General features: G+C 67.8%; 53 protein-coding genes and 1 pseudogene (2 of these 54 running past the window's edge). 38 read left to right on the top strand and 16 right to left on the bottom strand.

Annotated features, from left to right (window positions below; all coding sequences use genetic code 11):
• The 3 genes in view from nirB to LGM71_RS06640 are tightly spaced (at most 38 nt apart) and all read left to right on the top strand, a layout consistent with a single transcriptional unit that may run on beyond the window.
• Positions 1–1,617 carry the 3' portion of a nitrite reductase large subunit NirB gene (gene nirB / locus LGM71_RS06650; RefSeq protein WP_226114339.1) on the top strand. 990 nt of this gene lie to the left of the window's left edge, so the window shows 1,617 of its 2,607 coding nt (coding positions 991–2,607); its start codon lies off the left edge, out of view; its stop codon occupies positions 1,615–1,617.
• Between the two features lie 38 nt (positions 1,618–1,655).
• A complete protein-coding gene (nirD, locus tag LGM71_RS06645) occupies positions 1,656–2,003 on the top strand; it encodes a nitrite reductase small subunit NirD (protein WP_124622908.1) in 348 nt (115 codons plus the stop codon).
• Between the two features lie 16 nt (positions 2,004–2,019).
• A complete protein-coding gene (locus LGM71_RS06640) occupies positions 2,020–6,207 on the top strand; it encodes a bifunctional nitrate reductase/sulfite reductase flavoprotein subunit alpha (protein ID WP_226114338.1) in 4,188 nt (1,395 codons plus the stop codon).
• Positions 6,208–6,232: 25 nt separating this feature from the next.
• Here the strand turns inward: LGM71_RS06640 and LGM71_RS06635 are convergent, their stop codons facing one another.
• Entirely contained in the window at positions 6,233–6,685 is a 453-nt protein-coding gene (locus LGM71_RS06635; RefSeq protein WP_124622904.1) for a hypothetical protein, read from the bottom strand.
• A gap of 170 nt (positions 6,686–6,855) precedes the next feature.
• On the opposite strand from LGM71_RS06635, the gene LGM71_RS06630 reads away from it, so the two are divergent.
• Positions 6,856–7,299, top strand: a complete 444-nt coding sequence (locus LGM71_RS06630; RefSeq protein ID WP_409360405.1) for a hypothetical protein — start codon at positions 6,856–6,858, stop codon at positions 7,297–7,299.
• 444 nt (positions 7,300–7,743) lie between these two features.
• On the opposite strand, the gene LGM71_RS06620 is transcribed toward LGM71_RS06630, so the two are convergent.
• On the bottom strand, positions 7,744–7,899 hold the full coding sequence (locus LGM71_RS06620) for a hypothetical protein (RefSeq protein ID WP_226114771.1): 156 nt from the start codon (positions 7,897–7,899) through the stop codon (positions 7,744–7,746).
• A gap of 47 nt (positions 7,900–7,946) precedes the next feature.
• Here LGM71_RS06620 and LGM71_RS06615 point away from each other — a divergent pair, with 47 nt between their 5' ends.
• The 7 genes and pseudogenes from LGM71_RS06615 to LGM71_RS06585 all read left to right on the top strand — a co-directional run bounded on the left by LGM71_RS06615 (position 7,947) and on the right by LGM71_RS06585 (position 15,691).
• On the top strand, positions 7,947–9,386 hold the full coding sequence (locus tag LGM71_RS06615; RefSeq protein WP_226114337.1) for a UbiA family prenyltransferase: 1,440 nt from the start codon (positions 7,947–7,949) through the stop codon (positions 9,384–9,386).
• Positions 9,383–10,591, top strand: a complete 1,209-nt coding sequence (locus tag LGM71_RS06610) for a hypothetical protein (protein ID WP_059600578.1) — start codon at positions 9,383–9,385, stop codon at positions 10,589–10,591. The genes LGM71_RS06615 and LGM71_RS06610 overlap by 4 nt, the downstream gene beginning before the upstream one ends.
• Entirely contained in the window at positions 10,588–10,926 is a 339-nt protein-coding gene (locus LGM71_RS06605; RefSeq protein WP_226114335.1) for a small multidrug resistance protein, read from the top strand. The genes LGM71_RS06610 and LGM71_RS06605 overlap by 4 nt, the downstream gene beginning before the upstream one ends.
• 17 nt (positions 10,927–10,943) lie before the next feature.
• Positions 10,944–11,087 (top strand): hypothetical protein, encoded by a 144-nt coding sequence (locus LGM71_RS06600; RefSeq protein ID WP_226114334.1) that lies wholly within the window; start codon positions 10,944–10,946, stop codon positions 11,085–11,087.
• A gap of 171 nt (positions 11,088–11,258) precedes the next feature.
• Positions 11,259–11,333 (top strand): annotated as a pseudogene (locus LGM71_RS33365) (peptide transporter); the annotation flags it as partial.
• A 486-nt stretch (positions 11,334–11,819) separates the two neighbouring features.
• Positions 11,820–14,414, top strand: a complete 2,595-nt coding sequence (gene mprF / locus LGM71_RS06590) for a bifunctional lysylphosphatidylglycerol flippase/synthetase MprF (RefSeq protein WP_226114332.1) — start codon at positions 11,820–11,822, stop codon at positions 14,412–14,414.
• Positions 14,411–15,691, top strand: coding sequence for a virulence factor family protein (locus tag LGM71_RS06585; RefSeq protein WP_226114331.1), 1,281 nt, complete (start codon positions 14,411–14,413; stop codon positions 15,689–15,691). Before mprF ends, LGM71_RS06585 begins: the two co-directional genes overlap by 4 nt.
• A gap of 73 nt (positions 15,692–15,764) precedes the next feature.
• Here LGM71_RS06585 and LGM71_RS06580 read toward each other — a convergent pair whose 3' ends face one another.
• The 4 genes from LGM71_RS06580 to LGM71_RS06565 form a co-directional block, all read right to left on the bottom strand.
• Positions 15,765–16,223, bottom strand: a complete 459-nt coding sequence (locus LGM71_RS06580) for a DUF934 domain-containing protein (protein ID WP_226114330.1) — start codon at positions 16,221–16,223, stop codon at positions 15,765–15,767.
• Positions 16,220–18,004, bottom strand: coding sequence for a nitrite/sulfite reductase (locus tag LGM71_RS06575; protein ID WP_226114329.1), 1,785 nt, complete (start codon positions 18,002–18,004; stop codon positions 16,220–16,222). The genes LGM71_RS06580 and LGM71_RS06575 overlap by 4 nt, the downstream gene beginning before the upstream one ends.
• A 188-nt stretch (positions 18,005–18,192) precedes the next feature.
• On the bottom strand, positions 18,193–18,588 hold the full coding sequence (locus tag LGM71_RS06570; RefSeq protein WP_174911382.1) for a hypothetical protein: 396 nt from the start codon (positions 18,586–18,588) through the stop codon (positions 18,193–18,195).
• A gap of 83 nt (positions 18,589–18,671) precedes the next feature.
• On the bottom strand, positions 18,672–20,105 hold the full coding sequence (locus LGM71_RS06565; protein ID WP_226114328.1) for a PLP-dependent aminotransferase family protein: 1,434 nt from the start codon (positions 20,103–20,105) through the stop codon (positions 18,672–18,674).
• A gap of 433 nt (positions 20,106–20,538) precedes the next feature.
• Between LGM71_RS06565 and LGM71_RS06560 the strand changes: the two genes are divergently transcribed.
• Complete coding sequence (locus tag LGM71_RS06560; protein WP_174911376.1) at positions 20,539–21,663, top strand: extracellular solute-binding protein; 1,125 nt, start codon at positions 20,539–20,541, stop codon at positions 21,661–21,663.
• The gene (locus LGM71_RS06555; RefSeq protein ID WP_226114327.1) at positions 21,660–23,432 is read left to right on the top strand and encodes a diguanylate cyclase domain-containing protein; all 1,773 of its coding nucleotides are present in this window, start codon (positions 21,660–21,662) and stop codon (positions 23,430–23,432) included. Before LGM71_RS06560 ends, LGM71_RS06555 begins: the two co-directional genes overlap by 4 nt.
• Positions 23,433–23,532: 100 nt before the next feature.
• Here LGM71_RS06555 and LGM71_RS06550 read toward each other — a convergent pair whose 3' ends face one another.
• From LGM71_RS06550 to LGM71_RS06540, 3 genes are all read right to left on the bottom strand, one after another.
• A complete protein-coding gene (locus LGM71_RS06550; protein ID WP_059600568.1) occupies positions 23,533–23,832 on the bottom strand; it encodes a DUF4148 domain-containing protein in 300 nt (99 codons plus the stop codon).
• A gap of 272 nt (positions 23,833–24,104) precedes the next feature.
• The gene (locus LGM71_RS06545) at positions 24,105–24,365 is read right to left on the bottom strand and encodes a hypothetical protein (RefSeq protein WP_006760082.1); all 261 of its coding nucleotides are present in this window, start codon (positions 24,363–24,365) and stop codon (positions 24,105–24,107) included.
• Positions 24,366–24,441: 76 nt separating this feature from the next.
• On the bottom strand, positions 24,442–25,290 hold the full coding sequence (locus tag LGM71_RS06540) for a sulfite exporter TauE/SafE family protein (protein WP_226114326.1): 849 nt from the start codon (positions 25,288–25,290) through the stop codon (positions 24,442–24,444).
• A gap of 340 nt (positions 25,291–25,630) precedes the next feature.
• On the opposite strand from LGM71_RS06540, the gene LGM71_RS06535 reads away from it, so the two are divergent.
• Both LGM71_RS06535 and LGM71_RS06530 read left to right on the top strand, forming a co-directional pair.
• A complete protein-coding gene (locus LGM71_RS06535; RefSeq protein ID WP_226114325.1) occupies positions 25,631–26,527 on the top strand; it encodes a LysR family transcriptional regulator in 897 nt (298 codons plus the stop codon).
• 131 nt (positions 26,528–26,658) lie between these two features.
• Positions 26,659–27,291, top strand: coding sequence for a LysE family translocator (locus LGM71_RS06530; protein WP_059600565.1), 633 nt, complete (start codon positions 26,659–26,661; stop codon positions 27,289–27,291).
• Between the two features lie 204 nt (positions 27,292–27,495).
• On the opposite strand, the gene LGM71_RS06525 is transcribed toward LGM71_RS06530, so the two are convergent.
• Positions 27,496–29,181, bottom strand: a complete 1,686-nt coding sequence (locus LGM71_RS06525; protein ID WP_226114324.1) for a purple acid phosphatase family protein — start codon at positions 29,179–29,181, stop codon at positions 27,496–27,498.
• 295 nt (positions 29,182–29,476) lie between these two features.
• On the opposite strand from LGM71_RS06525, the gene LGM71_RS06520 reads away from it, so the two are divergent.
• From LGM71_RS06520 to LGM71_RS06500, 5 genes are all read left to right on the top strand, one after another.
• Positions 29,477–29,776 (top strand): YXWGXW repeat-containing protein, encoded by a 300-nt coding sequence (locus LGM71_RS06520; protein ID WP_059600563.1) that lies wholly within the window; start codon positions 29,477–29,479, stop codon positions 29,774–29,776.
• A gap of 199 nt (positions 29,777–29,975) precedes the next feature.
• Positions 29,976–30,719, top strand: coding sequence for an RNA polymerase sigma factor (locus LGM71_RS06515; RefSeq protein WP_151047278.1), 744 nt, complete (start codon positions 29,976–29,978; stop codon positions 30,717–30,719).
• Positions 30,716–31,135, top strand: a complete 420-nt coding sequence (locus LGM71_RS06510; protein WP_059600562.1) for a hypothetical protein — start codon at positions 30,716–30,718, stop codon at positions 31,133–31,135. Before LGM71_RS06515 ends, LGM71_RS06510 begins: the two co-directional genes overlap by 4 nt.
• Entirely contained in the window at positions 31,132–31,635 is a 504-nt protein-coding gene (locus tag LGM71_RS06505) for a periplasmic heavy metal sensor (protein WP_124622875.1), read from the top strand. Before LGM71_RS06510 ends, LGM71_RS06505 begins: the two co-directional genes overlap by 4 nt.
• Before the next feature lie 145 nt (positions 31,636–31,780).
• The gene (locus LGM71_RS06500; RefSeq protein ID WP_151047274.1) at positions 31,781–32,626 is read left to right on the top strand and encodes a GNAT family N-acetyltransferase; all 846 of its coding nucleotides are present in this window, start codon (positions 31,781–31,783) and stop codon (positions 32,624–32,626) included.
• A gap of 75 nt (positions 32,627–32,701) precedes the next feature.
• Here the strand turns inward: LGM71_RS06500 and LGM71_RS06495 are convergent, their stop codons facing one another.
• On the bottom strand, positions 32,702–33,214 hold the full coding sequence (locus LGM71_RS06495) for a dirigent protein (protein WP_226114323.1): 513 nt from the start codon (positions 33,212–33,214) through the stop codon (positions 32,702–32,704).
• 417 nt (positions 33,215–33,631) lie between these two features.
• Between LGM71_RS06495 and LGM71_RS06490 the strand changes: the two genes are divergently transcribed.
• From LGM71_RS06490 to LGM71_RS06480, 3 genes are all read left to right on the top strand, one after another.
• Complete coding sequence (locus LGM71_RS06490) at positions 33,632–35,026, top strand: DUF1800 domain-containing protein (RefSeq protein ID WP_226114322.1); 1,395 nt, start codon at positions 33,632–33,634, stop codon at positions 35,024–35,026.
• 2 nt (positions 35,027–35,028) lie between these two features.
• Positions 35,029–36,192, top strand: a complete 1,164-nt coding sequence (locus LGM71_RS06485; protein WP_226114321.1) for a DUF1501 domain-containing protein — start codon at positions 35,029–35,031, stop codon at positions 36,190–36,192.
• A gap of 65 nt (positions 36,193–36,257) precedes the next feature.
• Positions 36,258–36,476, top strand: coding sequence for a YXWGXW repeat-containing protein (locus LGM71_RS06480; protein ID WP_059600556.1), 219 nt, complete (start codon positions 36,258–36,260; stop codon positions 36,474–36,476).
• A 21-nt stretch (positions 36,477–36,497) separates the two neighbouring features.
• Here LGM71_RS06480 and LGM71_RS06475 read toward each other — a convergent pair whose 3' ends face one another.
• Together LGM71_RS06475 and LGM71_RS06470 are read right to left on the bottom strand one after the other, a co-directional pair.
• On the bottom strand, positions 36,498–37,691 hold the full coding sequence (locus LGM71_RS06475; RefSeq protein ID WP_226114320.1) for a tyrosine-type recombinase/integrase: 1,194 nt from the start codon (positions 37,689–37,691) through the stop codon (positions 36,498–36,500).
• Positions 37,692–37,855: 164 nt separating this feature from the next.
• Positions 37,856–39,031: a helix-turn-helix transcriptional regulator gene (locus tag LGM71_RS06470; RefSeq protein WP_226114319.1), complete on the bottom strand. Its 1,176-nt coding sequence runs from the start codon at positions 39,029–39,031 to the stop codon at positions 37,856–37,858.
• Positions 39,032–39,271: 240 nt separating this feature from the next.
• On the opposite strand from LGM71_RS06470, the gene LGM71_RS06465 reads away from it, so the two are divergent.
• Positions 39,272–39,652 (top strand): DUF4377 domain-containing protein, encoded by a 381-nt coding sequence (locus LGM71_RS06465; RefSeq protein ID WP_124903920.1) that lies wholly within the window; start codon positions 39,272–39,274, stop codon positions 39,650–39,652.
• 29 nt (positions 39,653–39,681) lie between these two features.
• Here LGM71_RS06465 and LGM71_RS06460 read toward each other — a convergent pair whose 3' ends face one another.
• Both LGM71_RS06460 and LGM71_RS06455 read right to left on the bottom strand, forming a co-directional pair.
• The gene (locus tag LGM71_RS06460) at positions 39,682–41,070 is read right to left on the bottom strand and encodes a DHA2 family efflux MFS transporter permease subunit (protein WP_124903922.1); all 1,389 of its coding nucleotides are present in this window, start codon (positions 41,068–41,070) and stop codon (positions 39,682–39,684) included.
• Between the two features lie 281 nt (positions 41,071–41,351).
• Positions 41,352–41,702 carry a VOC family protein gene (locus LGM71_RS06455; protein WP_057925050.1) on the bottom strand — a complete coding sequence of 117 codons (351 nt, stop codon included), beginning with the start codon at positions 41,700–41,702 and terminating at the stop codon, positions 41,352–41,354.
• Positions 41,703–41,962: 260 nt separating this feature from the next.
• On the opposite strand from LGM71_RS06455, the gene LGM71_RS06450 reads away from it, so the two are divergent.
• The 9 genes from LGM71_RS06450 to LGM71_RS06410 all read left to right on the top strand — a co-directional run bounded on the left by LGM71_RS06450 (position 41,963) and on the right by LGM71_RS06410 (position 51,927).
• Positions 41,963–43,102, top strand: coding sequence for an LLM class flavin-dependent oxidoreductase (locus tag LGM71_RS06450; RefSeq protein ID WP_059600601.1), 1,140 nt, complete (start codon positions 41,963–41,965; stop codon positions 43,100–43,102).
• Between the two features lie 166 nt (positions 43,103–43,268).
• Positions 43,269–44,462, top strand: coding sequence for an acyl-CoA dehydrogenase family protein (locus tag LGM71_RS06445; RefSeq protein WP_059600552.1), 1,194 nt, complete (start codon positions 43,269–43,271; stop codon positions 44,460–44,462).
• Between the two features lie 10 nt (positions 44,463–44,472).
• Entirely contained in the window at positions 44,473–46,230 is a 1,758-nt protein-coding gene (locus LGM71_RS06440; RefSeq protein ID WP_226114318.1) for an FAD-binding protein, read from the top strand.
• Positions 46,230–46,748 carry a flavin reductase family protein gene (locus LGM71_RS06435; RefSeq protein WP_059451250.1) on the top strand — a complete coding sequence of 173 codons (519 nt, stop codon included), beginning with the start codon at positions 46,230–46,232 and terminating at the stop codon, positions 46,746–46,748. The genes LGM71_RS06440 and LGM71_RS06435 overlap by 1 nt, the downstream gene beginning before the upstream one ends.
• Positions 46,749–46,785: 37 nt before the next feature.
• On the top strand, positions 46,786–46,977 hold the full coding sequence (locus LGM71_RS06430) for a hypothetical protein (RefSeq protein ID WP_124903926.1): 192 nt from the start codon (positions 46,786–46,788) through the stop codon (positions 46,975–46,977).
• A gap of 10 nt (positions 46,978–46,987) precedes the next feature.
• Positions 46,988–48,037: a ferredoxin--NADP reductase gene (locus tag LGM71_RS06425; RefSeq protein ID WP_226114317.1), complete on the top strand. Its 1,050-nt coding sequence runs from the start codon at positions 46,988–46,990 to the stop codon at positions 48,035–48,037.
• Positions 48,038–48,083: 46 nt separating this feature from the next.
• On the top strand, positions 48,084–49,670 hold the full coding sequence (locus tag LGM71_RS06420) for a FadD3 family acyl-CoA ligase (protein ID WP_319000372.1): 1,587 nt from the start codon (positions 48,084–48,086) through the stop codon (positions 49,668–49,670).
• A 37-nt stretch (positions 49,671–49,707) separates the two neighbouring features.
• Complete coding sequence (locus LGM71_RS06415; protein WP_226114316.1) at positions 49,708–50,481, top strand: SDR family NAD(P)-dependent oxidoreductase; 774 nt, start codon at positions 49,708–49,710, stop codon at positions 50,479–50,481.
• A gap of 792 nt (positions 50,482–51,273) precedes the next feature.
• Complete coding sequence (locus LGM71_RS06410; protein ID WP_413226854.1) at positions 51,274–51,927, top strand: hypothetical protein; 654 nt, start codon at positions 51,274–51,276, stop codon at positions 51,925–51,927.
• A gap of 10 nt (positions 51,928–51,937) precedes the next feature.
• Here the strand turns inward: LGM71_RS06410 and LGM71_RS06405 are convergent, their stop codons facing one another.
• Positions 51,938–52,147 carry a hypothetical protein gene (locus tag LGM71_RS06405; RefSeq protein WP_226114314.1) on the bottom strand — a complete coding sequence of 70 codons (210 nt, stop codon included), beginning with the start codon at positions 52,145–52,147 and terminating at the stop codon, positions 51,938–51,940.
• A gap of 174 nt (positions 52,148–52,321) precedes the next feature.
• Between LGM71_RS06405 and LGM71_RS06400 the strand changes: the two genes are divergently transcribed.
• The 5 genes in view from LGM71_RS06400 to LGM71_RS06380 are tightly spaced (at most 10 nt apart) and all read left to right on the top strand, a layout consistent with a single transcriptional unit that may run on beyond the window.
• Positions 52,322–53,218: a VOC family protein gene (locus tag LGM71_RS06400; RefSeq protein ID WP_226114313.1), complete on the top strand. Its 897-nt coding sequence runs from the start codon at positions 52,322–52,324 to the stop codon at positions 53,216–53,218.
• Between the two features lie 9 nt (positions 53,219–53,227).
• Positions 53,228–54,121, top strand: a complete 894-nt coding sequence (locus LGM71_RS06395) for a CoA transferase subunit A (protein ID WP_124903938.1) — start codon at positions 53,228–53,230, stop codon at positions 54,119–54,121.
• Positions 54,122–54,131: 10 nt separating this feature from the next.
• Positions 54,132–54,929, top strand: coding sequence for a CoA-transferase subunit beta (locus tag LGM71_RS06390; RefSeq protein ID WP_226114312.1), 798 nt, complete (start codon positions 54,132–54,134; stop codon positions 54,927–54,929).
• Positions 54,930–54,937: 8 nt separating this feature from the next.
• Positions 54,938–55,864, top strand: a complete 927-nt coding sequence (locus tag LGM71_RS06385) for an enoyl-CoA hydratase (protein ID WP_226114311.1) — start codon at positions 54,938–54,940, stop codon at positions 55,862–55,864.
• Positions 55,861–56,097 carry the beginning of an NAD(P)H-dependent flavin oxidoreductase gene (locus tag LGM71_RS06380; RefSeq protein WP_226114310.1) on the top strand. The gene runs 852 nt beyond the window's last position, so the window shows 237 of its 1,089 coding nt (coding positions 1–237); the start codon lies at positions 55,861–55,863; its stop codon lies beyond the right edge, outside the window. Before LGM71_RS06385 ends, LGM71_RS06380 begins: the two co-directional genes overlap by 4 nt.

The raw sequence follows: 56,097 nt of genomic DNA, 5'->3' as shown, positions 1-56,097 counted from the left end.
CTGATGGGCGTGGACGTCGCGAGCATCGGCGACGCGCATGGCGCGACGGCCGGCAGCCGCACCTACCAGTATGCGGACGAGCGCCGCCAGGTCTACAAGAAGCTAGTGGTGTCGGACTGCGGCAAGTTCCTGCACGGCGCGGTGATGGTCGGCGACGCGGCCGAATACGGCACGCTGCTGCAGATGATGCTGAACCGCATCGAGCTGCCCGAGTCGCCGGAATTCCTGATCCTGCCGTCGTCGGACGGTGTGGCGAAGCCCGCGATCGGCGTCGACGCGCTGCCGGAAGGCGCGCAGATCTGCTCGTGCAACAACGTGTCGAAGTCGCAGATCTGCGCGGCGGTGGCCGACGGCGCGACGAGCCTCGGCGCACTGAAGTCGTGCACGGGCGCGGGCACGTCGTGCGGCGGCTGCGTGCCGCTCGTCACGCAGATCATGAAGGCCGAGATGAAGAAGCAGGGTCTCGCGGTCAACAACCATCTGTGCGAACACTTCCCGCATTCGCGCCAGGAGCTGTTCCACCTGATCCGCGTCGAGCGCATCACGACCTTCGACGAACTGCTCGCGAAGCATGGCCACGGCCTCGGCTGCGACGTGTGCAAGCCGGCGGTGGCGGGCATTCTCGCGTCGTGCTTCAACGAATTCGTGCTGAAGAAGGAGCATGCGGGGCTGCAGGATTCGAACGACTACTACCTCGCGAACATCCAGCGCGACGGCACGTATTCGGTCGTGCCGCGCATGCCGGGCGGCGAAGTCACGCCGGAAGGGCTGATCGCGGTGGGCCAGGTTGCACAGAAGTACGGGCTCTACACGAAGATCACCGGCGGCCAGCGTGTCGACCTGTTCGGCGCACGCGTCGAGCAGCTGCCGTCGATCTGGGAGGAGCTGATCGCGGCCGGTTTCGAATCGGGCCACGCATACGGCAAGGCCCTGCGCACCGTGAAGTCGTGTGTCGGGTCGACGTGGTGCCGCTACGGCGTCGACGATTCGGTCGGCCTCGCGATCGACCTGGAGAACCGCTACAAGGGGCTGCGCGCGCCGCACAAGATCAAGTTCGGCGTGTCCGGCTGCACGCGCGAGTGTGCGGAGGCGCAGGGCAAGGACGTCGGCATCATCGCGACCGAGAAGGGCTGGAACCTGTACGTGTGCGGCAACGGCGGGATGAAGCCGCGCCACGCGGAACTGCTCGCGTCCGATCTCGACCGTGCCACGCTGGTCCGCTACATCGACCGTTTCCTGATGTTCTACGTGCGCACGGCCGACCGGCTGCAGCGCACCAGCGTGTGGCGCGACAACCTCGAAGGCGGGCTCGACTACCTGATCGACGTCGTCGTGCACGACCGGCTCGGGATCGGCGCCGAACTCGAGGCCGACATGCAGCACGTGGTCGACACCTACGAGTGCGAATGGAAGAAGGCCGTCACCGATCCCGACACGCGTAAGCGCTTCCGCCACTTCGTGAACAGCGACGCGCCGGACACGACCATCGAATTCGTCGAGACGCGCGGCCAGATCCGGCCCGCGACGCCCGGCGAACGGACGGGCGGCAAGCCCGTGTCGATTCCCGTGGTGGCCGTTGGCGCGACGCAGGCCGACACCGAACCCGCAACCGTTTGACCCTGACCGACACCAGCGTCTTTTCCAAGGAGCCCATCATGAACGATCGTCTTCCGCTGTCCTGGACCCGCGTGTGCCCGCTCGACGACATCGTGCCGAACACCGGCGTGTGTGCACTCGTCAACGGCGCGCAGGTCGCGGTCTTTCACGTCGCGCATGCCGAAGAAGGCGGCGTGTTCGCGATCGACAACGTCGATCCGGTGTCGCAGGCGGCCGTGATGTCGCGCGGGCTGATCGGCAGCCTCGGCGAGCGTGTCGTCGTCGCGTCGCCGCTGTACAAGCAGCATTTCGACCTGCGCACCGGCGAATGCCTCGAGGCGCCCGAGCAGTCGGTGAGCGCGTATCCGTCGCGGGTCGAGGACGGTTTCGTGTGGATCGCAGCCTGATCGCCCCGGAGCGCGCATGACCGCCACCCCCGTCAAGAGCGTGTGCCCGTACTGCGGCGTCGGCTGCGGGATGGTGCTGCACGTCGAGGAAGGCGAAGTCGTCAAGGTGTCCGGCGACGCCGACCATCCGACCAACTTCGGGCGGCTGTGCACGAAGGGCTCGTCGGCGCACGTCGCGTTGCGCCGTTCCGGGCGGCTCGACCGCGCGTTCGTGCGGCGCGCGCGCGAGGACGACCTCGTGCCGCTGCCGGCACGCGACGCGATCGCCGAGACCGCGCGGCGGCTGCGCGCGGTGCTCGACACGCACGGGCCCGATGCGCTGTCGTTCTACGTGTCGGGGCAGATGTCGATCGAGGCGCAATACCTCGTCAACAAGCTCGCGAAGGGCTTCGTCGGGACCAACAACATCGAGTCGAACTCGCGCCTCTGCATGGCGAGCGCGAGCACCGGCTACAAGCAGTCGCTCGGCGCGGACGGCCCCCCCGGGTCGTACCAGGATTTCGATCGCGCGAACCTGTTCTTCGTGATCGGCGCGAACATGGCCGACTGCCATCCGATCCTGTTCCTGCGGATGATGGACCGCGTGAAGGCCGGCGCGAAGCTGATCGTCGTCGATCCGCGCCGCACCGGCACGGCCGACAAGGCCGACCTGTTTCTGCAGATCCGGCCGGGCACCGATCTCGCGCTCACCAACGGATTGCTGCACCTGCTCCACGCGAACGGCCGCACCGACGCCGCGTTCATCGATGCGTACACCGAAGGCTGGGACGCGATGCCCGCGTTCCTCGCCGACTACACGCCGGAGCGTGTCGCGGAAATCACCGGTCTCGCGGAAGCCGACCTCCGCACGGCCGCGCAATGGATCGGCGACGCGCAGGAATGGATGAGCTGCTGGACGATGGGGCTCAACCAGAGCACGCACGGCGTGTGGAACACCAACGCGATCTGCAACCTGCATCTCGCGACGGGCAAGATCTGCCGCACCGGCAGCGGGCCGTTCTCGCTGACCGGCCAGCCGAACGCGATGGGCGGGCGCGAGATGGGCTACATGGGCCCCGGGCTGCCGGGCCAGCGCTCGGTGGCGTCCGACGATGATCGCCGGTTCGTCGAGAACCTGTGGCGCGTGCCGGCCGGCACGCTGCGCAAGGAGACGGGGCAGGGCACGGTCGACCTGTTCTCGCGGATGGCGGCCGGCGACATCAAGGCATGCTGGATCATCTGCACGAACCCGGTCGCCACGGTACCGAACCGGCAGAACGTGATCGCCGGGCTGCAGGCCGCCGAGCTCGTGATCGCGCAGGATGCCTTCCTCGACACCGAAACCAACCGCTATGCGGACATCCTGCTGCCCGGCGCACTGTGGGCCGAGGGCGACGGCGTGATGGTCAACTCCGAGCGCAACATGACGCTGATGCGCGCGGCGGTCGCGCCGCCCGGCGACGCGCTGCCGGACTGGCGCATCGTCGCGGAAGTCGCGCGCGCGATGGGCTTCGGCGATGCGTTCGACTATGCGTCGGCGGCCGACGTGTTCGACGAGATCGTTCGCTTCTCGAATCCGGCGACCGGCTACGACCTGCGCGGCGCGAGCCATGCGGCGCTGCGCGAGGGCCCGGTGCAATGGCCGGTCGCGCCGGGCACCGCGCGCGAGCGGCACCCGATCCGCTACCTGAACGACGGCGTGAGCCAGACGCCGCGTCCGGCGGCCGACGGGCACGACGCGCCGTGCCTCGCGTTCCCGACGCCGTCGGGCAAGGCGCGCTTCTTCGCGCGGGCGCATGTCGATCCGGCCGAGCTGCCCGACGACACGTTCCCGATCGTCCTGAACACTGGGCGGCTGCAGCATCAATGGCACACGATGACGAAGACGGGCAAGGTCGCGATGCTGAACAAGCTGAACCCGCGCCCGTTCGTCGAGCTGCACCCGGACGATGCGAGCGCGCTCGGCATTGCCGCGAAGGACAGCGTCGAGATTCGTTCGGCGCGCGGCCGCGCGGTGCTGCCGGCCGTCGTGACCGAGCGCGTGCGGCGCGGCAACTGCTTCGCGCCGATGCACTGGAACGACGTGTACGGCGACGACCTGTGCATCAACGCGGTGACGAACGACGCGATCGATCCCGAATCGCAGCAACCCGAACTGAAATACTGCGCGGTCGCGTTGCGGCGCGTCGAGACCGATGCGTTCGCGGCCGCCGACGACGAGACGGCGCAACCCGACGCAGGCGCCGACGACGCGCGGCCCGCCCCGGCGCTGGTGCAGGCTACTGCTTCACAGGAATCCGACATGGCAGACATCGACACTTTCGCGGCCGCGCTCGGCGTGGCCGACCTCGCTCCGCCGCCATTGACGGACACCGAACGGCTGTACGTGGCCGGCCTTGTCAGCGGGCTGAAGGCGAGCGCCGGCCGGCGCGAGGGCAGCGTGCCCGTGCTGCCGGCCAGCGCGCCGCTCACGCCGCCGGTGCGGTTCTGGCTCGACGGGATGCTGGCGGGGCTGTTCAGCCGCTCGCTGCCGGCGAGCTCGCCGGGTGCCGCGGCGCCCGCGCTGCCGGGCGATGCCAGCGCGACCGGCGGTGTGCGGATCGTGCGCACGCGGCCGAAGGTCGTGCTGCTGTGGGCATCGCAGACCGGCAACATCGAATCGTTGACCGAGGATTACGCGACGCAGCTGATGAACGCGGGCTTCGAGATCCGCACCGCGTGCATGTCCGACTATCCGGTGGCGTCGCTCGCCGGTGCGCAATACGTGCTGCTGATGACGAGCACGTTCGGCGACGGCGACGCGCCCGACAACGGCAGCGAGTTCTGGGAAGCGCTGCAGGCCGGCAGCGCCGCGCGCCTCGACGGCGTGCACTTCGCGGTGCTCGCGTTCGGCGATCGCAACTACGACCAGTTCTGCGGCCATGGCCGCCGGCTCGACGCGCGGCTCGCGGAACTCGGCGCGGCGCGTCTTTGCGCGCGCGTCGATTGCGACGTCGAATTCCAGCGCGACGCCGACCAGTGGCTCGAGCGCGTCGTCGCGCGGATCAAGGAAGCCGATGCCGCGCTGCATGCGGTGCCGTCCGCTGGATTGAGCCCGTCGGGGCTGCTGCCGACCAAGGCGCATCCGGCGCCGTCGAAGCTCGTCGCGAACCTGCGACTCAACCGGCCGGGCGCGGCGAAGGACACGCGCTATGTGTCGCTGTCGACCGAAGGCGCGAACCTCGAATACGAAACCGGCGACGCGCTCGGCGTGTGGCCGACCAACTGCCCGGAGCTGGTCGACGAACTGCTGTCCGTCACCGCGCTGAAGGCTGACGCTCCCGTGTCGGTGGCGGGTGTCGGCGACGTGCGCCTTGGCGACGCGCTGGCGCGCCACTTCGACATCACGCGCCCGCATCCCGACACGCTCGCGTTCATCGCGTCGCGCAGCGCGAACGGCGCACTGAAGGCGCTGCTCGGCGACGATCGCAAGGCCGACCTGAAGCAATGGTTGTGGGGGCAACAGCTCGCGGACGTGCTGCACGAGTTCCCGGTCGATCTGTCGGGCACGGAGCTGGTCGGGATGCTCAAGCGCATGCAGCCGCGCCTCTATTCGATCGCGTCGAGCCCGAGCGCGCACCAGGGCGAGATCCACCTGACCGTGTCGGCCGTGCGCTATCACAACGGGCGGCGTGCGCGTAAAGGCGTTGCGTCGACGTTCCTCGCCGATCGCGCGGACGACGGCCGCGTGCCCGTGTTCGTGCAGAAGTCCGCGCATTTCCGGCCGCCGGTGAACGGCGACGTGCCGATCGTGATGGTCGGCCCCGGCACCGGCGTCGCGCCGTTCCGCGGCTTCCTGCACGAGCGGCAAGCACGTGGCGCACGCGGCCGAAACTGGCTGTTCTTCGGCGAGCAGCACGCGCAGACCGACTTCTACTACGGCGACGAGCTGGGCGCGATGCATGACAGCGGCTTCCTGACGCGGCTCGATCTCGCGTTCTCGCGCGACCAGGCCGACAAGATCTACGTGCAGGACCGGATGCGCGAGCAGGGCGCCGAGCTGTTCGCGTGGCTGGAGGAAGGCGCGCACTTCTACGTGTGCGGCGATGCGGCGCGGATGGCGAAGGACGTCGATACCGCGCTGAAGGCGGTGGTTGCCGAGCACGGCGGGATGTCGGACGAAGCCGCGAACGACTACGTCGCGCGGCTTTCGAAGGCGCGCCGCTACATGCGCGACGTGTACTGAACGCTGGCGACGCGGGCCGGGAGGGTTACGGCTGTTCGTCCGGTTGCGGTCGCGGTTGGTCGAACCACTGCCGGCTCGAGCGCGACAGCAACAGCAAGGTCGCCAGCGTGAAAAGGCAGTAGACCGTGCTCAGGAAATCGGCCGGCCGGTGCGCGACGGTGAAGGCCATCAACGCGAGCGTGGCGATGACCAGCCCGATCATCGTGATGCGCGCCCAGTTCTTCCGGCGCGCGATCTGCACGACGAGCAGCGCGAGGGCGACGGCGATCGCGACGAAGGTCGCCGCGAGCATCCGGACCATCCCGGCGTGAAGCGAGCCGCTCGGGAAGCGGTCGAGCAGCGCCGGAACGACCGCCGACTCGAAAACGGCGACCCGGTACGCGAAGATGCACCACGCGCCCGTCAGCAGCGTAACGGCCACCCGCACGGTTTCCGGCGTATCGCCGCCGAAAATCGGCATATTCTTCAGCGAAGTCATTTTCATTTCGATGGGTTCCTTCGCGGCGGCGGGCATGCCGTTTGCGTTCGGCCGGCGGCGTTGCGGCCGCAGGCGGGAATCGATCGTCGCAGCGTAGCACAGGCGCAGGCGCCGGCCGGTTCGTTGCGCGGCCGGTGCGCATCGTTCCTACACGATCGACCGGAGCAAGCATGAAGAAGGGATTTGTCAGCGCGGCGAACCGGGCCGCGACCGTTTGCATGGCGGGCATCCTGGCGGCCGCCGCGGCATGGAGCCTGCCCGCCGCGGCACAGGGCTCGACGGCGCCCACGGGCACGGCCGCCGCGACGCCCGACAATGCGGTGCTGCTGACCGTGTTCCTCAAGCACGACCAGTCGCGCCCGCTCGCCGAGCTCAATGCGCAACTCGCGAAGCAGGGGTTCTACAAGGCGTTTCCGCCGCCGGGCGTGGAGGTGGTGAGCTGGACCGTGACGATGGGGATCGGGCAGATCGTCGTGCTGCGGCTGCCGGCGTCGCGGCTGCGGGAGGTCAATCGCGTGCTCGAGGATACGGCGTGGGGCGCGTACCGGACGGAGTTCTATCCGACTTATGACTACAAGGCGATCGGGTTGGGGGAGCATGAGCGGGCGGAGTGAGGTCGGCGCTGGTGGGTTCGGTTTCGTCAGCGCGCAAACAGACTGGGAGTGGGTCGAAGGGAAGTCAATCGACTGCAACACAATTTGAATGTTTGCAGATGATCGAAATGCAGTGTTTTAACCATCGGATTCAGATTTTTGGGGAAATGGTACGGGAAGTAATACGGGAAAATTTCGGTTGGTTCTGGTTAAATGATAGTCAATTAATCGAAGATTGAAATTGCAATAGGAATAGTCCTAAAAGACGATTTATTCACATATTTACGACGTTTGGCAAGCGGTGACGGTCTTCCTATGGTTTCCTGGCGATTGCTTTGCTAACGTTCATCGATCTCAAAAGAAGTCCAATAAAGAACGATGAACTACAAGACCTGCCGTCTGGTGTACTCCAGATTCCGGGGAATGGTGTTGGCTGTCGAAGAGACGGCAACTGCCTCGAGCGAATCAGTTTCCGGCGAGCGCCATGCAGGCCGGCGTGCGCTTGGTGGAGGGTGTTTTTTCATGAGGCATGTCCTGCTGAATTGATTGGGTGGGGCAGGATGGGAATGTGTATTGGGCATGATTTTTGAGGAATTTTTTGTTTCCTGAAATATCTGCCATATCTAGTCTCACTCATAATCGACGCCGACGCCGAAAAATCAGAGCAGATGCGAGAAACACGAAAACTTCCACTTGTCGTCGACCTCGACGGCACGCTGACGCTATCGGACACGTTGATGGAGTCCGTAATCCGTGTCGTCAGGCGTAAGCCATCAAACCTGTTGCGCTTGCCTTTCTGGCTCGCTGGCGGTCGCGCTGCGTTCAAATTCAAGGTTGCGGAACATGCCGATTTTCGCGCGGAGTCGCTTCCTTATCGCGAAGCATTGGTCGACTATCTCGTCAATGAACGAAACTGCGGTCGCACGATCGTGCTCGCGACTGCCGCGCATCGTTCTATTGCCGAACGTGTGGATGCACATCTCGGCCTGTTCGATCTCGTCATTGCGTCCAGTCACGACACAAACCTGAAGAGCGACGCCAAGCTCGCCGGCATTCGCCAAAAGATCGGCGACGATTTCGTCTATGCGGGCAACAGCAAAGCCGATCTGCCGGTCTGGGCCGGCGCAAACGCAGTCGTTCTTGCCGGCGTCGAGCCTGGCATTGCCGCGGCGGTCCGAAGCAGCAAGCCGGTCGAGCGAGAATTTTCGAATGTACGCGCGACCTTCTCCACATGGTGCAAGGCACTGCGCGTTCACCAGTGGCTCAAAAACCTGCTCCTGTTCGTTCCGCTGCTGACGGCATTCGCCTTTCTCGACACCGACAAGGTTGCCACGCTGGTGCTTGCATTTCTGTCGATGTCGCTCGGCGCATCTGCCACCTATATCGGGAACGATCTCTGGGATCTCGACAACGATCGTCGACACCCCCGCAAGCGCGACCGCGCGTTCGCGAGCGGTACGTTGTCGATTGCAAGCGGTCTTGGCTGCGCAGCCGTGCTGCTGCTCCTGGCATTTGCACTGGCATTCGCAGTATCGCCCGCATTCGCCGGCATGTTCGCGCTCTATCTGGTGCTCACGACGGCATATAGCTTGCGTCTGAAATCGATCGTGCTCCTCGATGTCCTCGTACTTTCGTTGCTGTACACCTACCGGATCGTCGCCGGAGCGATCGCCGCGGAAATCACGGTCAGCCGCTGGCTGCTCGCGTTCTCAGTATTTGCCTTCCTGAGCCTCGCGCTCGTGAAGCGCTGCTCCGAACTGGTGCTTCTACGTCAAAGCGACAAGCGAACATCGGTTGGCCGCGATTACCGCGTGGGCGATCTCGAAGTGCTCTGGCCGTTCGGTATCGGCGCGTCGCTTGCCGCAGTGGTCGTGTTCGGCCTTTTCATCAACGCGCCCGAAACCGCCGCACGCTATGGGGTTCCGCATCTGCTCTGGTTCGTGCAGATCGGCATGATCTATCTGTTCGGACGGCTCTGGATCACGACGGTGCGCGGCGCCATGCACGACGATCCGATCGTTCATATCCTCGAAAACCGCGGCACCTTCAGCATGCTTTGCATCATGGTGGCGATCGTCCTGGCCGCTCACTTCCTCCCGGTTCCATGAGTGGCGCAATCGACATGACGGAAAAGAACCAGAACCGGGTGCGAGCATTCTGCCGCTTCGCTATCGTGTACGTACTGCTGTTCGTATGCGCGGGCAACATCACCAACAGCGTGCTGCTGAAATGGGGTTTCCGCGACGACCAGAAAGGCAACTTCGCAACCAGCTACAGCCTGGTCGGCATGATGAACGGCGATGCACCGAAACCGTACGTCTATCGCTCATCGTTTCCTGGTGCAGCGAAATGGATCGCCGAGCAACTCGACCCTGCGAAACAGGACAAGTTGTTCAAATCGATCAAACGCCACGACTCTCTGCGCAACGCCTATTTCACGAGCGTGCCGGATGAATACTGGACGCCTGTCGCGGCGCTCGTCTACCACATGACGTACATCGCGATCGTGTTGTCGACCTTGTTTGCGCTGTTGCTGATCTACAAGCTGGCGAGGCTTCACGGTCTGAGTTTCGGGCATTCGGTCGGCTTTCTGGCTGCGTTCAGTTTCGTCTATCCGCTGACGTTTCAGCAGGGCGGCTACTACTACGATTTCTTCGAACTGCTCGGCGTACTGGGTGCCTGCTATTTCCTGCTGACGAAGCGCATGCTGGCTTGCACGCTGATGACCGCCGTTTTCTCGCTGAACAAGGAAACGTTCTTTCTCGTTCCGCTCGCGCTGTTTCTTCTGCACGAGCGGGATGTGGCAGTGTCGAAGCGGATCGGCTGGCTTGTACTGCAACTCGGAATCTGCGTTGCGACCCGGCAATTCATCATGAGCGGGTACAGCGAGAATGCCGGTGGATTCGTCGAGTATCACGTGTGGGACAACCTGAAGTTCTGGCTGAATCCCAAATCCTATCTGTCGTTCTACAACCTCATCGGCAAAGGCATCTTTACGCCGAGCCTGGAGAATCCGCTGATGCTCGTGCCGCTTGCGGTGTTCTTTCGGGCCGCCTGGCGTGCGACGCCAGCGCGCTACCGGCGCTACTTCTTCGCAGCATTCCTGCCGGTGCTGGTGCTGTTCGTCTTTTTCGGCTACCGGGACGAAGCGCGAAACTTCTCGATCGTATTTCCCGCGATCGTGCTGATTGCGCTGCATGGCGCGAACCGCTTCAACGCGATCTTCGTTGCCAGTCCGGATCCATCCGATGACAGCCGGGGCCTGTCCGATCGTCGGCCTGACGGCGTCGTGACGATTGAAGCCGCTCGATGAACTGGGTGTTTGTTGTCGCGAGTGGCGTGTTTGGCGGCCTCGCCGGCGTATTGCTGAGAGTTGCCGCGCTCAAGGGGATCGTTCTCGGCGAATCGAACGTGCTGCCATGGATTGTGCGCGGCGCCGCCGTTGCCGCTTACGGGGTTGGCTTCGTGCTTTACGCGGCCGCACTGCGCAAGACCACGCTCGGCACGGCGTATCCAACCATGGTGGCGATCTCCATGCTCGTGGTGTTGACGTTCACGGCGCTGCACGAGCACTTCTTGAAGCCGATGCAAGTGGTCGGCGCAGTTGTCATTCTGATCGGCGTCTGGATCGTCACGCGCTACGCATAATCGAGAAAGCCGAGTACATGAAGAAGAATATCCGGGGAACCAACCTTGTTGCAGTCTCCTTGATGCTCGCAACGGCTGGCGTATCCGCGCAGTCGATCCCGTCGGGTGCCGTGCCGACCAGCAACGATCAACGTGCCCGGGAGCAGGAGCCACGCGCGTGAACGCGAGCGAACCGTGTCCGCGCCGGCAGTGCGTCCGTCCGTGACGGAAAGCGCCGCTTTCCCGACCCTGCCAGCCGAAACCCGTGCTTCCGCATCGACAACTTCACGCTCGACGTCCCCGTTTCACTAACCGACACAGTAACGTCCAACGGCGCATCTGCACTGCCAATGGGAACGCCGGTCTACAAGCCGTCGGGTTTCCCGACCGCGAGTGTCACATTTGGTTTCCAACTGACGGCGCAGTTTTTAGCGACGAAGGCCGCGCAGGAGCGGCGCGTCATCACCGATTGCGAGACGGAGCGGCACAAACCGGACATCGGCCGTGCTGCCAAAGTCGGGGCAACAAGCCGCCCAGCCGACCTGTCCCCATTCTCGAATAGCCCGCCAGCCTCATGGTTTTATCCTCGCCCGAAGGGCGCCGCCCGGCAGTTTTTTCCCAAATGCATCACAAGTCATTCATCCGATGAAAAAACCGTGACGGTTCCCGGTATGATGCGCACCTTGCGTTGATCGGACGCACTTTTTTTGATGCGATGTTTACGCACGCGGCACCACAAATCCGCACAATGCGAACCTGAAAGAATCTGTAATATAAATTCCGTATACTCGTAAGTTCTGATCCAGGCGCCGCCCGCGATTTCCGTCGGCCGACCGCCCACGCAGAACAACCAGATACGTCGCCGCCTGGCCGTCTTGCGCCGCGACACGCTATGCACCACCACTGAACAACCTATGTCTTCCCGCCACTCTGGTTCGCCCGGCCGCGCCGCGGCGGTGATCGCCCGTGCCCGGGCGTTGATCCGCAACGAGCGTGTGCTGTCGCCGCTGCTCGCGCTCGGCATCGGCCTGCTGCTGATCGTGGTCTTCCAGCACTTGTCGGAATCCGTCGACTACCGGTCGGTGATCCGCCAGCTGCGTCACATGTCCGCCGGCGAGTGGGGCGCGTCGCTGGCCGCGACGGCGCTCAGCTATCTCGCGCTCGTCGCCCGCGACGCGGTCGGCCTGCGCTACGTCGCCGCGAAGGTGCCGCGCGCCGCGCTGTGGATCGGCGCGATCGCCGGCTCCGCGCTGGGCAACGCGACCGGCTTCGGCGCGCTGACGGGCGGCGCGGTCCGCGCGCGCGTGTACGGCGTGTCGGGCGTCACGCCCGCGCAGATCGGCCGGATGACGGTATTCACCAGCGGCACGCTGGCGCTCGCGATGGTGTGGATGACGGCGATCGGCATGGTCTGCGTGCCGGAGGCGCTTGCCGCGATGCTGCACGTCGCGCCCGGCCTGCTGACGTGGACCGGCGCGGCGCTGCTCGTGGTGCTGGCCGCGATGGTCATGATGTGCGGCAACACCGCGCGCCCGGTCGTCACGCGTTTCAAGTGGCTGTCGTTCGATGTGCCTGCGCGGCGCGATCTCGTCGCGCAGGTCGTCTATGCGGTGCTCGACGTCGTCGCGGCCGGCCTGACGCTTTGGGTGCTGCTGCCGGCCGCGCCGGTCGGTTTCCCGACCTTCATTACCGTTTACGCCGCGGCGTTGCTGCTCGGGATGATCGGTCATACGCCGGGCGGGATCGGCGTGTTCGAAGCCGCGATGGTCTTCACGCTCGGTCGCGAAGTGCCGCCACACGCGATGGTCGCCGCGCTGATCGCGTATCGCGCGATCTATTTCGGCGTGCCGCTCGTGCTGTCGGCCGGCCTGCTGGCCGGTTTCGAAGGCCGCGCGCTGCGGCGCCGGCTCGTGTCGCGGCAGGCCGCGCGCGTGTCGCAACTGGCGCCGCTGTTCCTGAGCCTCGTGACGTTCGCGGTCGGCGGGATGCTGGTGATCTCGAGCGCGACGCCCGCGTTCTGGCACCGGATTGCGATCCTGCGCCACCTCGTGCCGCTGTGGGTGCTCGAAGGCTCGCAGGTGATCTGCAGCGTGCTGGGCGTCGCGCTGCTGTTCGTCGCGCGCGGGCTGCTGCGCCGCCTCGACGGCGCATGGTGGATGACGTTCGCGCTGACGCTCGCGAGCCTCGCGCTGTCGCTGGCGAAGGGCCTCGCGTTCGTCGAGGCCGGCGTGCTCGGCATTCTGCTGGTGCTGCTGCTCGTCAGCCGCCGCCGTTTCAACCGGCATTCGTCGCTGCTCGCCGAGCGCTTCACGGTGAGCTGGTTCGTGTCGGTGGCGATGGTGCTGATGCTGGCCGTGTGGGTGCTGTTCTTCGCGTTCCGCGACGTGCCGTACACACGCGAGCTGTGGTCGCATTTCTCGTTCGACGCGCGTGCGCCGCGTGCGCTGCGCGCGACGCTCGCGGCCGGCGTGTTCGTCGCGCTGTTCGCGCTGTGGCAATTGCTGCGCCCGGCGCCGGGCCGTTTCGTGAAGCCCGCGGAGCAGGATCTGTCGGATGCCGAACGGATCATCCGCGCGCAGGAATGCAGCGACGCGGGCCTCGCGCTGATGGGCGACAAGTCGTTCCTGTTCTCGGAGTCCCGCCAGGCGTTCCTGATGTATGCGAAGAACGGCCGCACGTGGGCCGCGCTCCACGACCCGGTCGGGCCGCGCGAGGAATGGCCGGCGCTGATCAGCAAGTTCATTGCGCTCGCACATGCCCACAGCGGCCGTGCGGCGTTCTACCAGGTGCGCGCGAACGCGTTGCCGCTGTATCTCGACGCGGGGCTCACGCTGATGAAGCTCGGCGAGGAAGCGCACATCGCGCTCGACCGGTTCGACCTGAAAGGCTCGAACCGGTCGCACCTGCGCTATGCGCTGCGTCGCGGCGACAAGGACGCGCTGACGGTCGAGGTGATCGCGCCGAGCGACGTGCCGGCCGCGCTGCCGGCGCTGCGCGACATCTCCGACGGCTGGCTCGACAGCCGCGACGCGCGCGAGAAGAGCTTCTCGGTGGCGGCGTTCCACGACGGCTATCTCGCGACGCAGTCGGTGATGCTCGTGCGCCAGGCCGACAAGCCGATCGCGTTCGTCACGTTCATGACGACCGACCTCAACACCGAGGCGACGGTCGGCGTGATGCGTCATCTGCCGGAAGCGTCGCCGTATGCGATGGAGTATCTGTTTACGCAGCTCGCGCTGCACCTGAAGGAAGCGGGGTTCCGCAAGCTGAGCCTGGGCATCGCGCCGTTCTCGGGGATGGGGGCGGCGAAGATGCCGTCGCCGTGGCACCGGTTCGGGCTGATGGTCTGGCGCTTCGGCGGCCGCTTCTACAACTTCCGTGGCTTGCGTGCATTCAAGAGCAAGTTCGAGCCGCACTGGGAGCCGCGCTATCTCGCGGCCTCGGGCTCGGTCGGCGTGTTCGTCACGCTCGCGGATCTGTCCCTGCTGGCTGGAGGTCGGCGTTCATGATGTTCAAGAAGGGTATCGCGCAGGCGGCAGTCGCCTGCGCGGGAATGATGCTGGCCGGCGCCGCGCTCGCGGCGCAGCCGGCGGCGGCGAAACCGGAAACCGTGTCGGGCGGCCGTTACGGCCCCGTGACCGTGACGAAGCCGAGCGGCCCGCTGCGCGGCTTCGTCGTGCTGTTCTCGCGTGAACGCGGCTGGGGCGCCGCCGACCAGCAGGCGGCCGACGCACTCGCGAAAGCGGGGGCGATGACGGTCGGCGTGGATTCGGAGCGCTACGCGGCGAACCTTGCCGCGAAGCAGGAAACCTGTCACCACCTCGACGGCGACGCCGAGGCGGTCAGCCACCAGCTCGAACGCCTCGCGCAATCGGCGCGTTACTACACGCCGATCGTCGCGGGCGTGGGCCAGGGCGGCGCGATCGCGAAGCAGATCCTGTCGATGGCGCCGGAGAACACCATCGCCGGCGTCGTGTCGGTCGCGCCTGCGGCGAAGCTCGATGCGCGCTTCAAGCCGTGCCCGCCCGATCCGACGATCGTGCGCCGCGCGATGCCGGGCTTCGTCGAAACGGCCGCGGCCGGCGACTCCACGAAACTCGTGTCGCTCGTCACGTCGCACCTGCACGACACCAGCAGCAGCGACGAGCTCGACGTGTCGGACCTGCCGCTCGTCGAGCTGCCGGCCAAGGGTGGCAGCGATCGCCTCTCGATCGTGATCTCCGGCGACGGCGGCTGGCGCGATCTCGACAAGACGATCGCCGAGGCGCTGCAGCGCGACGGCGTGTCCGTGGTCGGCATCGACAGCCTGCGCTACTTCTGGAGCGAGAAGCCGCCCGCACAGGTGAGCCGCGACCTGGCGCGCGTGATGCGTACGTACATGGCGCGCTGGCATGCGAACCGTGTGGCGCTGGTTGGCTACTCGTTCGGCGCGGACGTGATGCCGTTCGCGTACAACCGGCTGCCGGGCGACCTGCGCGACAAGGTCGCGGTGATGTCGCTGCTCGGCTTCGCGCCGGCGGCGGATTTCCAGATCCGCGTGACGGGCTGGCTCGGCATGCCGGCGAGCGACAAGGCGATGAAGGTCGCGCCGGAAATCGCGAAGGTACCGCCGCAGCTCGTGCAGTGCTTCTACGGCGCGGAAGAGAAGGACACGATGTGTCCGGCGCTCGCGAATACCGGCGCCGACGTGATCAAGACGGGGGGCGACCACCACTTCGGTCACGACTACATCGCGCTCGAGAGGAAGATCCTCGGCGCGTTCGGCAAGCCGGTGGCGGCGCGCTGAACGCCGGCGCCCGCTTCGCGGCGGGCGCGGCGCGTGCGGTTCATCGGACGGGCGGCCTGAGGGCCGCCCGTTTTCATTGCTCCGTCTGCGTCGCAGCGTCCTGCCGCGGCACTGCCGTTCTCGCATCGCGCTGATAGAAGCCCGGGAACCGATCGAGCTGCCGGCGCGCGGCGGCCAGATCGGCATCGACGCCGAGCACCGCGCTCGAAAACCCGGTGCGCTCCATCAGCAGCAACTGGTCGATCAGCACGTCGCCCGTCGCGCGCAAGTCGCCGGCGAAGCCGAAGCGTTTGCGCAGCAGATAGGCCTGGCTGTACGCGCGGCCGTCGGTGAAGGACGGGAAATGCAGGTCGATGCGCGCGGCCTGCGCGATTCGTTCGGCGAGCGGCGGCAGTTCCTCGTCGTTGCCGATCGTCAGGGTCGTGCGCGTCGCCGTGTCGGGCGCGTTCGTATCGTCGGCGTGTTCGGCCGGCGTCAGCAGCCGGATGCGTGCGTTCGCGCTCGCGTTCACTGTTTCGTCGATCGGGTTCATGCGTGCTCCGCGTGGTGACGTGCGTCGTTCGCCGCGGCCTTGAAAGGCTCGGTGCCGATGCGGCGCACCGTGTCGATGAATCGTTCGCTGCGGCCGTCGGCATCGAGACGCGCATCGAGATACACGTTGACGAGCGCGTCCACGACATCGACGACCTCGTCCGCCGAGAACGACGGGCCGATCACCTTGCCCGGCCGCGCGGGGCCGCTCGCGCTCGAACCGTCCGAGCCGCCGATCGTCACCTGGTACCACTCCGCGCCGTCCTTGTCGACGCCGAGGATGCCGATGTGCCCGCTGTGATGGTGGCCGCACGAGTTGATGCAGCCGCTGATGTGCAGGTCGATGTCGCCAACGTCGTGCTGCATGTCGAGATCCTGGAACCGCTCGGCGATCGCGTCGGCGATCGGGATCGAGCGCGCGTTCGCGAGCGCGCAGAAGTCGCCGCCGGGGCACGCGATCATGTCGGTCAGGAGTCCGACGTTCGCACTGGCAAGACCGATCGCGCGCGCGTGCTCCCACAGCAGGAACAGGTCGTCGACATGCACCCACGGCAGCACCACGTTCTGCGTGTGCGTCACGCGCGCCTCGCCGGCCGAGAAGCGCTCGGCGAGTTCGGCCAGCGCGTCGAGCTGCTCGGGCGATGCGTCGCCGGGCGCCTGCAGGCGGCGCTTGAAGGACAGGGTGACGATGCGCAGCGCCGGGTCGCGGTGTGCGGCGACGTTGCGCGCGAGCCAGCGCGCGAAGGCCGGATGGCGATTGGCGTGGGCGGCCATGCGTGCTTCGGCAGCGTCGAGGTCGAGCGTGCGCGGCTTCAGCCGCGGCGGCACGAACGATGCCGCGATGCGGTCGAACTCGGCCTGCGGAATCGTGTGCGGGCCGCCGTCGTGCTCGACGATCTGGCGGAACTCTTCCTCGACGTCGTCGATGTAGCGCTGTCCCTCGCTCTTCACGAGGATCTTGATGCGTGCCTTGTACTTGTTGTCGCGGCGTCCGTGGCGGTTGTAGACGCGGACGATCGCCTCGATGTAGTTCATCACGTGCTGCCACGGCAGGAACGCGCGCAGCAGTGTCGCGATCAGCGGTGTGCGGCCCATGCCGCCGCCGGCGCTCACGCGAAAACCGAGCTCGCCCGCGTCGTTGCGCACGAGCTTCAGCCCGACGTCGTGCCAGTCGGTCGCCGCGCGGTCCTCGGCCGCGCCGGTGATCGCGATCTTGAACTTGCGCGGCAGGAACGCGAATTCCGGATGCAGCGTCGTCCACTGGCGCATCACCTCCGCGAATGGCCGCGGATCGGCGATCTCGTCGGGCGCGACGCCCGCGCGCTCGTCGCACGAAATGTTGCGGATGCAATTACCGCTCGTCTGGATCCCGTGCATGTCGACGGTCGCGAGCAGGTCCATCACGTCGGCCGCCTTCGCGAGCGGAATCCAGTTGAACTGCACGTTGGTGCGGGTCGTGAAGTGCGCGTTGCGGGTCGGCAGGCGCAGCGTGCCGAGCAGCGCCTGCGCGTCGCAGGCGGCGCGATAGGTGGCGTCGTCGGGCACGTCGTAGTCGCGTGCGATCCGGGCGAGCACGCGAAGCTGCGCGCTCGACAGTTCGCCGTACGGTACGGCCACGCGCAGCATCGGCGCGTGGCGCTGCACGTACCAGCCGTTCTGCAGGCGCAACGGCCGGAACGCGTCCTCGCTCAGCGTGCCGTGCTGCCAGCGTTCGAGCTGGTCGCGGAACTGGGCGGCGCGGCTCAGCACGAGCGCCCGGTCGAAATCGGTATATCGGTACATGACGTGATACGCGAGAGGAGCGGCGGCGCAGGGGCGCGCGCCGCTCGGGAGGGAACGTTGCGACGGGTGTCGGGCAACCGGAGACAGCGTAGGGAACGCGGGGCGGCGGGAAAAGAAGCAGATCGGAACGAAAAGGGCACAGCAGATTCGCGGGGCGCGGGCATGCGTTGCGCATGCCCGCGTCGGGTTCACACCTGCGCGTCGACGATCAACGCCGGATCGAGCGCGCGGATGCGCTGGTCGATGAAGTAGCCGCCGCCTTCCTGGTAGCGCAGATACAGCCGGCCGCACGACACGCAGCGGCTGACGTTGCAGCGGTTGTACGGAAAGTGGCGCGGCGCGATCGGTGCGTCGTCGGACCCGTAACGCGTGCGGTCCGGATGGTATTCGTCGTAGGTCGGCTCGGGGTCGTCGGGCGGCATGAGCGTCGCCACTTCGACGAGCTGCGTGTCCCGTAGCGACAGCGGCAGGCTCGTCCAGCCGGCAAGCGGGGTCTTCGTGCAGGTGCACGGCTGCGTGACGCCAGCGGCTTCGGCGGCGAGCCTCAGCAGCGCGGCGTGATCGAGGTACGGCAATGCGCTCATGGGATGGGTCGAGGGGGCGAAAAGAGGTGCACTGTAACCCGTGCGTGCGTCGGCTGCACGGCGGCGGCCGCCTGCGTGCGGGCTCAACCGGCCTTGCGTACGGCCGGCTCGGCGACCAGTTCGCCGAGCACGCGGATCGCGCGTTCGATGTCGCGGTTCCACGGATGGCCGAAGTTCACGCGCACGCAGCGCTCGAAGCCGTGCGCGGCCGAGAACAGCGGTCCCGGCGCGAAGCTGATGCCGCGCGCGATCGCCTGGCGGTGCAGTTCCATCGCATCGATCGCATCGGGAAACGACAGCCACAGGAAATACCCGCCGTCCGGCCGCACCCACTCGACGCCGTCCGGCAGCCAGCGCCGCAGCGCGTCGTCCATGCGGGCGAGCTGCGTTTGCAGTGCGCCGCGCAGCTTTCTCAGGTGACGATCGTAGCCGCCGTGCTCCAGATAGTTCGCGATGCCGACCTGCGCGGGAATGCTCGCCGACAGCGTGGTCATCAGCTTGAGCCGCTGCACCTTTTCCGCGAAACGGCCGGCGGCGGCCCAGCCGATCCGGTAGCCGGGCGCGAGCGTCTTCGAGAACGAACTGCAATGCATCACGAGGCCGTGCCGGTCGAAGGCGCGCGCGGGCAGCGGGTAGTCGGGGCCGAAATGCAGCTCGCCGTACACGTCGTCCTCGATCAGCGGCACCTCGCGCGCGGCAAGCATCTCGACGAGCGCGCGCTTCTTGTCGAGCGACAACGTGACACCCGTCGGATTCTGGAAATTGGTCATGAACCAGCACGCGCGAATGTCGTGCCGGTCGAGCGCGTTCGCAAGCGCATCGAGATCGAGTCCCGTGCGCGGATCGACGGGAATCTCGACCGCGCGCAGGTCGAGTCGCTCGATCGCCTGCAGCGCCGCATAGAAGCCGGGCGATTCGACCGCGACGACGTCGCCGGGCCGCGTGACGGCCATCAGGCACAGGTTCAGTGCTTCGAGCGCGCCGTTCGTGACGACGATCTCGTCGACGGGCTGTGCGACGCCCGTTGCCAGATAGCGGCGCGCGATCTGCTGGCGCAGCGCCTCGTTGCCGGGCGGCAGATCGACGACCGTGCTCCACGGGCTGACGAGCCGCGTCGCCTGCGCGAGCGATTTCGCGAGGCGCGGCAGCGGAAACAGCTGCGGCGACGGGAAGGCGGAGCCGAGCGGCACGATGCCGGGTTGCGTCGCGGCGTCGAGCACCGAGAACACGAGATCGCTGATGTCGACCTTGCGCGTCGCGCCGGCGCGGCTCGCGCGGCGTTTCGCGGGCGGGTTCGCCGCCGGGCCCGCACCCGGCGCGACGTAATAGCCGGAGCGTTCGCGTGCGCGGATCAGCCCCCACTGTTCGAGCAGGTAATACGCGCGAAACACCGTCGACTGGCTCACGCCATGTTGCGCGATGATCTGCCGCAGCGACGGCAGGCGCGTGCCGACCGCGAGGTTGCCGTGGCGGATTTCGTCGGCGATCGTGTGGGCGAGGGTTTCGTAGCGTTTCATCGGTGCGGGTGGTGCATGCTTGCGCCACGCGCGGGCCGGTGCGGCGCCACGCCGGCGGGGCGGGTCATTGTCTGACGAGCGGCCCGAAAAGGAAAGCGCGACGGCCGCGGCGGCTGGCCGCGCTTTCGGGGCGATGCCAGTGCCGATGCTTGCGCCGCATCAGGCCGCGTTCTGCTCCGCGTTGCGGCCGGTCGCACCGCCCCTTTCGCCTGGAAGCGTCCGGCGCCAACGACGCGTAACGACTTTCTCCTGATCATTCGTTGTTCTCGCATACGCATTCGTCTGAGCGCGACGACACGCGATCGAACGGGTGCACGCATGTCGTCCTCCGCATGAGGCGGACACGATTCGCGTGCGGCTTGTTCCAATTGCGCCGCGATATTTTTTATGGTCTTGTTGCACGATCACGCGTCGACTCGAAAAAGGACGGCGGATGCAGTCGGGCCATTCATACGGGGTCCCTTTGATCAGGGGAATAGGCGCGCGCGAGCGTGGGCTTCGTGCCGTCCGTCGATTGCTCGTCCTGTTGGCGCTGGGCGTGTCATGCGTGCCCGCTTTGGCCGCTTCTCCCGAGACCGTCAACGACAACGTACTGCGCGTCCTTGCATGGCCCGGCTACGCGGACAACGATGTCGTCAATGCATTTGAGACGCAATTCCATGTGCGCGTCGAAGTGACGTTCGTCGATTCCGACGAAGCGTTGTGGACGCGAATGCACAGCGCGTCGCCACCGCCGTATGACGTGCTCGCGGCCAACACGGCCGAGATCCAGCGCTATGCGCGCGGCGACCTGCTCACACCCATCGACCTGTCCCAGATCCCCAACCGTCGACGGCAACTGCCGAATTTCCGGCAGCTCGCGACGATCGGCGGGCTCGTGCACAACGGCGCGACCTATGCGATTCCATTCACGTATTCGTCGATGGGACTGATCTACGATCGCAAGCAGGTGCCGGTCGCGCCACGTTCGATGCTGGAACTCTGGAATCCGCGTTACCGCGGCAAGGTGCTCGACTTCAACAGCGCGCAGCATAATTTTTCGTTCACCGCGCTCGCGCTCGGCTATCCCGACCCGTTTCACCTGTCGCCCGCGCAAACTCTTGCCGTCGCGCACAAGCTGGTCGACCTGCGACGCAACCTGCTCACGTATTACACGTTTCCGGAAGAGGCGACCGCGCTGTTCGTCCAGCATCGCGCAGCGCTGATGTTCGGCAACTACGGCACGCAGCAGGTCGAACAACTGCGTCGCGCCGGTGCGGATGTCGGCTACGTGATTCCGAACGAAGGCGCGCTCGCGTGGCTCGACTGCTGGGGCGTCACGCGCGGCGCGGAGCATCGCGAGCTCGCGTTCGCATGGATCAACTACATGCTCGAGCCGGCGATCGGCGCGCTGCTGACCGAACGCCAGGGGCTCGCGAATACGCTCGAGCCGCCACCCGGTCTCGAGGCCGGCCACCAGCACCTCGTCTGGATCCAGCCGGTCGAGGACATCGCGCGGCGCGAGTCGCTGTGGAGCCGCATCGTATCGGGCGATCGGCCGGAGCGGTTCGACAAATGATCAGGCTCGGGCTGACGTCGAAGCTGTCGGTGCTGTTCGCGTGCATCGGCGTGATCGCGTCCGGCACGACCGGCTACTACACCTACCGCGCGAACCGGACGATGCTCGTGCAGGAAGCACAGCACAGCCTGCTGATGTCGACGCAATTGCTCGGACAGCGCTTCACGACCGCGCTGTCCGACGTGGCTGACGATGCGCTCGTGCTCGCGCAATTGCCGTCGGCGGCGCTCGTCGCGGGCGGCGGCGGCACCGATCGCGCGCCGCGCTCGCGGCTCGAGCAGGTGTATTTCAGCTTCATGAAGAACCACCCCGAGTACCTGCAGGTTCGGCTGATCGCGCGCGGCGATTTCGGGCTCGAGCGCATCCGCGTCGATCGCGACGCACACGGCATCGTCGTGCTGCCGGAGAGTGCATTCCAGGAGAAAGGGCAGTTTTCCTACGTATTCGACACGCTTGCGACGGCACCCGGTCATATCTACCTGTCGCCGATCGTGATCAATCACGAGACCGGCTCGCATGCGGCCGAAGGGCTGCCGATCCTGCGCGTGGGCACGCCGGTCGTCGACCAGGCCGGCGTGGTCGTCGGTGCGCTGGTCGTCGACGTCGAGTTGTCGCGCATGTTCGATCGGCTCGAGCGCGACCTGCCGCAAGACTACGTGGTGTTCCTCGCGAACGAGTGGGGCGACTTCCTCGTGCACCCCGATCCGTCGCAGATCTTCGGCTTCGATCGCGGGCGGCGCGTGCTGATGCAGGACAGCTTTCCCGACACGCGGCTGCTGTTCGCCGGGACGCGCACGAACGTGACGCTCAACGGTCTCGCGCAGCCCGACGAAGTACCGGGCGAGATGCTCGCGTTCGTGCGCACGCCGTTCGGCAAGAACGAGGGCAACCGCTTCGTCGTGCTCGGCATGGCGCGTCCGCTCACGGACGTGCTGGCGCCGGCCGGGATGCTCGGTGAACGGATCATCCGGATGGTGTTCCTGATGAGCCTGGCAGCGGTGATTCTCGCGATCCTGTTCGCGCGTGCGATCACGCGTCCGTTGCAGATGCTCGCGCGCGCGGCGACCCACGTGTTCGACGATCCGGCCGCCGAACGATTGCCCGTTGCGCGGGCCGACGAAATCGGCGTGCTGGCGCGCTGTTTCGACTGCATGCGCGTCGAGATCCGCACGCAGGTCGCGATGCTGCGCGCGAAGCAACTGGAGCTCACACACCTCGCCGGTCACGATCCGCTGACCGGCCTGCCGAACCGCCTGCTGTTCATGGAGCATCTCGATGCCGCGATCCGGCATGCGGCCGTGGAGCGCGAGGGGCTGGCGGTGATGTTCGTCGATCTCGACCGCTTCAAGCAGATCAACGACCAGCACGGGCACGCGGCCGGCGATCGCACGCTCGTCGCGGTCGCGAAACGGCTGAGCCTCGTGCTGCGCAGCGGTGACATGGCCGCGCGGCTCGGCGGTGACGAATTCATCGTGCTGATTTCGGACGTGCGATCGCCGGCGGTGATCGGCGATATCGCGTCGCGTATCCAGATCGTGATGGCCGAGGAGCTGGAGTTCGGCGACCGTCACCTGGCCGTGGGCGCGAGCATCGGTGTCAGCGAATATCCGGTCGATGGCGCGTCGGCGGAGGAACTGCTGGTCAAGGCCGACGCGGCGATGTACGCGGCCAAGGCGTCCGCGCAGTGCGCGTGCGTGCGTTACCAGGAACTGCTGGGCGGCGGCGGCGCGGATGCGGGCGCCCGCATAGCGGCGGGCGGTGGCCGCTGACGGCGGGCCGGTCCAGCGTGCCGCGCAAATGCGACGAGCCCGTCATGGGACGGGCTCGCCGGATCCGGGTTGACTGCGCGCGATGCGCGCAGCGGCGGGCTTAGTGGCCGAAGTAGACCGAGTCGCGCGCGTTGTGCACCTTGACTGCCGGTGCGCCGCCCTGGACGACCGGGGCCGGTTGCGCGCCGTAGCCGCTGGCGTCGGCGGCCTGCACGCGCGCTTGCGCGGCCTGGATGTCGGCCGGGTAGTGCGGGCTCGACTGGCTCGGCTTGTAGCCGGCGTTTTCGAGCTGGACGAGTTCGTTGCGCACTTGCGCGCGGGTCACGGTGCTTTGGGCGAAGGCGCCGAACGAAGCGGACAGGGCAACAGCGGCAACGACTGCGGAAACGAGCGATTTCATGATGACCTCCGATGTTTTATTGAGTTCGCCGGCGACACCATGTCGTAAGCGATTGATTACATCGTAGGCGTCGGCCGATTCAGGGTAAACGTGGATTCCGACTAAAGATCGTTGCAAACGGGATAATAATCCCAGCGGAAATCCGATCCGTCCCTGTTCCGTGTCGCGGGAATTGCAAACCGGTGGCGGGCGGGAGCGGCGAGGCGCCGCGCATGGGCGAACACCCTGCGGCGGGCGCCGGCAGGTGGGACGGGACGGGGGGCGTTGCCGGATCAGACGCCGTCGGCGTCGTCGATCTCCTTGCGCTCGCGGCGTTCTTCGTTGCCGCGGCGCGCCCGCAGGCGCTGGCGCGACAGGACCGCGATCACCTGCTGGGTGGGCGCGCCGGACGGCAGCTCGTTGCGGATGCGATCGGGCACCATCGGCAGGCCCGCGCGCTGCCGGCGCAGTGCCTTCGCGATTGCCCGGCGGCATTCGTCCCCGTGGCAATCCCATTCATCGCGGATTCTCTGGCAATAACGGCATTGTTCCATCGAGACAGTCTAACGCGTCTTGGGGATCGGGGCTGAAGGGGGAGCGGACCGTGACGGGGCCGGCGGGCGGCCGACGTCATTTCGCGTTTGCATGCGGGCTGTCGACCTGCGCGACGGGCGATGCCGCGTGCCGGAAGACGCCCGACTTCCAGATCATCTGGGACGCGGCCACGAGCACGAACAGCAGGACGACCATCCGGAACACACGCGGTGACATTTTGTCCCGCAGCGGGCGAACGAGCCACATGCCGGCGATGGCGGGCAGGCTGGCCGCGGCCGAAATCGCGAGGTCGGCGGCGCTCGCGTGTGCGGCGCCGCTGAACGTCGTGATCAGTGTGACGATCGACACCACGAGGATGATCGCGATCTGCTTCGTGAACGCGCGGCCGGTCGCGCCGGATGAAATCAGGTAGGTGGCGAGCAGCGGCCCCGGCACCGACGCGATGCTCTCCATCAGCGCCGCGCCGAACCCGAGCGCGAACCCGACCGGCTTTTGCCATGCCTCCGGCAGGTTCAGCTTCGGCGCGCTCAGCATCAGCGCCGCGGCGACGATCAGCAGCGCGCCCGACGCGGCCTGTGCGTGGCCCGCGTTCAGCGACAGGAGAATCGCGACGCCGACGACGTTGCCGAGCACGGTGCCCGCGATCGGTGCGGCGATCTTGCGTGCGGTCGCCAGGACCTCGCCGCCTTCCAGCGCCTGCGGGATGTTGCCGAGGATGATCGGCATCGACAGCAGCAGCACCGCATGCCGGATCGGCAGGAACTGGCTCAGGATCGGCATCGCCACCAGCGGAACGCCGATGCCAGTGATCCCCTTGACCATCCCGCCGAGCAGCAGTGCGACGGCGATGCCGATCAGGTCGAGCAGCGCGAGCCCGTGCAGGCTGGACACCAATACACCTTCAGTCAGATCGAGATGAGTCATCGGGAGCAGGTCGAGACATGAGCGGCGGCGGGGCGGTCGACGGCACCCGTTGCCGGTGCGTGCGATGGCGCACGCCGTTGTTTGGTTTTGCGTCGAACCGGTCGCCCGTTGCATCGTCCGCCGTCGGCATTCGACAGGGAGGCATCGGTGCGCTGGCGCAAGCCCGCGCGTGCCACGGCGCCGGCGTTCGACACGGTTCGAGCTGAATCTTACCCGAGCGCGACGCGGGGCATCGGGCGCGGTCGTGGGGCCGCGCCCATATCGTTGGGGCGCTTCAATACGCTTCATGATACGTGGCTCTATCATGTGAAAAATACATGGACCGAAACAAGGAGGTGAGATGACGCTTGCGCAGTTGCAGGCCCTGGCGGCCGTGGTCGAACTCGGCTCGCTGACGGCCGCGGCCGAGCGGCTCAGTCGCAGTCAATCCGCGATCAGTCATGCGTTGACCGAACTGGAGGACATCACCGAGGTCAAGCTGCTGTTGCGCGACCGCCAGCCGGTCGTCCTGACTGCTGCCGGCGAACGCCTGTGGCCGTACGTGCAGAACGTGGTTCGCGAGGCACAGACGCTGCGCCAGCAGTTCGGCCTGTCGCGCGGCAAGCTCGAAGGGCGGCTGGTGGTCGCGTCGCTGCCGAGCGTTTCGCTCGCATTCGTCGTACCCGCGCTCGAGGCGTTGAAGGCGGCGCACAAGGGCGTGACGGCGGTACTGCTCGAAGGCACGGACGCGGAGGTCGAAGGATGGCTCGACGACGGCACCGCCGACGTCGGCGTGGTCGCCGGCACGAAGACCTTCGCGAACAATCTGCCGCTGCTCGACGAGGATTTCGTCGCGGTGGCAGCGGACGGCATGTTCGACGGCCGCAAGAGCGTGTCCGCGAAACTGTTGTCCGCGATGCCGTTCGTTTTCTCGAAGGCGGGGTGCGGGCCGGTCATCGCGGATTACTTCGCGCGCAACGGTGCGTCGCTTCGCGCCGCGTTCAACGTGGTCGAGATGCGGACCATCCTGTCGATGGCGGAGGCGGGAATGGGCGTGTCGATCGTCCCGCGCATCACGCTCACCTACACCCGGTTCGGCGGCCGGGTGCTGGAGCTGTCGCCCAGGCTGCGCCGTTCCGTGCGGCTGTCGTGGAACGCGACCGGCAATGCGGTCGCAGACGCATTCGTCAAGCTGGTGGACGCCCAGCGCGCGAAGGCGGGAAAGGCGATTCAGGTGCGAGCGAGACAGGGAAAGTAACGCGTCGGCAGCGCGATGAGGGGATGAAGCGCGTTCATGGGCAACTTGCAGTTTATTCATGCCGGAAGCCGTCGACATGCAATACATTGTGGGTCACTCGCCCTGACTTCACTGCCTCGAAGGAGACCGCCGTGCCGGCCTTGCCCACCCTGATTGCTTTCGGACTCGTGTCGCTCGGCATGGTCCTGACGCCCGGCCCGAACATGATCTACCTGATCTCCCGCTCGATCTGCCAGGGCCGCCGCGCGGGGCTGGTGTCGCTCGGCGGCGTCGCGCTGGGGTTCGTGTTCTACATGTTCTGCGCGGCATTCGGCCTTACCGCGCTGGTGCTGACCGTGCCATACGCGTATGACGTGCTGCGTTTCGCCGGCGCGCTGTACCTGGCATATCTCGCGTGGCAGGCGCTCAAGCCGGGCGGCCGCTCCGCGTTTCAGGTGCGGCAGCTGCCGCACGAGAGCGGCGTGCGACTCTTCACGATGGGATTCGTCACCAACCTCGCGAACCCGAAGATCGCGGTGATGTACCTGTCGCTGCTGCCGCAGTTCATTTCGCCGGGGCACGGCAGCGTGCTCGCGCAATCGCTGGCGCTGGGTTGCGTGCAGATCGCGGTCAGCGTCAGCGTCAACGCCCTGATCGCGAGCATGGCCGGCTCGATCGCGGGGTTCCTTGCCGGTCGGCCGGCCTGGGCACGGGGGCAGCGCTGGTTGATGGGGACCGTGCTGGCCGGACTGGCCGTGCGTATCGCGCTGGAATCGCGAAGCTAGCCGGTGGAACGGCTAGCGGAGGCAATCGGCGTACCGATGCGCATGCAACCTTCGGCGGACGAACGGGGGCAGCCGATCCGCGTGAAGCAGGCCGTCGCGCATTCGCCGTGCCGGTAAGTGGACGGTGCGCGTTGCGCACGATGTCCCGCACGAGCCGGCCCCGGCCGCCCGCCGCGCGATCGCGCGCCGCGGGCGGCCGCCGCCTCAGCGCTCGCCGCGCTTCTTGCTCAGCTCGATCGTCTCGAACAGCTCGTACTGCGCGGTCGGGTGCTGATCCGCGCCCGGCGCGTGGTAATAGCGCATCGTGATCGTCGTGTGGCCGCCCGGCTTGCCCGGATCGTGGTCGAACACGGCGATCCCGTAGCCAGTGCCCGTATCGCGGCGCGCGGACCAGATCGCATCCTCGAGCGCATCGGCCGGCTTGCGCACGAACGTGTTCGGCGCGGTGCCCGGCACCGGCCGGTTCGGCTTCGTGAAGACCTTGGCCTGCGCAAAGCCGGTCGCCGGGTTTTCGCCGTACACGTCGAGCGGCGCACTGGTGCCGCCGCCGCCGAGAATCAGGTGAATCGTGCCGTGGCTCGTGTCGAACGTCGTGCTGTTCGGGTCGGTCGACCCGACCGGACGCGGCTGCAGCGTCTCGACGACTTCGCCGGTCGAGGCATCGACGCCCGCGCGGTGATTGCAGCCGCGTACCGGGTAGCTTCGCTCGTAGTCGTGATCGTGACCGCACAGCACGAGGTCGACACCGTAGCGGTCGAACAGCGGCAGCCATGCCTCGCGAATGCCCTTGTCGGAGCCGTTGCCCGTCTTCGACGAGCTCAGCGCGTCCTGGTGCATTTGCACGACGATCCAGTCGATGTCGTCATCGTGGGACGCGTGACGCAGCGTGTGCTCGAGCCAGCGCGTCTGCTCGCCGTTGCTGTAGCCGCGTACGTAGAACGACGTGCCCGGTTCGATCGGCGCGCGGCCGGTGCTCGCGGCCGGCACGAGCGGATTCGGGCCGCCGACGAATGCGGCCGCATCCTGGTACACGACGTCGTCGGCGTCGAGCGAGATGAACAGCACCGAGCTCACGCGGAAGCTGTACCAGCGGCCCGGAAAGCGCGTGCCGTTCTCCGGGAGCATGTAGCGGGCGAGATACGAGTCGAGCCCCTGCGGGCCGTTGTTGAATTCGATCTCGTGATTGCCCGGGCATGGCATCCACGGGCGGTTCGCAGCGGACGTCTGGTTGTTGTTGCCGAAGTCGCGCCACACCTCCGGCTGATGCGCGGGGTTCAGGTTCGCGTAGCAGAGGTCGCCGTTCAGCAGGTGGAACAGCGGCTGGAACTGCTCGACGGCCTGCACCGCGAAGCGGCTTTGCGGCGACGACAGCACCCACGCGCCGTTCGGTGTCGCGAGGTCGCCGTAGCTCGTGAAGCGGAACGGCGCGCGCCCGCGCGGCGCGGTCGTGAAGGTCGCGACAAACGGCTGCGCGGCGTTGCTGTCGTTGTCGGCCGTCAGTTCATAGCGGTAGCGCGTGTTCGGCTTCAGGCCGTGCACCCGTGCGTGGTACGTGAACACGGTTTCGCCGTTCAGGCCGTCGGTGTAGATGCGCTGCACGCCGTGCACGGTGCGTGCCGGTTCGCCGTCGGCGACGATCCGCGCGCGCGGATTGACGGCCGGTGCGAGCGACGCCCACGAGATCGCGACTTCCGACGTTGGGTCGCTGCCCCATGTCAGGTGCACCTGCTCGGGCGTGCCGTCCGGATTCGACCCGGCGGCGCGGGCGGCCGCGAGCCCGCCCGCGGCGGTGGCGAGGCCGGAGACGCCGGCCAGTTTCAGGAAGCCGCGACGCGATACGGAAGCGGCCGGCTCGTTCGACTCGGCGGGGAGGTTTTCCTGGTTCGACATGATCGTATTTTCGTTGAATGACACGCGAGATGCGGAACTGCCCGGCCGTGCGCGAGCGCGTCGGGGGCGTGGGCCGGAAACGAGCGGGATCCCGGTGACACGCATTGTCGAAGTTCAGTTTTGCCGGGTTGTGACAGACGGTAATCGATGCGCGGGCCCGATGCGTCGATGGCGCGCGCGGCGTTGCCGTCACAGCGGAAATTTTTTTGCGTGTGTCGCGACGGATTTTTTCGCATGCGTCGTTTAACGAACGAACGGCCACTTCCGGCCGGGAAACGATGCTTCGGAGTCTTGCATGAAACTTTCCATTTCATTACGGTTTGCCGCGGGATGCGTGGCCGCGCTGGCGACGTCCGCCGCATTCGCGCAGGCCGTCATCGTCGCACCGGTCGCACCGCCGCCGCCGCGCGTCGAAGTGATGCCGGCGCCGCGCGCGGGCTACGTATGGGATCAGGGCCACTGGCATTGGCGCCACGGCCGCTACGTGTGGATTCCAGGTCACTGGCAAGTGGTACGTGCCGGCTATCACTGGGTGCCCGGACACTGGGCCGCGCGCGGCCCGAACTGGCGCTGGGTGCCGGGCCACTGGGCGTGACGCGCAGGGCGCCGCGCGGCGGGACTTCCACACAACCTCATCAGTCGAGCCATGCCTTTTCGAACCATCGTGATCCTGACAGCCGCGGCCATCGTGCTGGCCGGCTGCGTCGTGGTGCCTGCGCGCCCGGTGTATTACCGGCCCGCGCCGGTCGTCGTATATTGATCGCGCCGGCCGGCGGGCGATCGACAGGATCGATATGCCGTTCGAACCGGATCTCGACGAAATCGACCGGGCCGATCCCGGGCGCGGCGCACCAAGTGTCGAAGAAGCGCCGGTCCGATGCATGCAAGGAGAGCACGACGATGAGTTTCAGCCGGACAACGGGCGCAACCGCCGGCAGCATGCGGCGTTCGCACCGCGCATCGCGGAGCGGCCTGCGTTGAGCGACGCCGATCCGGACGCGGAACTCGTCGCGCGGGTTGGCGCGCGCGACGCGTCGGCCGTGCGTGCGCTCGTCGCACGCAAACTGCCGCGCTTGCTCGCGCTCGCGACACGCATGCTCGGCGACCGGACCGAAGCCGAAGACGTTGCGCAGGAAACCTTCCTGCGGATCTGGAATCATGCGCCGCGCTGGCGGGATGGCGAAGCGCGCTTCGACACGTGGCTGCATCGCGTCGTGCTGAACCTGTGCTACGACCGCTTGCGCGGGCGGCGCGAGGAGCCGGTCGACGCATTGCCCGACATGCCCGACCCGCAACCCGAGCCGGCCGCGCACGCGGAGTTGCGCTCGCGCGACGCGCGCGTGCGCGAGGCGCTCGCCGCGTTGCCGCCAAGGCAGCGGGAAGCGCTCGTGCTCCAGTACTATCAGGACATGTCGAACGTTGAAGCGGCGAACCTGATGGGCATCACCGTCGATGCGCTGGAAAGCCTGCTCGCGCGCGCAAGGCGCAACCTGCGCGCGCAACTGGCCGGCGACCCACCTAGCGAGGACAAGCGATGACACCCGAAAGATTCCGTACCATCGTCGCCGCGTACGGCTCGGATGCGCGGCGCTGGCCGCAAGACGAACGCGCGGCGGCCGAAGCGTGGGCGCAAGCGCATCCGCGCGACGCGCTGGAGGCGCTCGACGATGCCGCCGAGCTCGATGCCTGGCTCATGCAGGACACGGTCGCGCCGCCGGCGCCGGCGCTCGTCGAACGCATCGTCGCGTCGGCGCCGGTGCCACAACGTGCGCGGCGCCGGGGCAGGGTGTGGTGGTCGGGCGCGGCGTTCGCGGGTGTCGGGCTGGCCGGCGCGTTGGCCGGCGCGGTGGCCGTGTCGATGCTGATGCTCGGCAGCGCGCCGATCGCGCAACACGAACCGGGCTACCTGACGACGACGTTCGGCGGCCCGAGCATCGACGGAGGCGACGAATGAGCGAACGCGGCTGGAAATTGTTGCTCGTCGGGTCGGTCGTGCTGAACGTGTTCATGCTCGGCGCGATTGGCGGCGGCGCGTATCAGTGGTTCTCGACGCATCGTGACCTGCATGGAACGGGGATGCCCGGACAGCGCACGGCGTTGCGGTTCGCCGCGGACGGATTGTCCGATGCGCGTCAGCGGGCGTTCGCGGCGGCGCTGAAGGCGGCGCGCAAGGACGCTCGGGATTTCGCGCGGGAAGGGCGCGATGGGCGGATCACGGTGCTCGATCTGCTGGCCGCGCCGCAGCTCGATCGTCCGGCGATCGATGCGGCGCTCGACCGGACGCGAGCGGCCGATAGTGCGTTGCGAGGGCAAGTCGAGCGCAGTGTCGTCGATTTCGCGGCGACGCTCACGCCGGACGAGCGCGCGAAGTTCGTCGACGGGTTGCGGCGTAGCGGGAACTGGCGGTTGCCGGCGAGATTGCAGAAGCAGCAGGGAGCGGCGGGAAACGAATAAGCCACACGTCGTCCAGTGACGGCACGGAATGACCGTTCACGCCGATACCCGTCCCGGGATTATGATGGCCCGATCGGAAGCACATTCCCGATGAACGCACCGCAACGCGAGGCGGCAATCTCGAGAGCCGCGGCAAGGACGAGCCATGGATCGAAGCGAAGACTTTATCGTGCGCACCATGTCGGCCAGTGAAGTGGCCATGTCGGTCGAATGGGCGGCCGCGGAAGGGTGGAACCCTGGCCGGCACGACGCGCGTTGTTTCAGGGAAGCGGACCCGGCCGGTTTCTTCGTCGGCATCTGGCGCGGCGAGCCGGCCGCTTGCCTCGCGGCGGTGGCTTATGACGAACACTTCGGCTTCATCGGTCTCTACATCGTGAAACCGGAGTTTCGCGGCAAAGGCCTCGGCATGCGCATCTGGCAGCACGGCATGCGTTACCTTGGAGAACGAAACATCGGCCTGGACGGTGTCGTTGCCCAGCAGGCGAATTACAGGAAGTCAGGGTTCCGGCTCGCGTATCGCAACATCCGCTATCAGGGGCGCGTGGGCGGCATCGGGTGCGCGCAGGTTGCGGCAGCGGCCGACGTACCGTTCGAGCAGTTGCTCGCCTACGATCGCCGGTGTTTTCCGGCGGCGCGCGAGCGTTTCGTCTCCGTCTGGATCGCGCAGCCGGACGCCGTGGCGCTCGCGACCATCGACGCGGGCCGTGTTGCCGGATACGGTGTCGTGCGCCGCTGCCACGCGGGCTGCAAGATCGGCCCGCTCTTTGCCGATGACGCCGATGTCGCGACGGGGCTGTTTCGTGCGCTGGCGTCGCGCATGCCCGGCGAGGTGATCGTGCTCGACGTGCCGGAAACGAACCCCGCAGCCGTCGCGCTGGCGGAAGGTCACGGTATGTCGAGCGTGTTCGAGACCGCGCGGATGTATACGAAGGAAGCGCCCGCGATTGCGATCGACCGCGTGTTCGGGGTGACGTCTTTCGAGCTGGGGTGATCGTCGCGAGCATGGCCGGCCCGGAACGGACGCCGGATTTGCCCATGCGTCTGCCGACGTGACGCCGTCTCCTGGCTACTTCTCGAACCAGTATTCGAACTCGGTGTGGTTCTGGTTGAACGCCTTGGCGTCGGACACTGTTTCCGCGCGCACGATGCCGTGGATGCCACGGAACTTGCCGGTCCCGCCAGTGATATCCAGTTCCGTGAGATTCTTCAGCCGGTTGCCGTTCGGCAGCTTGTGGTTGAGGAAATAGCCGCGCGCGAAAATCCTGTCGCCGTTCTCCATTCTGTATTCCACGTAGCTGCGACCGAGCCCGTTCAAGTCGGTCAAATCGCTGGTAGCGCGGATGACGGCTTCCTTCAGAACGACGCCTTCGATGGTCTGGTCCTTGCCACCATAGCTGCGGACCAGTTCGTATAGCCGCAACTGGTGACCGGGGACATCGCCAACGTCGAGGACGTGTTGCTGCGTGTACTGGTTTCCACTCGCCGGTGCATCGAATGCGGCGACATGCTTCTCCTGAGCAACGGCGATCGTCGACACGAACAGCACGCAGCACAGCGCCGCGGACGTTCCGGGTTTCATGGCACCCTCCCAGCGGTAGACCTGTTCATCACGTGCAACAGTCTTCGTTCCGGCAGCAATTGCGCACGGCCCTACGTCTTGCATGCGGACCCGCCGCCTCGACTTCCTGCCGCAGCGCGGCATCGCGCGAACACCCTCACGCGTCACAGCATCGCGCACGCAACGGATCCCTCGTGCCCTTGGAATTGTGGCAACGGCGCGGGCCGCCATCAATGCTCCTTTTTCCTACCGGCCGGCGCTTGCGATCGATCCGGCGATCGGGCAGCGCAAGCGAATGCTCGACGCCGGCTGAAAGCCGCGTGCAAGAAGCGGCAGATTCGACGTCTACGAGCCGAACCGGAAATATTTCGTCCATGCAGCGACGGATTTCCCGCCAGCCACCGTTAAACAGGGGTACGCATCGCGAGAGCCCCCGTCATGGACCATCCGAACGACATCTCACCGGCCGCCATCGCGCTGAACCGTTTCGGCCTCGGCGCGCGGCCCGACGAAGCGCCGCCTGTCGATCCGAAGGCTGCGCTGGTCGCCCAGTTCGACCGTTACGACGCACGGCCGGCCGCATGGGCTGGCGAACCCGGCGCGGTCACGCTCGCCACGCGCTTCGCGACGGCCCGCAACGCGATGACGAGCGACGACGCGGCGGCCAGACGTGCAACCGAGCAGTCGATCCGCCGCGACGGCTACGACGCATATCGCAGCGCGGTCGCCGCACGACTGAACGGCGCGCTCGTCACGCCCGCGCCGTTCGTCGAGCGTCTGGTGCATTTCTGGGCGAACCATTTCGCGGTGTCGGTCGACAAGGGGCAGGTGGCCGCGTATGCGGGCGCATTCGAGCGCGATGCGATCCGCCCGCACGTGCTCGGCCGCTTCGAGGACATGCTCGTCACCGTCGAGCAGCATCCCGCAATGCAACTGTTCCTCGACCAGGCGCGCTCGGTCGGCCCCGACAGCCCGGCCGCGCTGCGCGCCGAAGCCCGCAATCCGGCGGCGCGACGCGGCCTCAACGAGAACCTCGCGCGCGAAATCATGGAACTGCATACGCTCGGCGTGCGGACCGGCTACACACAAGCTGACGTGACGGAATTCGCGCGCGCGCTGACCGGCTGGAGCATCGCGGGCGGACGCGGGCCGCAGCCCGGCGATGCGGCGCCGGGCGCGTTCGTGTTCCGTCCGAAGCTGCACGAACCGGGCGCACGCACGGTGATGGGACGCACCTACGACCAGCCGGGCGAAGCGCAGGCACGCGCGATCCTGGCCGACCTGGCACGTTCGCCCGCGACAGGCCGGCATATCGCGTTCCAGCTCGCCCGCCATTTCGTCGCCGACAATCCGCCGCCTGCGCTCACCGACCGGCTCGCCCGCGCATTCGAGACGAGCGGCGGCGATTTGCCGACCGTCTATCGCGCGCTGGTCGATGCGCCCGACGCCTGGTCGCCGGTCAATCGCAAGTTCAAGACGCCGTGGGAGTGGGCCGTGTCGTCGCTGCGCGGGCTCGGCTGGCGCGACGCGGGCGACCTGAAGGTCGCGCCGCTGCTCGCGCAACTCGGCCAGCCGGTATGGCGGCCCGGATCGCCGGCCGGTTACGACGACGTCGCCGCGAGCTGGGCCGCGCCCGACGCGCTGGTGCGCCGCGTCGAGATCGCGCAGCGGCTGGCTGCACGCACGGGCGACCGGCTCGACCCGCGCACGCTCGGCAATACGCTGCTGGCCGGCTCGCTGAGCGCGTCGACGGCGACCGCGCTGTCGCGTGCCGAAAGCGCGACCACGTCGCTCGCGCTGCTGCTCGTGTCGCCCGATTTCCAACGGAGATGAACATGGCCCGATCCCTGACTCGTCGACATTTCCTGAGCATCGCCGCGGCCGGCGCGGGCGCGATCCTCGTCGCGCCGCGCATCGTGTTCGCGAACGTCGAAACCGACCGGCGCTTCGTGTTCGTGATCCAGCGCGGCGCCGCCGACGGGTTGAACATCGTCGTCCCGTATGCCGAACCGGCGTATGCGTCGCTGCGCGGCCCGCTGGCGATCGACGTTGCGGCGGCGACACGCATCGACGGCATGTTCGCGCTTCATCCGGCGCTCGTGCAGACCGCGCAGATGTTTCGGGACAAGCAGGCGCTGTTCGTCCACGCGATTGCGTCGCCGTATCGCGACCGCTCGCATTTCGACGGCCAGAACGTGCTGGAGACGGGCGGGCGCGCGCCGTACCAGGTGAGGGACGGCTGGCTCAACCGGCTCGCCGCGATGTTGCCGGCGACGCGCGACCGCGCGATCGCGTTCGCGCCGACGGTGCCGCTCGCGTTGCGCGGCAGCGTGCAGGCCGCGTCGTATGCGGCGTCCGGTCTGCCGGCCGCGCCGGACGACCTGCTCGCGCGCGTATCGGCGCTTTACGAGGCCGACGCGCAGCTCGGGCCGCTGTGGCAGTCGGCGATGGCCGCGCGGGGCCTCGCCGGCGATGCGCATGCGCGCCAGGATCCGGCGGGCGTCGGCAAGCTTGCGGCGACGTTTCTCGCGCGCGACGACGGCCCGCGGATCGCGATGATCGAGACGGGCGGCTGGGACACGCACAGCGCGCAGAACGCGCGGCTCGCGAATCAGTTGAAGGCACTCGACACGATGCTCGCCGCATTGCGCGACGGACTCGGGCCGGTGTGGCAGCAGACCACGGTGCTCGTCGCGACCGAGTTCGGCCGCACGGCCGCCGCGAACGGCACGGGCGGCACCGATCACGGGCAGGCGTCGGTCGCGATGCTGGCGGGCGGGGCGGTCGCGGGCGGGCGCGTGATCGCCGAGTGGCCAGGCTTGCGGCCGGGCGACCTGTACGAAGGACGCGACCTGAAGCCGACCGCGTCGCTCGATGCGCTGATCGCGGGCGCGGCCGCCGAAAGCCTGCGGCTCGATCCCGGCCATACCGCGGCCACGTTGTTCGCGCAAAGCGGCGCGACGCGGCCGATGACGGGCCTCGTTCGCGGAACCGCATGACGCGCGGCATGCGCGCGCTCGCATCCGCCAGCCGATTACATATGACACAACAGGGAGAATCGACGATGAAGATCCGATCCGTATCGCTTGCCGTGTTGGCGACGACGAGTGCCGTGCTGATGTCCGCGTGCGTGGTGGAACCGGCGCGGCCGCCGCAGCCCGCGCCGGTCGTCGAGGTCGCGCCCCCGCCGCCGGCGCCCGGTTATCGCTGGGCGAAGGGCCATTACCGCTGGGCCGGCAATCACTGGGCGTGGGTGCCCGGACATTGGGTGGCCGTGTATTGAAGCGCGTGAACGGCGCGCCGCTCACCACCCGATGCGGTGCTTCTCCTCGGTTTCGCTGTGCCGCCAGTCGTCGTCCGCATGCAGATACTGGCTCGTCGTCGTCAGCGACACGTGCCCGAGGTTGTCGCGCACGAGCCGCAGATCGACGCGGCCATCGGCCATGTGCGAGCCGGCGCTGTGGCGCAGCCAGTGCGCGGATGCCTGTTCGAGCACGCGCGCCTGTTCTTCGCCAGCATTTCCTTGCGCACGCAACCGCTCGGCCGCGAACCGGAACACCTGCTTCACGATCCGGTGCAGCGCCGCGCGCGTGAGCGGCTTGTGCGTGCGACCGACCGGCAGCACGAGCGGCGTGGGTTCGCCGTCGGCCGGCAGCGCCGGCAGGCCATGCGCGCGCCGGTAGCGCGCGAGCTCGGCCATCATCTCGGCAGTGGCCGGCACGAGCCGCTGCCGGCCGCCTTTGCCGGTCACGTCGAGCCACCAGCGGTCGCGCCCGTTCGCATCGCGCCGCGCAAAGAATTGTCCCATCGTGGTGTCGGCTGCTTCGGTGATGCGCAGCCCGCCGAGATACAGCAGCGTGAATACCCAGCGCGCGCGATCCGCATGGAAGGCGGCGCGCGCGTCGTCGCGCGGCATCGCGGCGATCGCATCCTTGACCGCCTGCCACAGCGGCGGCCCAAGATGGCGCGTGACGCGCGGCGCGGGCCGTCGTTGCCGCTGCCGGGACAGCGCGAGCGGATTGCCGGCCAGGTAGCCGGCCTGCACGAGCCACGAGAACATCACGTTCAGGATGACCATCGCCTGCCGCTGGCTGGCCGCCGACAGCGGCCCGTAGAACGGCCGCCAGCGCGGGTCGCCGCGCGGATGCTTGCGGCCGCCGTTCGCGCACCACAGGTCGGCCGGCACGGGCGCGAGCAGGAACTGCCGGTAGCCGACGAGATCCTCGTGCGTGAGCGACGACAGCGGCTTGCCGCACGCGATGACGGCCCACAGCAGCAGGCGTTCGGCTTCCTTGCGGTAGTTCTGGAACGTGGTGGGCGTATCGACGAAGCGTGCGAGCCACGCGCGCACGGCGTCGAGATCATGCGTCGCGGCGATCTGAGGATGCGCGCTGGCCGAGCGATTGGTGCCCGCCCGTCCGTCGAGCGCGGCCGGCACGGTCAGCGTATCGATCGGCTGCGGCCGCAGCGCGACGCCGGACGGAACGGGTGAGGTCATGCGAAGAGGTGGCGCGGCTCGCCGGTGACCGGGCGGGCGCACGCGGCGCGACGAAGCGTACGAGGAAGCGTCGATGGTAATACACGATCGCCATGCGGTGAAGCCGACGTCGATCGCGCGTGTCTGGCCGGTGATGGAGCGCGTGGCGGACGAGCACGGTCACGTCACCCCAGCGACAACACGCTGTTCAGCAACGTCCGCACGAGCGTCGCCTGCCGCGTGACGCCCGTCTTCGAAAAGATCGCACGCAGGTGCGAGCGCGCGGTGTTCTTGCTGATGTCGAGCTCGTCGGCTGCCTCCTCGAGCGTCGACCCGTTGACGAGCGCGAGCGCCAGGGCGGTCTCGGCTGGCGTGAGGTCGAACAGCTTGCGCACGATGTCGTGCGACGCCTGCGACTTGCGTTCGGCATCGCGGATGAAGATGGCGCACACCGGCCGGCGCGGATTGTCCTCCGACCATTCGCTGAGCGGGACCGTGCGGATCAGCACGCCGAGCGGCGGCTTGCCGGACGGGCGCGACACGGCGATCGCCTGCGCGACCGTCGGCGCGCCGCCCGCGCGCTCCGCGACCACCTGCCGGATCAGCTTCTGCAGCTTGCGGTCCTCCAGCGGGTACGAGGCCTCGAGCGCCCCGCCGCGCACGCGCAGGCCGTCGCATTCCGCGAAGATCTCGTCCGCGACGGAGTTGGTCTTCATGATCGTGCCGCGCTCGTCGAGGATCGCGGTCGCGACGAGCATGCGGTCGATCGTGCTCGCGTACAGCATGCGCTCCGATTCGACCATCCCGAACTTCGCATGCAGTCGCACCGCGCGCTTCAGGTGCGGCAGCAACGCGTTGCAGACGGCCTTGTCGGTCACGGAGAACGCGTGGCCGTGATGCGAGCGGCACACGCGGAACCGGCATTCGATCCCGTCCGGCGTGCGCAGGTCCGCGCCCATCAGGTAGCCGACGTCGAACGGTTCGAGAAACTCGCGGTACATCGCGCTGCCGCGCCACACGCCGACGCCGGGCAACTCGTCGACGGTGACGACACGATCGCTCGGCAGGTTCACGAACGGATCGAGCGCGTAATAGTAGTTGTTGTACGACGCGACGCCCGGCAGCGGCGCGCCGTGCCCGGACGCATTGATCATCAGCCCCGCGTGACCGCCGGCGGGCCAGCGCAGGATCATCGTCACGTAGTTCGCGTCCAGATGCACGCGGATCCGTTCGAGGGCGCCGCCCCATGGCACGTCTTCCAGCGGGCCTTCGTAGATTGTCGCGAGCAGCGCGTCGAACTGCTCGAGCGTCAGGCTCGATCGGGCAAGGCTCGGGGGAAGGGCCGGGGGCGCCGTGGTCATCGGGGTTGTCTCCTGTTGCAGCGCCGGGTCGCGGTGCGCGGGGCGTGCGGGTGCGTGCACGGGCGTATCCGGACCGCCGACGGCGGCGCGCGGCGGCCTGCACCGGAATACGGTAGCGCGCCGGCGCACGCACGACATCCCACGAATGAGGGTGGCGGCATGCCGTTGTAAGCCATTCGTGAACTTTCCCGAAGCAGCGTTCGTCTAATCGGCCCGCCAATGCTTCCTGAGGAACACCCGATGATTCGCAAGACCAGAACGCTGCTCGGCGCGGCCGTGATCGCCGGCAGCATGCTGCTCGCCGGATGCCAGACTGGAGCGGCCGCGACGGACGCGCGCGCGGCTCGCCCGGCCGACGGCCGGCCCGTGACCAGGACCGTTTATGTCGCGCCGCAGGCGGCGCGCTGCACGGGCGTCGCGCCGATGGACTGCCTGCAGGTGCGCAGCAGCCCGGCGGAGCCGTGGAGCCTGTGGTACGCGGGTATCGAGGGTTTTGCGTACCAGCCGGGCTATCAATACGTGCTGGAAGTCGACGAATACCGCGTCGCGCAGCCGCCGGCCGACGGCTCGTCGATCCGCTGGGTGCTCAAGCGGGTCGTCGAGCGCCGCCAGGTGAACTGACGGCCGGTCGTGCCCGCCCGCGGCGCCGCTTACGCGGACTGCCGCGGCGCGACTGGCCTCGGCGGCGCGGCGGTATCGATGCGCCGGAACACGACGGACGACAGCAGCGTGACCGAGCCCATGCAGACGAACGACAGGATGAACCCGTTCGCCATCGAGCCCCAATGCGCGGCGAACAGGTTCACGAGCCCGCCGCCGATCGACACGCCGAGCCCCATCGCCAGCATCTGCATCATCGTAAACAGGCTGTTGCCGCTGCCGGCGTCGGCATGCGACAGGCCCTTCAGCGTCACGGCGTTCATCGCGGCGAACTGCATCGAGTTCGCGGCGCCGAACACGATCAGCAACGCAATCTCCAGTGCCGGCGCGGGCCGTGCCGAGACCAGCGCGAACCCCGCGATCGCGCAGCCGACGATCCCCGTGTTCACGACCAGGAACGTCGCATAGCCGAAGCGTGTCGCGAGCGGCGCGATCCAGCGCTTCGCGATCACGCCGGCGATCGCGGCCGGCAGCATCATCATCCCCGACTGGAGCGGCGTATAGCCGAGCTGCACCTGCATCAGCAGCGGCAGCATGAACGGCACGGCGCTCGTGCCGATCCGGCACAGCAGGTTGCCGAGCAGCCCCGAGCCGAAGTTCGGTTCGCGGAACAACCCGAGCCGGAACAGCGGCTGCGCGCGGCGCTGCGCATGGGGCAGGTACGCGAGCGCGCTCGCCATGCCCAGCACGGCGAGCCCGATCGCCCAGCCGGTGCGGTGCGCGGGCATTGGCGGATCGATCGCGAGCGACAGCGCGATCATCGCGACCGACAGCAGCGCACAGCCGACGAAGTCGAACGGCGGCGGCTGCATCGCCTGATCGTGCGGCAGGAAGCGCTGCACCGCGATGAAGCCCACCACGCCGACCGGCACGTTGACGATGAACACCCAGTGCCAGGAAATCGCCTGCGTGAGCCAGCCGCCGAGCGTCGGCCCGACGATCGGGCCGAGTTGTCCGGCGATCGACACGAACGCGATCGCCGCGACGTACCGTTCGCCCGGCACGCGGCGCAACACCGCGAGCCGACCGATCGGCAGCAGCATCGAGCCGCCGATGCCCTGCACGGCGCGCGCGACGACGAGCTGGCCGAGCGTGTGCGACGCCGCGCAGCCGATCGACGCGAGCGAGAACACCAAAATGGCGAGCGAGAACACGCGGCGCGTGCCGAACCGGTCGGCGAGCCAGCCGGACGCCGGCGTGAGCATCGCCATCGTCAGCGTGTAGACGACCACGACCGGCTGCATCGCGAGCGGCGAAGCATGCAGGCTTTGCGCGATCGACGGCAGCGCGGTGTTGACGATCGTCGTGTCGAGCGACTGCATGAAGAACGCGGCGGCGACGATCCACAGCAGCGCGGAGTGTGAGGGTTCGCGGGACATGACGAAACGGGAAGTGCGGCGACCGGCGCGGTGGCGACGTGACGGGCGACGCGGCCCGGCAGGCTCGCGTCGGCGCACGGCCGGTCTACGAACGTCCGATGGTACCGATTCCGGTGGCCATCGGGAAGCCGCGTTATGGCACTGACCGTCATCGACATCGCCGATGAAGAGGCGGGACGCTCGATCCCGCCCGGTTCATTACCCGACACCGGACGTTCCCGTGGCATCCGGCCGGGTTTCCGCCGGCCGTATCGCGTGGCATGCGCGCCACACGTGGCCGCTCACGCGGCGCGTTTCTGCGAAATCACCAGCAGCGCGCCGTTCCTGTCCTCCAGCACCGCGCGGTATTCGTGCGGCCCCGCCTGCACCGGCACGCGTACCGACGCGCCTGCCTTCACGACCCGCGCCATTGCCGCGTAAAGGTCGTCGTCCTCGTCCACGCGCAGCGTGAGCGCCGCGCGTTCGACGATCTGCTCGTCGCCGGCCACCAGCGCGATCGTCAGCGGGCCGCCGTCGAGTGCGCAATAGCGGTCGCCGTCCCGAAACTTCACGTTCAGGCCCAGCCCGTCGACGAACAGCGGCAAGGCCGTGTCGATGTCGTCGACCGGATACAGCAGCATCGATACCTTCATTCCCTCTCTCCCTCGTCTTGATGTTTACGGTCCGCACCGGGCCGTCATTCGATGCTAGCGCGCGGTGCCGGCCGCGACGCAGTCTGTTCGGATGACGGTGAAACCCCTCTGTCCCCGCAGGCATGCCGTTACTCCAAACAGACGATGCCTGTGCGGGCCCGCGCGCCGACACTCCCATCCGTGGACCGTCGCTATTCGTCCGTATCGTGCGGGCGGGCCGCACGACCCCGACTCGTCCAACATACATGGAGACGCACGCAATGAAGTTTTCCCTCATCTACGAAGCCCAGACCACCGACGCATCGCGCGAGGGCGACCACCGGGTATTCAAGGAGACGGTCGAACAGGCGCTGCTCGCCGAGCAGGTCGGCTTCGACACGATCTGGTGCGTGGAGCACACGTCGCTGACCAACTATGCGCACATGAGCGCGCCGGAAACCTTCCTTGCTTACCTGGCCGGCCGCACGACGCGCATCGGCCTCGGCCACGGCGTCGTGTGCCTGCCGCCGGCGATGAACCATCCGATCAAGGTCGCCGAGCGCGTCGCGCTACTCGACATCCTGTCGGGCGGCCGCGTGCACTTCGGCGTCGGCAAGGGCGGCAGCCAGCAGGAAGCCGGTGCGTTCGGCTACGACCTCAACGAACTGCAGCCGATGATCGACGAGTCGATGTACCTGGTGCCGAAGATGTTCGTGCAGGACGAGATCGAGCACGACGGCACGTACATCAAGATCCCGAAGCGCCCGATCCACCCGAAGCCGTTCCAGGATCCGCACCCGCCGATGTACCTCGCGTGCACGAATACCGACGCGCTGCTGCGTGCCGGCCAGCGCGGGATGGGCGCGCTGGTGCTCGGTTTCGGCGGCCCCGACGAAGTCGCGAAGAAGAACGCGGTGTACCGCGAAGCGTGGGCGAACCGCAAGCCGGAAGACCAGGTCGGCTTCCGCCCGACCCAGCACCTCGCGGCGCTGTGCCCGACGGTCGTGATGGCCGACGGCCAGGCCGCCCGCAAGATCGGCATCCGCGGCCAGCGTTACTTCATGGAGTCGCTCGCGTACTGGTACACGGGCGGCGAGCGTCCGGACCCGGCGAAGTGGGGCGACGACCTCGTGCAGGCCGACACCGGAGAGATGGTGATCCGCTCGCGCTTCGCGTCGGAGGAAGTCGTCGTGAACTTCGCCGACCCGGCGCTCGCGATGATGAACCCGAACCACGCATACGGCACGGTGGACGACTGCATCGGCTATGTCGGCCGCCTGCAGGAAGCCGGCGTCGACGAGGTGCTGTTCCTGTGCCAGATGGGCACGGTGCCGCACGAAGCGCAGATGGAGACGATCCGCAACATCGGCGAGCACGTGATCCCGTTCTTCAACAAGGAAAAGGAGCGCGCCTGCGCGTAAGGCGGGGCGGGCCGCGCCCGTCGTCCCTTCGGACGATGCGGCGCGGCCGCGCGAGCCCGACCATCGTCGGCAGGAGCCCTGGCTCGCGGCGCCGGCCGCGACGAACCACTTAGAGAGAGACCGGGATGAGCGCCGCCGCGCGCGCCCCGTATCACAGGAGACATTCGTGCACCGCGACAACGATTCGAACGCACTGGCCACCACGCTGATCGCCCGGGCCGAGGCCCTGGCGCCGACGCTGGCCGGCCGCGCCGCGCAGGCGGAAGCGCAGGGCCGCATCCCGGCCGAGACGATCGCCGACATGCAGGCCGCCGGCTTCTTCAAGGTGCTGCAGCCGAAGCGCTACGGCGGCTACGAGCTCGATCCGCAAGCCTTCTTCGACATCCAGATGGCGCTCGCGCGCGGCTGCATGTCGACGGCATGGGTATACGGCGTCGTCGGCGTGCACAACTGGCAGCTCGCGCTGTTCGACGAACGCGCGCAGCAGGACGTGTGGGGCAAGGATCCCGCGACGCTGATCGCGTCGACCTACATGCCGGTCGGCCGCGTGACGCCGGTCGAAGGCGGCTTCCGACTGTCCGGCCACTGGAAGTTCTCGAGCGGCAGCGAACTGTGCGAATGGGTGTTCCTCGGCGCGCTGGTGCCGCCGGCCGAAGCCGGCCAGCCGCCGGAATACCGCACGTTCCTGCTGCCGAAATCCGATTACCGGATCCAGCAGGACTGGGACGTGCTCGGCCTGCGCGCGACCGGCAGCCACGACATCGTCGTCGACGACGCATTCGTGCCCGCTTACCGCACGCACAAGGCGCTCGACGGGATGATGGGCACGAGCCCGGGCCTGGCCGTCAACGACGCGCCGTTGTTCAAGCTGCCGTTCGCGCAGATCTTCGTGCGTGCGGTATGCACGTCGTGCATCGGCGCGCTGCAGGGCGCGCTCGACGATTTCACCGGCTATGCGGCCACGCGCGTGTCGGCCAACAGCGGCGCGAAGACGACCGACGATCCGGGTGCGCAGAACGCGTGCGCGAACGCGGCCGTCGCGATCGACGAGATGAAGGTGCTGCTCAAGCGCAATTTCGCAGAACTGATGGCATCGGTGACGGGCGGCCCGGCCGTGTCGATCGAGCGTCGCGTGCATTTCCGCTACCAGTCCGCGCAGGTCGCCGAGCGCTGCGCGCAGGCCGCGAACGCGCTACTGCGCTACGCGGGCGGCAACGGCATCTATCACCGCAATCCGCTGGTGCGCCGCTTCCTCGACCTGCACGCGGCCCGCGCGCACTACGCGAACAACGTGGACCGCTTCGGCCAGAACCTCGGCGCCGTGATGCTCGGCCGCGAGAACACGGACTACTTCATCTGACGAGGTCGCGATGAACGACACGCAAGCGCAGCAATACGTGTTCGACGTCGTGGTCGTCGGCTCCGGCGCGGGCGCACTGCTCGCGGCATGCCGCGCGGCCGACCGCGGGCTGTCCGCCGTCGTGATCGAGAAGACGGCGCTGTACGGCGGCACGTCGGCGATCTCCGGCGGCGGCATCTGGATCCCGTGCAACCACCATATCGCGGAACTCGGCGTGACCGATACGCGCGAGGCCGCGCGCCGCTATCTCGATGCGTGCACGGCCGGCGCGTCGTCGCGCGAGCGGCTCGACGCGTATCTCGACCAGGCGCCCGAGATGTTGCGTTACCTCGAAACGAAAACGCCGGTGCGCTACCAGGCGCTGCCGAAGTACGCGGACTATTTCCAGAAGCTGCCGGGCGCGATGCCGGGCTATCGCGCGCTCGATCCGCTGCCGTTCGACGGTGCGCTGCTCGGCGACGAACTCGACCGGCTGCGTCCGCCTTCGCCCGGCACGCTGATCGGCGGCCGTGTGGCCGTGACGTCGAAGGAGGCGCACACGCTGTTCTCGCGCGGGCCGGGCTTCATGAAGCTCGCGATCGCGCAATTCGGCCGGTACTGGCTCGATTTCGGCGTGCGCCGCCGCACGCGGCGCGACCGGCGCCTGACACTGGGCAATGCATTGATCGGCGGGCTGCGCCGCGCGCTGCTCGACCGCAACGTGCCCGTGTGGCTCGACACGCCGATGCGCGACCTGCTCGAGGTCGACGGCCGCGTGACGGGCGTGCGCGTGCAGCGCTTCGGGCAGCCGGTGACGATCGTCGCGCGGCGCGGCGTGATCCTCGGCGCGGGCGGTTTCGAGCGCAACCAGCCGATGCGCGAACGCTACCTGCCGCAACCGACGCAGATGCAATGGAGCGCGACGCCGCCGGCCAACACCGGCGACGCGATCGCCGAAGGCCATCGGCTCGGCGGCGCGCTCGCGCTGATGGAACACGTATGGGGCGCGCCGACGGTCGGCGTCGCGGGCGAGGAGAAGCAGCGTGCGCTGTTCGTCGAACGCAACCTGCCGGGCTGCGTGATCGTCAACGGCCTCGGCAAGCGCTTCGTCAACGAGGCCGCGCCGTATTCCGAATTCGTGCCGGCGATGTATCGCGACCATGCGCGCACCGGCGCGTGCGTGCCGGCGTGGATGGTGTTCGACGCGCGCTTTCGCCGCAAGTATCCGTGCGGTCCGATCATGCCGGCACCGATGATGCCCGATTCGCGCATTCCGGACGCGTTTCGCGACGTGCTCGTGAAGGCCGACACGATCGATGCGCTCGCCGGGCGGATCGGCGTCGACGCGGCCGGGCTGAGCGACACGCTGCGCGACATGGCGCGTTACGCGGCAACCGGTATCGACGAAGCGTTCGGCAAGGGCGACAACCTGTTCGACACGTACTACGGCGATCCGAGAAACCAGCCGAATCCGTGTCTCGGCCCGGTCGACGAGGCGCCGTTCTATGCGGTGCGGATCGACGCGGGCGACATCGGCACGAAGGGCGGGCTCGTCACCGACGGGCACGCGCGCGTGCTGCGCGCCGACGGCGCGCCGGTCGACGGCCTGTACGCGATCGGCAACACCAGTGCATCGGTAATGGGCGCGAGCTACCCCGGCGCGGGCTCGACGCTCGGTCCGGCGATGACCTTCGGATTCATCGCCGCCGACCACCTGGCCGCGCAGGCGGCCGACGCCGGCGGATGGTCAGACCGGCCGTCCACGACTGAACTTGACGGAGTCCAATGATGAGCGATCTCACTACCCACCCGCTGCGCACCGACATGCTGCTGGCGATGCGCCGCCTCGCGCGCTCCGTCACGGTCATCAGCAGTGCGCACGACGGCCGGCGCTACTCGATGTCCGCAACGGCGGTCGATTCGCTGTCGACCGATCCGCCGTCGCTGCTGATCTGCATCAACCGCAATGCGTCGCTGTATCCGCCGCTCGACGCGGGCGCGCCGTTCTGCGTGAACGTGCTGTCGGCACGCCACGAAGGCATCGCGATCGACTGCAGCGGCCGCCTGAAGGGCGAGGCGCGCTTCACGACGGGCGAGTGGCGCACGTCACCGCTCGGCGTCCCGTATCTGCACGATTCGCAGGCGAGCCTCGTGTGCGAGCAGGACGGCCGTTTCGAATACGGCACGCATACGGTGTTCATCGGGCGAATCCGCGAAGTGCTGATGAGTGGCGACGTCGATCCGCTCGTCTATCTCGACGGCGCGTATACGACGCCCGGCGCGCCCGCGAACCGCGCGGCCGCGTGACGGCCGCGCGCCTGACCGCATCGGAAAGAGACGACTCATGACACGCAGACTGAACCGCAATATCGCGAACGGTGCGGACACAACGATCATGCGAGCGCTTGTGCTGTTGATCGGTGCTGCGGCAACGCAGGTGCTCAATGCGTTCGCATGTATCGCACCGGCGCTCGCGTCGAACCCGGCACGGGTCCGCACGAGCGAAACCGGCCGGCATGCCGCCGGTGCGGCATGAGGAGCCGGCGATGAGCGATTCCCGTTTTCACCGGCTGACCGTTGCCGACGTCATTGCCGAAAGCGACGACGCATGCTCGTTCGTGTTCGACGTGCCCGCCGCGTTGCGCGATGCGTTCGCATACCGGTCCGGCCAGTTCCTGACGCTGCACGTGCCGTGTGCCGACGCGACCGTCGCGCGCTGCTATTCGCTGTCGAGCGCGCCGGGTATCGATGCGGCACCGAAGATCACCGTCAAGCGCGTGCGCGACGGTCGCGCGTCGAACTGGCTGTGCGACCACATCCGTGCGGGTGATGCGCTCGACGTGCTGCCGCCGGCCGGCGTCTTCACGCCGCGCACGCTCGACGGCGACCTGCTGCTGTTCGCGGGTGGCAGCGGCATCACGCCGGTGCTGTCGATCCTGAAATCGGCGCTCGTGCACGGCCGCGGGATGCTGACGCTGATCTATGCGAACCGCGACGAGCGCTCGGTGATCTTCCGCGACGAACTGCAGCAGCTCGCGCACCGCCACCCGGGGCGCCTGCGCGTGATCCACTGGCTCGACAGCGTGCAGGGCGTGCCGCAGCAGCGGCATCTCGAGGAACTCGCGCGGCCGTTCAGCCAGCAGGAAACGTTCATCTGCGGGCCGGCGATGTTCATGGAGAATGCGCTCTCCGCGATGCTCGGCCTCGGGCTGCCGCGTGCGCGCGTGCATGTCGAGCGCTTCGCGTCGCTGCCCGATGCGTCGGCGCAGGCCGATCCGGTGGCATCGTCCGCAACGACCGCTGCGGCTGACTCCGGCGATGGCGCGGCGATCGAGACCGTGCTCGACGGCGAGGCGTTCGCGTTCGACAGCGCGCCCGGCGAAACACTGCTTGACGCAATGCTGCGCGCCGGGCTGCCCGCGCCGAATTCCTGCCGGATGGGGCAGTGCGGCGCATGCATGTGCCGGGTCGAACGCGGGGCAGTGGCGCTTGACGGCAACCACGTGCTCGACGACGACGAGATCGCGGCCGGCTGGACGCTCGCCTGCCGCGCGCGGCCCGCGAGCGACGCGCTGCGCGTGGTGTTCCCCGATTGAGCCGTGGCGCGCCGGCGGCGCGCGCGGCAACCCTGTTGCGATGCCTATGACGATGGACAACGAAATCCTCACCACGCCCGCGCTGATCGCGCGGGCTGCCGCGCGCCACGGCGCGCATCCGGCGATCGAGTCGGAACACGGCCGGCTGACCTATGCGGAACTCGATGCGGCGCGTCTCGAAGCGGCGCGCGCGCTGCTCGCGAGCGGCATCGACGCCGGCGACCGGATCGCCGTTTGGGCGCCGAACCTGCCGCAATGGATCGTCGCGGCGCTGGCGATCCACACCGTCGGCGCGATTCTCGTGCCGGTCAACACGCGGATGAAGGGCATGGAGGTGGGCGGCATCCTGCACGACGGCGGCGCGCGGCTGCTGTTCTGCTGCGGCACCTTCCTCGGCGAATCCTATCCGGCGATGCTCGCGCCGCACCGGCCCGCGACGCTCGAACGCGTCGTCGTGTTCGACGGCGACCCGCCGTCCGGCTCGCGCGACGAAACCTGGAACGCGTTCCTCGCACGCGGCGCGGCGGTACCGCTCGCCGCCGTGCGCGAGCGCGAGGCGCAGGTGACACCGGATACCGTGATGGACCTGATGTTCACGTCCGGCACGACGGGCCGCCCGAAGGGCGTGATGACGGCGCACGGACAGAACCTGCGGGCCGCGCAGGCGTGGGCCACGATCGCCGGCGTGCACCAGGACGACCGCTACCTGATCGTCAATCCGTTTTTCCATACGTTCGGCTACAAGGCGGGCTGGCTCGCCGCACTGTCGAGCGGTGCGACCGTGCTGCCGCATCTTGTGTTCCAGCCCGCCGACGTCTTGCGGCGCATCGCCGACGAACGCGTGTCGGTGCTGCCCGGCCCGCCGACGCTGTACTACGCGCTGCTCGATGCGCCCGATCGCGCGACGCGCGACCTGTCGTCGCTGCGGATCGCGGTGACGGGCGCGGCCACGATCGCCCCGAGCCTGATCGAGCGGATGCGCGCGGAGCTCGGCTTCGAGACCGTGCTGACCGGCTACGGGCTGACCGAATCGTGCGGGTTCGCGACGCTGTGCCGTCATGGCGACGACGCGCAGACGGTCGCCTGCACGTCGGGCCGGCCGATGCCGGGCGTCGAGTTGCGTATCGCGGGGCAGGACGGCGCGGCGCTCGGGCCAGACGAGACCGGCGAGATCTGGGTGCGCGGCTACAACGTGATGCGCGGCTACTTCAACCAGCCGGACGCGACGCGCGAAACCGTCGACGCGGACGGCTGGCTGCATACCGGCGACCTCGGCTGCGTCGACGCGAACGGCAACCTGAAGATCACCGACCGGATCAAGGACATGTTCATCGTCGGCGGCTTCAACTGCTATCCGGCCGAGATCGAGCGGCTGCTGGCCGCGCACCCGGCGATCGCGCAGGTTGCGCTGGTCGGCGTGCCCGATACGCGGCTCGGCGAAGTCGGGCATGCGTACGTCGTGCTGCGCCCCGGCGCGCACACCGACGCAGCCGCGCTGAACGACTGGGCGCGCAGCAACATGGCGAACTACAAGGTGCCGCGGCACTTCACGTTCGTCGAGCAACTACCGACGAGCGCGGCCGGCAAGGTGCTGAAGTACCGGCTGCGCGCGGGCACCGAAGCGGCGGCCTGACTGCCGGCGCGCGATACGTCACCAACGGGATGAACGCATGAACGACACGGGATTTCCACAGGGCGCGGTGCTCATGTTCGGCGGCAGCGGCGGGATCGGGCAGGGCGTCGCGCTCGAATTCGCGCGCGCCGGCGTGCCGGTTGCGCTCGGTTATCGCAGCAAGGCCGACGTGGCCGAGCGGGTCGCGCGCGACCTGCGCGGCACGGGTGTCGCGGCCACCACGCATTGCGTGGACGTGACCGATCCCGCGCAGATCGATGCGGCGCTCGCGGCAGCGATCGACGCGCACGGCCGCGTGCACACGATCGTGTGGGCGGCCGGTCCGTTCGTGAACCAGCGCCGAATCGGCGACATGACGCACGACGACTGGCGGCGCGCGATCGAGGTCGAGACCGTCGGCTTCTTCAACGCGGCGAAGGCCGTGTTGCCGCATTTCCGCGCGTCGGGCGGCGGGTCGTTCGTGACGCTCGGCTCGGCCGGGCATCTGCGCTGGCCGGATCGCGATGGATTGTCGGTCGCGCCGAAGGCGGCGAACGAGGCGCTCGTGAGAGGGCTCGCGCGCGAGGAGGGCCGTCACGAGATTCGCGCGAATTCGATCCTGGTCGGCGTGATTGAGGCGGGGATGTTTCCGGTGCTGCTCGAACAAGGGCAGTTCGACCAGGCATGGATCGACGAGACGCAGAAAATGCTCGCGCTCAAGCGCTGGGGCAAGGCGCACGATATCGGGCGCGCGGCGGTGTTTCTCGCGTCGGACCGCGCGAACTACATCACGGGGCAGCAGTTGAACGTGTCAGGCGGGTACGGGTTGTAGCGGATGCACGGGGCCCGCTCGGACGAGCGGCTCGGTAGACGAACGCGTCAGTTGCTCCCGGCGCCGGATCTGCATACCGCCGGCGAACGGGATCGTCGGCCCACATTGCATGTATCGATGCGTATGAACGGCCATCCCACCAGCGACTGGTTGCGCACGCATCGTCCTCGGTATTCACCCTGACCCGTATCGCGCGATTTCGCATCGCAGACCATGAGCGGTTCGCGCGAGGTCACGTTGATGAAACATTTTCTTCCGTGCGTGGCGTCACACGCGCTTGCCGGCCGTTGCAACTTCGCGTGCGCCGACGGCCGCGCACGCTTTCCCGGCGCGCGTCGCGACGCCCGATGCGTTGCTTCCCGGCATCGGGCACGGCGCTGACGCGCCGAAAACAGATGCGCTCCTGAAACATTTCCGTCGATTTCCCCCCGCGCAACCCCGGACGCCAGGCCGCGACGCTTGTCCCGCGCCGGTCCGCGCCGCATGGCACACGCCTTGCGGTTAGGTCGGGGCCGCTCGACACAACCGCGACCGATGGCAACGACGAATCGCGGGAGCGGCAAGCAATGACATCGAAATATCGGGGATCGGATCGCGCCGCAGGATGGTGGCCGGTCGTGTCGGACGCGCAATGCGTCGTATCGGCGACACGAACGGACACCGCACGCGTGATCCGTCAAATAGCAAGCTTGCTTGCGAGATGTCGTGCCGGGGGGCCCGCTGCGCGTGGCGGCATGCGCTGCACGCGGCGGGTCGGCGCGCCCGGCACATGTCGGGGAGACGCCCGTGAAAATGACAATGAACCAATGGGCTGCGCTGGCGATGGTGTTCGCGGCTGGCGCGCACGCGCAGGAAATCTACCTGCAGGGCGGCACGCAAGGCGTCGGCATCGGCGCGGCCGTGAGCTTCAACTCCGTGCTGGGCGCACACGCGGATTTCAATGCGATCAATCTGACGCATGACTTCACCGTGGCCGGCAATCGCTATCAGGACGACATCAAGCTGCGGCAAGGCGGCCTGTATGCGGACATCTTTCCATGGCGCGGCAGCGGTTTTCGCGCGACGATCGGATTGCGCTTTACCGACGACGAAATCCGCGGCGTGTCGGTGCCCACCAACGGCACCTACGTCTTCGCCGGCAAGCGCTACCCGGCGCTGCCCGGGATGTACGCGGTCGCGGAGGCGCGCTATCCGACCGTGATGCCGTATGTCGGGATCGGCTACGGGCATCGGCCGGCGTCGAAAGGGCTCGGCTTCGTCGCCGATCTGGGTGTCGCATACGGGATCCCGCGCTCCTCTTACACGCTGTCGCCGGAACTCGCCGCCGCCGCCGGGCCGCAGAAGAGCCAGATCCTGACCTCCAGCGGCCTCGACGAACTGAACCGGATGATGTCGCGATATCGGTGGTATCCGGTCCTGCAGATCGGGATCTCGTATCGCTTCTGAGCCGGACGTGCTACTGGATGCGAATCAGCGCGGCGCTCACCGGCGCGACCCTCACGGCCACCTGCTGTTTCGCGACGGCAAGCGTCTGCTGCGGCGTGCCGTTCCATGCGCCATTCAGCGCGACCGCCTGCCCGCCGAACGTGATCGGTGTTCCGCCGTTGTAGATGCCCGGATTGGCGAGCTGGACACCCGTTGCGTCACCTGACGAAGCGAGCGTCATCACTGCAATGTCGTTTGCGGCGCCGCAGCAACGCGGCATCGTTTCGCTGCGCGCACCCGCCGCGCCACGCTCTCTCTCCCCGTAGGCTCTCGTCCCAACAGACGATGTGACGCCATCCCCGACCGGCCAGAATCCTTTCACGAACAACGGAATCTGAACCTGGAGGAGGCCGACATGATCGATGTCCGTGCGCTCGGCTACGTCGTGGTCGAGGCGACCCGCGTCGATGCGTGGCGCCGCTACGCGGAAGACGTGCTGGGCATGCAGGCGCTCGACGCACCCGACGGCGCGCTGTACCTGAAGATGGACGAGCGCGATTTCCGCTACGTGATCGTCCCCGGCACAACCGACCGCTATTTCGCGTCGGGCTGGGAGCTGGCCGACGGCGTCGCGTTCGACACCGCGCTCGCTGCATTGCAGCGCGCGGGCGTCGAAGCCGTGCGCGCCACGCGCGACGAGGCCGCGCTGCGCCGAGTGCAGGCCATGGCGTGGTGTACCGACCCGTCCGGCAACCGCCACGAGCTGTACTGGGGCGCGCGCTGCGACTTCCGCCGCTTCGTGTCGCCGCTCGGCGTCGCGCGCTTCGTCACCGGCGACATGGGGCTCGGCCACGCGGTACTGCCCGCGCCGCAGTTCGACGCGACCGACGCATTCGTGCGCGGCGTGCTTGGCTTCGAGCTGTCCGACATCTACCGCGTGAAGTTCACGCCGGACCCCGCCGAACCCGAGAAGCGCATTCACTTCATGCACTGCCGCAACGCACGCCATCACAGCCTCGCGCTGTTCGAGATGGCCGTGCCGTCGGGCTGCGTGCACGTGATGGCCGAAGTCGACTCGATGGACGAAGTCGGCCGCGCGCTCGATCGGGTCGCCGCGCACGACGTGAAGATGTCGGCGACGCTCGGCCGGCACTGCAACGACCAGATGATCTCGTTCTACATGAAGACCCCCGGCGGCTTCGATCTCGAATACGGCTTCGGCGGCCTCACGGTCGACTGGTCGACGCACGCGGTGTTCGAGGCCACCAAGGTGAGCCAGTGGGGCCACGATTTCAGCATCGGATACCGGTAAGCCAGCACGATGACGATGAAACCTCTCGACAAGACGATGTCCGCGCGCGACGTGGTCGCGCAACTCGCCGACGGCATGACCATCGGCATCGGCGGATGGGGGCCGCGGCGCAAGCCGATGGCGCTGGTGCGCGAGATCGCGCGCTCGAACCTGAAGGACCTGACGGTCGTCGCCTACGGCGGCGCCGACGTCGGGCTGCTGTGCGCGGCGGGCAAGGTGCGCAAGGTGGTGTTCGGCTTCGTGTCGCTCGACGTGATCCCGCTCGAACCGCATTTTCGCCGTGCCCGTGAACACGGCCGTATCGACGTGCTCGAACTCGACGAAGGGATGCTGCAGCTCGGCCTGCGCGCGGCCGCCGCGCGCCTGCCGTTCCTGCCGACACGCGCCGGGCTCGGCACCGCACTGCTCGATCACGCGCCGCAACTGCGCACGGTCAAGTCGCCGTACGACGACGGCGAGACGCTGCTCGCGATGCCGGCACTCGAACTCGACGTCGCGCTGCTGCACGTGAACGCGGCCGACCGGATGGGCAACACGCGCATCGACGGCCCCGATCCGTTCTTCGACGCGTGGATGGCGCGCGCCGCGCAGCGCTGCTACGTGTCGGCGGAAACGGTCGACGCGTCGCTCGCGACCGAAGACCTCGATGCCGCGAAACGCAACCCGTTCGAGCGCTCGCTCGTCACCGGCGTCGTGCATGCGCCGGGCGGCGCGCACCCGACGTCGTGCGGGCCGGCCTACGGCTGGGACCTGCCGCACCTGCGCGCGTACTGCGCGAGCGCGGAAGACGATGCGAAAACGGCGGCGTACCTGCGCGACGTGGTCGGCCAGGACGAGCGCCAGTATCTCGAAGGCGTCGGCGGCCTGCCGCATGTGACGACGCTGCCGTTGCCGATTCTGTAAAGGAGCGCCTGTGAGCGAATCTCTCGACCATTCCCTCGCGGAACTGATGATCGTCGCGTCCGCGCGACTCTGGCGCGACGACGGCGAAGTGCTGGCGACCGGCATCGGCACGGGTCCGCGGCTCGCGGCCGGCCTCGCGCGGCTCGCCTACAACAACGGTCTGATGCTGACCGACGGCGAGGCGTATCTCGTCGAGGAGCCGGTCCCGCTCGGCCCGCGCCCCGACGGCCATCGCGTGAAGGCGAGCGGCTGGATGACCTACGAACGCGTATTCGACTGCCTGTGGCACGGCCGCCGCCACGCGCTGGTGATGCCGACGCAGATCGACCGCTTCGGCCAGGCGAACATCTCGTGGCTCGGCGACGACTACGCGCGTCCGAAGACGCAGCTGCTCGGCGCGCGCGGCTTCCCCGGCAACTCGACGAATCACGCGAATTCATTCTTCGTCAGCGGCCACGGCAAGCGCACGTTCGTCGAAGGCGAAGTCGACATGGTCTGCACGGTCGGCTACAACCCGGCGCGCCGGCTGCCCGGCATGAAGACCTTCGTCGACCTGCGCAGCATCGTCACCGACCTGTGCGTGATGGATTTCGGCGGCCCCGATCACGCGATCCGCGTGCGTTCGCTGCATCCGGGCGTGAGTTTCGACGAGGTGCAGGATGCGACCGGTTTCCCGCTGGTCGCCGCACCGGAACTCGGCACGACGGCCGCGCCGAGCGCGGAAGACCTGCGCATCATGCGTGCGCTCGACCCTCACAACCTGCGCGCGACGATCGTGCGCAACAATCCGGCGCCGCGCCGCGGATGAGGTCCGACATGGAAGCGACCCAGATGACGTTCGGCGAAGGTGTCGTCGACTACGCGGTCGAGGACGGCATCGCGACGATCACGATGAACCGCCCGGAGTATCACAACGCGCAGAACTCGAAGATGACGTATGCGCTCGACGCGGCGTTCCGGCGCGCGTCGCACGACGACGCCGTGAAGGCGATCGTGCTCGCGGGCGCCGGAAAGCATTTCTCGGCGGGCCACGACATCGGCACGCCGGGCCGCGACATTCACGAGTCGTTCGACCGCGCGTCGCTGTGGTACGACCACGTCGACAAGGAGGGCGGCGAATTCCTCTATGCGCGCGAACAGGAGGTGTACCTCGGAATGTGCCGGCGCTGGCGCGACCTGCCGAAGCCGACCATCGCGATGGTGCACGGCGCGTGCATCGCGGGCGGGCTGATGCTCGCGTGGGTATGCGACCTGATCGTCGCGTCGGAGGACGCGTTCTTCGCGGATCCGGTCGTGCGGATGGGCATTCCGGGCGTCGAGTATTTCGCACATGCGTACGAACTGAACCCGCGCATCGCGAAGGAATTCCTGTTCCTCGGCGAGCGGATGCCGGCCGAGCGTGCGTACCAGATGGGCATGGTCAATCGCGTGGTGCCGCGCGAGCGGCTGCGCGACGCGACTTACGCGATCGCCGCGAAGATCGCGACGATGCCGCGTCTCGGCCTCGCGCTGACCAAGCAGGCGCTGAACCACGTCGAGGAATTGCAGGGCAAGCGCGCGGCGATGGATGCGGCCTTTGCATGGCATCACTTCGCGCATGCGCACAACGAGCTCGTCAGCGGCGACCGCCTCGGCGGCTACGACGCGCGCAAGATGGCCAGCTCGCAGCGCAGGCCGGCGGAGGCGGACGGCGAAGGACGGACCGATGCGGCACCGGCCGCCGTCAACGGAGCCGCGGCATGAGCACGACGCTGCATACCCCGTTATGCGATCTGCTCGGCTGCCGCTACCCGATCGTGCAGACCGCGATGGGCTGGGTGGCAGATGCACGGCTCGTCGCGGCGACCGCCAACGCCGGCGGCTTCGGCTTCCTGGCCGGCGCGACGCTGGAACCGGAGCAGGTCGAGGCCGAGATCCTGAAGGTGAAGTCGCTGACCGACAAGCCGTTCGGCATCAACTTCCACATGTTCCAGAAG

The sequence above is a fragment of the Burkholderia sp. AU33545 genome, assembly GCF_020419685.1.
In the GTDB taxonomy this organism is placed as follows: Bacteria; Pseudomonadota; Gammaproteobacteria; order Burkholderiales; family Burkholderiaceae; genus Burkholderia; species Burkholderia diffusa.
The sequence above is the reverse complement of the archived record's forward strand: the minus strand, read 5'-3'. Positions and strand labels throughout refer to the sequence as shown.

Excerpts from the sequence above, each read along its gene's own strand:
- LGM71_RS06540 (WP_226114326.1), bottom strand. The coding sequence starts at position 25,290 with ATGACTCATCTCGATCTGACTGAAGGTGTATTGGTGTCCAGCCTGCAC.
- LGM71_RS06630 (WP_409360405.1), top strand. The coding sequence starts at position 6,856 with ATGAAGAAGGGATTTGTCAGCGCGGCGAACCGGGCCGCGACCGTTTGC.
- LGM71_RS06500 (WP_151047274.1), top strand. The coding sequence starts at position 31,781 with ATGGATCGAAGCGAAGACTTTATCGTGCGCACCATGTCGGCCAGTGAA.
- LGM71_RS06395 (WP_124903938.1), top strand. The coding sequence starts at position 53,228 with ATGACGATGAAACCTCTCGACAAGACGATGTCCGCGCGCGACGTGGTC.
- nirD (WP_124622908.1), top strand. The coding sequence starts at position 1,656 with ATGAACGATCGTCTTCCGCTGTCCTGGACCCGCGTGTGCCCGCTCGAC.
- LGM71_RS06485 (WP_226114321.1), top strand. The coding sequence starts at position 35,029 with ATGGCCCGATCCCTGACTCGTCGACATTTCCTGAGCATCGCCGCGGCC.
- LGM71_RS06455 (WP_057925050.1), bottom strand. The coding sequence starts at position 41,702 with ATGAAGGTATCGATGCTGCTGTATCCGGTCGACGACATCGACACGGCC.
- LGM71_RS06400 (WP_226114313.1), top strand. The coding sequence starts at position 52,322 with ATGATCGATGTCCGTGCGCTCGGCTACGTCGTGGTCGAGGCGACCCGC.
- LGM71_RS06560 (WP_174911376.1), top strand. The coding sequence starts at position 20,539 with ATGCAGTCGGGCCATTCATACGGGGTCCCTTTGATCAGGGGAATAGGC.
- mprF (WP_226114332.1), top strand. The coding sequence starts at position 11,820 with ATGTCTTCCCGCCACTCTGGTTCGCCCGGCCGCGCCGCGGCGGTGATC.
- LGM71_RS06520 (WP_059600563.1), top strand. The coding sequence starts at position 29,477 with ATGAAACTTTCCATTTCATTACGGTTTGCCGCGGGATGCGTGGCCGCG.
- LGM71_RS06490 (WP_226114322.1), top strand. The coding sequence starts at position 33,632 with ATGGACCATCCGAACGACATCTCACCGGCCGCCATCGCGCTGAACCGT.
- LGM71_RS06580 (WP_226114330.1), bottom strand. The coding sequence starts at position 16,223 with ATGAACCCGATCGACGAAACAGTGAACGCGAGCGCGAACGCACGCATC.
- LGM71_RS06510 (WP_059600562.1), top strand. The coding sequence starts at position 30,716 with ATGACACCCGAAAGATTCCGTACCATCGTCGCCGCGTACGGCTCGGAT.
- LGM71_RS06585 (WP_226114331.1), top strand. The coding sequence starts at position 14,411 with ATGATGTTCAAGAAGGGTATCGCGCAGGCGGCAGTCGCCTGCGCGGGA.
- LGM71_RS06545 (WP_006760082.1), bottom strand. The coding sequence starts at position 24,365 with ATGGAACAATGCCGTTATTGCCAGAGAATCCGCGATGAATGGGATTGC.
- LGM71_RS06600 (WP_226114334.1), top strand. The coding sequence starts at position 10,944 with ATGAAGAAGAATATCCGGGGAACCAACCTTGTTGCAGTCTCCTTGATG.
- LGM71_RS06605 (WP_226114335.1), top strand. The coding sequence starts at position 10,588 with ATGAACTGGGTGTTTGTTGTCGCGAGTGGCGTGTTTGGCGGCCTCGCC.
- LGM71_RS06575 (WP_226114329.1), bottom strand. The coding sequence starts at position 18,004 with ATGTACCGATATACCGATTTCGACCGGGCGCTCGTGCTGAGCCGCGCC.
- LGM71_RS06620 (WP_226114771.1), bottom strand. The coding sequence starts at position 7,899 with ATGGCAGATATTTCAGGAAACAAAAAATTCCTCAAAAATCATGCCCAA.
- LGM71_RS06555 (WP_226114327.1), top strand. The coding sequence starts at position 21,660 with ATGATCAGGCTCGGGCTGACGTCGAAGCTGTCGGTGCTGTTCGCGTGC.
- LGM71_RS06505 (WP_124622875.1), top strand. The coding sequence starts at position 31,132 with ATGAGCGAACGCGGCTGGAAATTGTTGCTCGTCGGGTCGGTCGTGCTG.
- LGM71_RS06440 (WP_226114318.1), top strand. The coding sequence starts at position 44,473 with ATGAACGACACGCAAGCGCAGCAATACGTGTTCGACGTCGTGGTCGTC.
- LGM71_RS06615 (WP_226114337.1), top strand. The coding sequence starts at position 7,947 with ATGCGAGAAACACGAAAACTTCCACTTGTCGTCGACCTCGACGGCACG.
- LGM71_RS06570 (WP_174911382.1), bottom strand. The coding sequence starts at position 18,588 with ATGAGCGCATTGCCGTACCTCGATCACGCCGCGCTGCTGAGGCTCGCC.
- LGM71_RS06470 (WP_226114319.1), bottom strand. The coding sequence starts at position 39,031 with ATGACCACGGCGCCCCCGGCCCTTCCCCCGAGCCTTGCCCGATCGAGC.
- LGM71_RS06430 (WP_124903926.1), top strand. The coding sequence starts at position 46,786 with ATGACACGCAGACTGAACCGCAATATCGCGAACGGTGCGGACACAACG.
- LGM71_RS06425 (WP_226114317.1), top strand. The coding sequence starts at position 46,988 with ATGAGCGATTCCCGTTTTCACCGGCTGACCGTTGCCGACGTCATTGCC.
- LGM71_RS06525 (WP_226114324.1), bottom strand. The coding sequence starts at position 29,181 with ATGTCGAACCAGGAAAACCTCCCCGCCGAGTCGAACGAGCCGGCCGCT.
- LGM71_RS06565 (WP_226114328.1), bottom strand. The coding sequence starts at position 20,105 with ATGAAACGCTACGAAACCCTCGCCCACACGATCGCCGACGAAATCCGC.
- LGM71_RS06460 (WP_124903922.1), bottom strand. The coding sequence starts at position 41,070 with ATGTCCCGCGAACCCTCACACTCCGCGCTGCTGTGGATCGTCGCCGCC.
- LGM71_RS06515 (WP_151047278.1), top strand. The coding sequence starts at position 29,976 with ATGCCGTTCGAACCGGATCTCGACGAAATCGACCGGGCCGATCCCGGG.
- LGM71_RS06420 (WP_319000372.1), top strand. The coding sequence starts at position 48,084 with ATGACGATGGACAACGAAATCCTCACCACGCCCGCGCTGATCGCGCGG.
- LGM71_RS06410 (WP_413226854.1), top strand. The coding sequence starts at position 51,274 with ATGACAATGAACCAATGGGCTGCGCTGGCGATGGTGTTCGCGGCTGGC.
- LGM71_RS06495 (WP_226114323.1), bottom strand. The coding sequence starts at position 33,214 with ATGAAACCCGGAACGTCCGCGGCGCTGTGCTGCGTGCTGTTCGTGTCG.
- LGM71_RS06465 (WP_124903920.1), top strand. The coding sequence starts at position 39,272 with ATGATTCGCAAGACCAGAACGCTGCTCGGCGCGGCCGTGATCGCCGGC.
- LGM71_RS06435 (WP_059451250.1), top strand. The coding sequence starts at position 46,230 with ATGAGCGATCTCACTACCCACCCGCTGCGCACCGACATGCTGCTGGCG.
- LGM71_RS06640 (WP_226114338.1), top strand. The coding sequence starts at position 2,020 with ATGACCGCCACCCCCGTCAAGAGCGTGTGCCCGTACTGCGGCGTCGGC.
- LGM71_RS06450 (WP_059600601.1), top strand. The coding sequence starts at position 41,963 with ATGAAGTTTTCCCTCATCTACGAAGCCCAGACCACCGACGCATCGCGC.
- LGM71_RS06405 (WP_226114314.1), bottom strand. The coding sequence starts at position 52,147 with ATGACGCTCGCTTCGTCAGGTGACGCAACGGGTGTCCAGCTCGCCAAT.
- LGM71_RS06415 (WP_226114316.1), top strand. The coding sequence starts at position 49,708 with ATGAACGACACGGGATTTCCACAGGGCGCGGTGCTCATGTTCGGCGGC.
- LGM71_RS06480 (WP_059600556.1), top strand. The coding sequence starts at position 36,258 with ATGAAGATCCGATCCGTATCGCTTGCCGTGTTGGCGACGACGAGTGCC.
- LGM71_RS06385 (WP_226114311.1), top strand. The coding sequence starts at position 54,938 with ATGGAAGCGACCCAGATGACGTTCGGCGAAGGTGTCGTCGACTACGCG.
- LGM71_RS06635 (WP_124622904.1), bottom strand. The coding sequence starts at position 6,685 with ATGACTTCGCTGAAGAATATGCCGATTTTCGGCGGCGATACGCCGGAA.
- LGM71_RS06475 (WP_226114320.1), bottom strand. The coding sequence starts at position 37,691 with ATGACCTCACCCGTTCCGTCCGGCGTCGCGCTGCGGCCGCAGCCGATC.
- LGM71_RS06610 (WP_059600578.1), top strand. The coding sequence starts at position 9,383 with ATGAGTGGCGCAATCGACATGACGGAAAAGAACCAGAACCGGGTGCGA.
- LGM71_RS06535 (WP_226114325.1), top strand. The coding sequence starts at position 25,631 with ATGACGCTTGCGCAGTTGCAGGCCCTGGCGGCCGTGGTCGAACTCGGC.
- LGM71_RS06550 (WP_059600568.1), bottom strand. The coding sequence starts at position 23,832 with ATGAAATCGCTCGTTTCCGCAGTCGTTGCCGCTGTTGCCCTGTCCGCT.